A 57,671-nucleotide genomic window follows, 5' to 3' on the forward strand; every position below is an offset into this window, starting at 1 on the left:
GCCTGACAGGGCCTGTTTTTGAGCCCGGGAATTATTCTCCAGCAGAAACCTGCAATCAGGAGCTGAGCCTCCCAGTTCATGGACTGCCAGCTTGAGATCCAGGTCAAAAATTGGCTCTGGGGTCTTATGCTCCTCGCTAATTGGAAAAGCAAGCACCGCCACTTCCTCATACAGCCCTTTGCGGACCTGAGGCATGGCAAGGATTAGATCGCCCGAGTTATGGTGATTGACTTTCAGCTCCGAATAGGTCAGCTGTTTCGCTGCATATTCCGGACTTACGGTGGGCCCACCAAGATTCCATCCACTCTGGATGTTAAACCCTATTTCCAGGTCCAACCGATCCGCTTCCTCTAAGGCAAATACAAATAAGTCTATCCACTCCGCACTACCATATAGTGGTCCTTCGGGGATATCGGCATTGCCTCGTTGATTGTGCCCACCCGCATCGAAGATCATGGCGCCATGGAAATTGCGGGACTTCATGGCTTCGAGATCCTTGGTAATGGCGGCTTTGTCCACATTACCGTTCAGCCACCACCACCAGCAATTGACACCATAGTCCGATGCTGGCGCATCAAAATCATCTCTCAGCTCCGAAAGAGACCGATTATAGTCCTGAGCAAAGAGAGGTTGCTCCATCCCAATAGGGAGTAAAAAGAATAATAAGAATATTGTTTCAAGGTTTTTCTTCATAGCTAGTTCCGGTTTTATTGTATAATTCACTTATCTACAGGCAAAGGACCGAATCATTAATTAGCCTACCGCTTTCAAACCATAAAGGCGGGAAGGCCAAAGACTCAAAGTAGGACACCTCGCTTATAAAAGGTGATCTCCAAAGGAAAATGGAATAAAAACAGCCTACCATAATTGGCAGGCTGTTTTCTACTTTGTCTAATGGATGGCTTAGCGTGCCCAGCCAGGATTCTGTTCCATGACCATATCTTTGTTTCGGTCTATGGTCGTCTGAGGAATAGGCCATAAATTATAATCAAAGGTCAGGGTGGCTTTTGCCTGAGGGTTCAGCGCATATTCCCGAATACGGTCCACCGCCACGGTGCCTCCCATTCTCAATAGGGTATGCCAGCGGCTTTCCTCCACGAAAAGCTCCCGAGCTCGCTCATCAAGGATATAATCAATGTCCACCTGATCGGCGCTGGCCATCACCTCGCACTGCGCCCTTGCTCTGATCAGGTTGATATCATCGGCTGCCATCTGAGTCTCACCTTTTCGCAAATAAGCCTCTGCTCTCAGCAGGATCGTTTCCGGTAATCGGACCACATACTTGTCACGGAAAATATTACTATTATCTTGTCCCTGATCCCTTCCAATAAACTGATCGGTGGTAAGTTTAAAGAAAATAGGAAATAACCAACCACTACCTTGATTGGTCGCATCGATCACCTCCTGAGGCACCACCTTACCGAATAGCTCTGGGAAACTAGGGTCATTATAGTAAATTATCCTGCTGATATTATGCTCTGCATTCCTGTTATCTCCCCGAGAGATATCCTCCTCCCAGATGATATCCTTGACTAATGGGGATGGGGCGTAGAAGGCCACACCTCGTCCGCCGGCATACTCATCCACTCCGTCAAATCCCTCAATGGCCCGGTATACTGGTGAGAAATACCTAGGGTAATTTAGGAATGCCTCTCCATCTTCTGCGATATACGCGTCAAAATCCACTTGTAAGGTAAAGATGCTTTCCATATTTCCATCTGCATAATTTTGGTTTCCCATTCTGAAGAGATCCCACCACACATCGGCTCCTCCGGTGACGGTATTTTCTTCATCCTTTCGTGTACCAAACCGCTCCTGCATCAGGCTGAATACTCCGCCATCTATCACATCAGAGGCGAATTTTATGGATTGGTCAAAGGCCGCGACATCATTCGTCTCAGTCCCAAGTGCCAGGTAAAATTCACTCAAATAATGCTGGGCAGCGCCTCTCACGATTCGACCTGACTGAGTAGTGGTCTCCGGAAGATCATTTAATATCGCCTCCAGTTCATCAATGGCAAACTGATAAGTCTCTGCTCTGGTACTCCGAACAAAATCATATCTGGGCACCGTGGCCAACTCCGTTACGATAGGCACTCCTCCAAATAATTCGCCCAGCATCCCATGTGCATAGGCCCGGAAAAACCTGGATTGTGCAAGGATATAATTCCTGCTTTGGTCCGATTCGAAGGTGATTCCCGGATCACTAGCTGCCTGAAGTGCTGTATTCGCCAGGGCAATCAACTCATAGTAAAAATCATAAACATTCCTGAATTGAGAGCTCTCTGAATTGATTCGGGTATAATCCGAAAAGGCGGAAGAAATCCTGAACTCTGGGGCGTCCAATACATCAGTACCGATTCCCTGCATCTGGGCATTTACAAACTTGAATCTCCTCAAGCGAGAGTACATGGATACAACCACTTGATCCACCTGCTCACCAGAAGAAAATATATTATCCGTCGTATAGAAGGTCTTGGGCTTCTCTGTCAGAAAAGCATCATCATCACAGCCTATCATCCCTCCAATGAGGAGTAGTAACATCAGTTTTTTATATATAGCTTTCATCTTGTTTTATCTATTTTTGGATTAAAAACTTACTTTCATACCTAAAGAATAGGTTCTAGGAATAGGGTAAGCCCCTGCATTTACCTGTCTGCCACCTTCAGGATCTCCTCCACCAAACCAGTCGGTGAATACATGAAGGTTTTTTACTGAAGAATAAAATTCCAATGAATTGATTTTATATTTATCCAGGATATCCCGAGGCACACTATAGGAAAGGCTTACATCCTGTATTCTAACAAAAGTTTGGGATTGCAATCCCAGGTATCTATTGCCTACATAATCAGGCCTTAGGTAATAAGTGCTTTGATTTTCGGCTGTCCACCAGCCATGATTGACCTCATTTGTGTCAAATCGATCGCCGAAGGAATTATGCAATGGATTCTCCTTTTGGTAGAAATTATCTTTTCCTCCACCAAACACACCAGTAAACATCACATAAAAACTGAAATTGCGATACTCCAGGGTATTTGCTAAGCTCAGTCGGAAGTTCTCCTTTCTATAGCCTAAGATCTGACGATCATAATCTGCGGTGATAATCCCGTCAGGCACTCCTTCAGGGCCACTGAGATCTTGAAATTTGGGATCCCCCGGAACAGCTCCCGTATTATCTATATAATCTGTATCAGCAGCCTGAACTACACCTATATATTTATACCCATAAATAGCGCCCAAGGACTTACCTACAAACAGGTTGTTTGAGATGTCGTCATCCTCTACGCCATCCCCGTCGAGGTCATCACCATAAAGACTGGCAATTTCATTTCTATTTTTCCAATACAATAAATTAGAAGACCATCGGAAGTTTTCATTTTTGATATTGATCGTTCTTAGGTTTACTTCTATCCCCTTATTATCGACCTGGCCCAAGCTCGAAATGATAGAGCTAAATCCTGTCATGATCGGTATCTGGCGCTGGAAAATCTGGTTGGTGGTTTTGGAGAAATAAAAATCTAAATCCAAAAACACTCTATTTTCCATCCAAGAGGATTGAAAACCCCCATTGAAGGAGGTGGTGGTCTCCCAGCCTAGATCAGGACTGCCAAGATTGGACTGCTGCACACCGTATAAAATTCGGGAAGGATCATCCCCAAATTCGTAACGAATCCCTCCATCACTCCCACTTCTCACCGAGGCCAAGGTACCATAAGGGCTCACCCCTTGGTTGCCATTTTTGCCATAGGAAGCCTTTAGTTTTAGATAGTCCATTACTTCCAGGCTTTTGGCGAAGTTCTCCTCGGTCACGGTCCAAGCAAAACCTAAAGAAGGGAAATTACCCCATTTGTTTCCCCTACCAAATACGGAGGACCCATCCCTACGAAAAGTGGCCGTCACATGGTATTTATTATCAAAAGCATAATTTAACCTTCCCAAATAACCGATATTGCTCCTTTCGGTGATGTCCAGGTCTGTTCGCTGCACCGATGCCTTATGGATGCCATTGTATCCCAAAAGTGTATTGCCATTCTCAGAATAATCACTCCCATTAAGCTTGGTCACTTTAGTTCTGGTCCTATCCCGTGTCGCCACCAAGGTCAGATCCACATAGTGCTTATCGATATTCTTTTTATAATTGATAATATTATCCATTACATAAGAGTACCGATTGGTAATATTATTGTATCCATTAGCCTGAGATAATCGTAAGCTGAGCTGAGCAGCAGAATATCGATCTATAAAAGGCTGCTCCAGCTGCTCACCTACATAATAATCTTCATGGTAAAATCGATTTTGGATATCATTATCTGAATTCAATGATAGGTTGAACCGGTAAGAAAGGCCTTCAATGGTAGGGATTTGAACAAATGCATAGGTGGCCAATCGGTAAAAATTACGAACATCTTCATCCTGAATGGTGTCATCCGTTCCCCATAGTGGGCTAGGTATGGAGGACCCTGTAGGATAGCGCTCCAATTTTGTACTTGTACTTCCTCCTGGATTCTCTGGCATCTCATCCCAGCGATAGGGATACCCAAAAGGGGACATCAGATAGGCCAAGTTTAGGTTTGCACCAATGCCGGAGTAATCATTCCTGTTAAACGTACCGTCTAGGCCTACTTCCAGCCAGTCAGTAATATTAGCATCCAATTTTGACCGAACAGAAATACGCTCATACTGATCTCCCACAATCGCTCCATTATTATGATTATAACCTCCAGAGAAATAATAATTGATGGATTCGGAACGTCCAGAAACACCAATTTGATGATTTTGGATAAACCCATTTCTAGACACCAAATCCATAAAGTCAGTTTCCACTCCCTGGGCGAATAATCGTCTTCGGGTAATATCATCAAAGACTATATCATCTGGGGAATTGAAAGAAGGTCTTTGAGCCACAAATTTCTGTGTCCACTGATCCAGGTTCATCATCTCGGGGGGACTAGGCCACTGATTCGCGCCTATCCATCCATTATATTTGATCACTGGTTTTTGCGTTTTACCTTTTTTGGTGCTAATAGCAATCACCCCATTTGCCGCCCTAGAGCCATACACCGCCGCAGAAGAAGCATCTTTCATCACATCTATGGAGGCTATATCGTCAGGATTTAAGTCAGTAAGATCCCCTAAATAGATTATCCCATCCACCACTATCAAAGGTGTATTCGAGCCATTGATAGAGTTTTGGCCCCGAATCAAAATGCTGGGATTAGTGCCTGGAGAAGCTTGAGTACCTACATTGATACCCGGCATACTTCCCTGAAGTGATTGTAGGGCATTGGTATTGGGGGATAGAGAGACCGGTGAATCTTCCAAATCTATGGTGCCCACCGCTCCGGAGATATCCTTTCTCCTCGCTGTACCGTATCCTATGACCACCACCTCTTCCAGAGATTGCGTGTCAAACTCCAGAATCACATGGATCTCTGAGCGATTGCCTACTTCCACCTGCTGCGGCTCATAGCCTACAAAACTGACGATCAACACCGCCCCTTCTCCCACTTCCAACTTGAAAGTACCATCAATATCTGTGGCCGTGCCATTGGAAGTTCCCTTCTCCAGGATCGTAGCACCAGGAATGGCCTCGCCATTTTCGTCCACTACAGTGCCGGAGATCGGCAGGAAAAGTAGCGCCTCCGATGCTTGCTCCCTGCCTGGCTTTACATCGATGCCGTTGTTTACCTGCCTGAATTTCAGGTTCGTCTGTAGAGAGACTTCCCTCAGGAAGTTTTCGACGGTCCCAGTCTTACTTTTCAGCTCCACCCTATTTTCACCATCTACTGCATTATGGTCATACAAAAAGGTGAATGGGCTCTGATCTTCTATTATCCTAAATAGCTCATTCAGATTCGTAGATTTCTTATTCACCCGCACTTCGACCTCATCAATGAGCTTATACTGCCCATTAACCGTGGTGGCTAATACAAAATTGAATACCAATAATTGCATTAAAAATCCGTATAGGAAGTATTTGGACAACATATAGATTGTCTTTTGTAATTTTAATTTCATAATTTCGATCGGTTTATTGAGTTAATCATTAAATCTGGTCTTCAGGGAAATTCACATTCCCCAATGTTTTCCATTTCCCCAAGACCATTCATGGTAGCCAACTGATAGTAATCGGTTGGCTATTTTTAAGAAGAGTTATTTGTTGATGTTTTCATGGTTTTTTTAGGTTATTTATGGAAATGAAATTCTAACTTCTTTATCATTTATCTGGTACTTAAATCCCTCAATATGTGACATGCTGATAAGGATAGTTTCCAGCATTTGTTGTTCAAATTTGCCCGTAAAGCGCCAGGTAGCAGGTACCTTTCCACTGACCACTATCTTCACTCCATACCACATCTCCAGCTGGGACTTCACCTGGTCAAAGGGCGTCTGTCTGAAGATCAGCAGACCTTTCCTCCAGCTCTCAATAAGCTCCATATCAAAGTTTTGTATCTCACTATTCTTCTGAATAGCATCATACTCGAGCTGCTGGCCAGGACTAAGAATATACTCCTTACCAGTCTCTAGCTCATCAATAGCCACTTTTCCCGTCAGTAGAGCTACCGAGCTCAGGGAAGTAGAGCTCTCATTAATATTAAATGAAGTCCCTAAAACGGTGGTGAGAAGATTTGTGGTTTGCACTTGAAAGGGATGATTGGCGTCTTCCTTCACTTCAAAGAATCCTTCTCCCTGAAGCTTAACATGGCGCACAGAAGAATCAAATGAGACAGGAAAGGAAAGGCTGCTCCCTGAATTTAACCATACCACAGAGCCGTCTGGCAACCTGAAATTGAGTTTTTCTCCTGGTAATGTCGATTTGGTGATCCATTGGATAGCCACCATTGGATTTTCCTCTTTTAGAGGCTTATAAAAATCATGAAGCAAAACTGTTAGCAGAAACAAAAAAATCAATATAGCTGCCACTTTACCCATTTGACCTATCCTTCCCCAGAGACCGCGAGAGGTTTTTGGCTCTTTGGCAGCTGGAAGCTGCGGAGACAATAAGCGATTTAACACTTCCTTTTGGTCATTCTCCCCTGAAGCCTTGGAAGGAAACTTAAGATTTAATAGAATCTCCTTTGCCAACTGGACATCAGCCAGCCGCTCAGGATTGGCCGATAGCCAATGCTCCCAATATTGATTTAATTTATCATCAGGATTTTTGACCCAGCGAATAAATTCCAGGTCTTCTATCAGATCTTTTATTTGAGGCATAATTTTGGGTAAACTGTTATCACTCTATATAGTAAAGCAGACATTCGTCAAAACAACGCCTATCTATTTTGATTTTTATCAGAAAAAAACAAAAGTAATTCTCCTCTTACACCTTAGAATGTTTCACCCCTCCCTTAATCAGCTATATAATGACACAGATTTGGGGGTATATAACTTAAATCCGAACTATACATTTGATGATAACACTTCCTCTCACCATCCGGATATAATCCCTAAATAACAATTACTTACAATCAAACACCTTGATTCTTCAGGTTTTACCTTTCCTTTCATTGCTCCAGGAAAAAAGCTTATAATAGAGGGAAATCAGTCGCGGACAAGAATAAAAAGTTCCTTAAAAAATAAATATTTGGATAAAATGCTATTTTCTTAGCCCAATAAAAAGCACAGGTCCGAGCAGTATCAAGCAGGCAAATACATTATTATATTCTCAAAATTATTCTGCTAAAGCTCCTTAAGTTCTATTTATTTTCTGGGCTGATAAACTCATTTCCATCCTTATAACGGAGGTATCAAAAATAAGGGTAAGAAGCCTAGGGAATTTCTCAAGGACTTCAAGGCCTTATAGATTAAATCGCGTGCAGATTTAGGACTTGCTAAGCCCATCATCTCACTCACCTCATCGTAGCTTAGGTTTTCGAAATACAGATAATAGATGGCTTCTCTTTTTCGGGAGGACAATTGCATAATGGCCTCCTTTACCTTGGCGGAACGCTCTGAATCCAGCTGAGAGTTTATCAAAAAATGCTCATGAGAAAATATTATTTCAAAAGGCGTATGCTCGGTTAACTCCTCTTGCCTTACGGTCCAGTTGTTTAGCTCTTTTACTATTTTCCGCTTTAGGCATTTGAATAGGTAGAACTTGATATGCTTGGTCTCCCCGATACTCTTACTGTTTTTCCTCAGGTCAAAAAACACATCATGAATAGCATCTTTGATCAACTCCTCATGAGGTGTTATCCTGGAGCCAAACCTAAATAAAGCCTCGAAGTAGGTTTCATAGATTTTTATAAAAGCCGAATTACTTCCTTCTTTAAAGGCCCGCCATAATTCGAGATCTGAGACTTGGCTCTTCTCAACATTTGGCTTATCCTCTACGATTTGGTTATTTTCTTTTAGGTTATTGAGCATGATTATTAACTTACTTATCCATTTAAGTGAAATAATGAATCAAACCGACTCCTACCACTCATACCGAATTAATGACCTATAATGTATCAATACCACCATATAAAACCTAGGATTTCAATTGATATTTACCAATTACGGCAGGAAAAGCATCTTACTTTTTCCAATCATCCCTAAACCTATCAAGGATAAAATAATAAGTATAAAAAAAACCTTACCGCCCGCCCCTTTATTATAATTAGCGTTTTGGCGATAAGGGTTTTACAGAAGATCTGCAATTACTTTTTGATTTTGAGACTAATGATATTGTCTAGATCAGACTTAAGCTCAGACTGATCAAAGTACAGAAATAAGCCTTCATTTTGTTGTTTAAATTTAATCGTTTGGTTCCCGTCATAGGAACTAGCGGATACCACCTTTTCTTGTAATTCAGGGATAAATAGAAAGGGATCACTTCCTGGATTGATGATATGAACATAGAGCATATCGTCTTTTTGGGTGATGGTGCCCCAGTCTTGGACGGGGATGATATTGCCGCGAGTTTCATAGATGGTCTCGCCGTACTTCTCTGTCCATTCACCTACTTCTGCTAGTGTGGTGGTGAATTCAGGTTGGATTTTACCATTTGGCATGGGGCCTACATTCAGTAGTAAGTTGCCGTTTCGGCCCGCTGCTTTCACTAGGAAATGGATGATTTGCGCGGTACTTTTAAACTTGGTATCATTCAGCCCAAAACCCCACTTGCCGGCCATGGTGGCACAGGACTCGAGAGGCAACTGGCTTACTTGTACTCCCGCGCTATAGCCGGCAGTATTCTCCCCTGGCAGGTCCCGCTCAAAAGTCTGGATATCCTCACCTTCGATAGGCTGAATATGGTGATTATTAGCGATAAGTGTAGAAGGACTCAGCTCATGAATATGGGAATATATCTCGTCATAATGCCAGTTGGCTGCTTTACGATCCCAGTGACCGTCAAACCAAATCACGCCGATTTCACCATAATTGGTAAGTAGCTCGGTCAGTTGAAGTTTCATAAATTCGATATAACTCTCCCAATCGGTATCCACAGGAGCTCCATCCACGATCTTCTTCCCATAGCCGTAATCCTCACGGCCCCAGTCCAAAAGGGAATAGTAAAAATTAAGCTTGATGCCCTCTTTTTTACACTCCTCAGCGAGCTCTTTCAGCACATCCTTGCCGTAAGGTGTGGCATCCACGATATTATAAGAAGAGGCTTCTGTATCAAACATGCTGAAACCATCATGGTGTCTGGCAGTGATGGTGATGTATTTCATCCCCGCATTCTTTGCCATCTGCACCCATTCCTTAGGGTTATACGCTTCCGGATCAAAGAAATCTGCCAATCTCTTATAAGTATCATATTTGATACGCTGGGTGTTCATCACCCACTCGCCGTCTCCCAGCACACTATAAATTCCCCAATGGACAAACAGTCCAAATCGCATATCCTGAAATTCCTCTCTAGCCTGCAAATTGCCTTCTGTAGGCTTATATTCGGGCATAGGAAAGGGATATTGCTGCGCAAAAACGCTGCAAGAAAAAATGCTTAGCATTAGTATTAATATAGACTTCTTCATTGTAGGTATATTGATTGAATAATTATTTTTGCTTACTTCTATAAAACCGCCGCTCGCCCCTGAAAGCTCACTGACTGCAAATTCCATCACTATCGCAGGCCCTCAATTTGAGACCGCCACTACCGGGCTGGGGCCCATCTCCATTTCTAATAGTCCACCTTGCACTATTTCCTGGTGAGAAATCCAGTACCGATCCAGCACCTCCCCATTGAGGCTCATACTTTGGATATAGATATTTTCCCTGGAATTATTATTTGCGATAATCTTAAAGCTTTTCCCTGGATAATATTCTTGATCGAAGTGAAGCTCTATCTCCTCAAAAACAGGACTTGTGATTTGGTAATTGGTGTCTCCCGGGCAGATAGGATGGATGCCCACCGCGGCCAGAATATACCATGCGGACATCTGGCCAACATCCTCATTCCCACACAGGCCATAAGCATCATTCCCATAAGCCTCATCGCATATCTTCCGAGTCCACTTTTGGGTGAGATGGGGTACTCCAGCTGTATTAAATAAGAATGGAACATGGTGCACCGGTTCATTGGGATGGTTATAGTAATTGTTCCACAGAAAATCATCAGGCGTCTGATCAAAAAAAGCGATGAGCTCATTTCTATACGCTTCCTCTCCTCCCATCAGTTCCTTCAGGCCCTCGATATCATGGGGCACAAACCAGCCCTGCTGATAAGGATTGCTCTCTATGCAGCCTTGCCCATGCACCGTTTTACCTTTCCATTCCAGCCAGATACCCAGGCTGTCCTTTGCCCGAAACCAATTCACCTCTTCATTCCAGATATTGGTATAGTTTTTTGATTTTTCTAAATACTCTTGGGAAATCGCAGGCTTTTCTAATGAAGCTGCCAAAGTCCCCAGCGCCCAGTCGGAATAGGCATATTCCAGGGTTTTGGAGACATGATTATGGCTATAGCCTAGGCTTCCATTTCCGGTATGGTCAACGGTGTTTTTCGCGAATGTAAAGGCCTTCTCAATATCATAATTCCTAATGCCTTTTTGGTAGGCATCAGCCAGCACAGACACCGCAGGATTTCCCAGCATGCAGCCTGAATAGGAATTCAGCATTTCCCAGCGAGGGAAATAGCCATTGCCACTATATTCAGCCATCTGAATAAGGGAGTTTATCTCATCATTCACCAAGGCAGGATTGATGAGCGTCTGCAGGGGAAACTGGGATCTAAAGACATCCCAGCCACTAAAGATGGTCCTATACGTAAAGGCATCAGACTGGTGGATTTTCTTATCAGCCCCAATATAATTGCCATTGCTATCCGAAAAAGCCCTAGGGTCTATCATCGTATGATAAAGTGCCGTATAGAAAACCTCCTTTTCCACTTCTGTGCCTCCCGAGATCTCAATTTTACTCACCGCCTCATCCCATAGCTGCCGGGCTTCTGCTCTCACCTGATCAAAGTCCCAATGGTTTATGTCTTGCTCCAGATTCTCTCTTGCTCCTTCTATATTGACAAAGGAGATTCCGCTTCTGACGAGGATTTCTTCCTGGTCATGGGTTTTAAAATTGGCATAAAACCCTAAATGTTCTCCTTGAAGTTCTTTTTGGCCGGGGTAGATTTTGGAGTCTTTGATCGCTTGCTGGTAATTATCCTGACGGATAAATTTCATCTTACGCGGTACATCTGGAAGGTCTGCCGACCAGAAACCGTAATCGCTCAGCGGCTTGCTAAACTGGCAATAGAAATACACGGTATAATCAGCATTACCCTGACCGGCACCCCATCCACCACCCTCGGGAGGGCACTTCATCCATCCTGAGATAGTATAGTCATCGACCACCTCTATATATTGCTCCGTAGAGGTGCCTCCTACCCTGCGGGCAAGATCAATTTGGATTCTGGAGCTATCATTTTCCGGGAAGGTAAAGCGAATAATTCCCGCCCTGGGAGCGGCTGTTAGCTCCACTTTCACCTTATAGTCCTCCATCGTCACTGCATAATAGCCCGCTTCCGTGACCTCGGTATCATGCGAATACCTTGACCGATAGCCCTCCTCCGGCTTTTCGGGCAGGCCTCTATTCATCCGTAAGGGGCCTGTGGTCGGCGTAATCAGGAGGTTTCCCAAATCACCAAACCAGCCCACCCCACTCATATGGATAAAACTGAAGCCTTCCATCGTGGGATGTTCGTAGGAATACCCTGAGCCATTGTCCCCTCCACTGAAGGTGTCAGGACTGAGCTGAACAAGTCCAAAAGGGGTTGCTGCTCCAGGAAAGGTCTTGCCAAAGCCATGAGCATCGGTGGTTTTCTTTCCATAGGTCACCGCACCGATGATAGGATTGATATAGTCCACCGGCGATTTCTCCTCATTCCCCTCTTGACTTTGGGCAATAAGTGGCTGTAGCGGTACCATGCCTATCAAAGCACCGATTAGTAGAAGAATTAGCTTATTTTTATAATTCATTTTTATATAAATACATCTCTTATTTCACCACCTCATTCATTTATATCACAGGTTATCTTTTCTTACCTTAAGACTAGTGATTTCTCCCAGTAATTGTCCTTCTTTATCAAAAAGCCCTGCTTTCACTTCCTGCCCCAGGGAAACCGTCAGGAATCCATGGTACTGCTCTGATCCTGAGGTAGGCGCTGTGCCATCCAAGGTATAGAGCATCCTGTATCCCTCCGTTTCTGTCTCCAAAAACACCCTTCCTGTTTGTTCCAGAGGGCTATAAGCATAGGATCCATAGATAGAATATAAACTGTTGGAAACGGTAATCTTCTGCTGCTCCAGGCGCTGAAAATGCGTAGGAACAATTTCCTGAAATCGCTGCCAATCCTTCTGTGCGGGCACCGTCCAGGCTACCTCTGCATGGGCGATGGTCCGTGGGTAAAGCATATATTCGGTATGCTCAGCGGTGGGAGTAAATTCAGACCAGAGGCATACTTCTGTCCCTTTGATCAGGCGAGCCTGCTCTGGACTTAATGCTTCAGGAACCGGCTCCTGACTATAAACCTTGGAAAGTGGCAAAACCACCTTGGGTCCTTCCGGCTCCATGCCCGGCGGGCCCTGCACCTGACTGATATACGAATAGGTATAAGAGGTCATGATCGTGGGATAGCCTTCCTGCGGAGCCTGTAGCTGAGGGCTATGCGCACCACGTCTCCAGGCCATTATCACTGCGCCTTTGGCTCCATTACCACTCAATACCTCATCCCAGGCAATCATTTTTTTATCATTCGCCGTGATCAGCTTATTCATTCGCTGGATGAAATAACTTTGCAATTCTTCCTCATCTGCTAGTCCATGCTCCTCCTTCACCGCCTGGCAATGCGGGCATTTCTTCCAGTTGGTCTTATTGCATTCATCTCCACCGATATGGATGTACTGAGAAGGAAATAACCCGGCAATCTCCCCGATGACTTCTTCCATAAAATCATAGGTGCTTTCCTTACCCGCACACAGGGCGTTGTCTGGGGCTTTGCCGCCCACCGCCACTTCGAATGTCGCACTATCCAGACAGGATAAGAAAGGATATGAACTTACCAGAGCCTTGCTATGCCCCGGAACATCTATCTCAGGAATGATCTCCACATTTCGCAGACGGGCAAATTCGATCACCTCCTTGATGTCTTCCTGAGTATAAAAACCCCCAACAGACTTAGGTTCCTCCGCAGTGGCACCGGTTCTTTTCCACCAGCTTACTCCCGTCCTATCCGCACGCCAAGCTCCTTTGTCTGTAAGATTGGGGTATTTCCTGATCTCCACTCTCCAGCCTTGGTCATCGGTAAGGTGCCAGTGAAACTTATTCATTTTGTAAGCCGCGATGATATCGATTTGCTTTTTCACAAACTCCTTAGACCTAAAATGCCTGGAAACGTCGATCATCAAACCGCGCCATTCGAATCTTGGATGATCCTTGATCTCCACACTGGGAATGCGAGCAAGTGCCGAAGGCTGGACTGGCATCAGCTGACGCAAGGTCTGAAAGGCGTAAAATAAGCCCTTCGCCGTGCGGGCCTCCACCTGAATGGAAGATGGCTGAACACTTAGAATATAGCCTTCCTCCTCTATCTCCTTATTCTTGGTCAATAGAAAATTCACCGCTGGTGCCTCGCCTTTCTTAGGAGAACCTGACTTCACCTGTACCTTCATATTCTGATCAGCAAGTAGCTTTTCTTGAATATAGGCTCCCAAATCTCGCTCCTGGGACTGGGGCAGGTAGAAAATCGTCTCTTCTGTAAAGAGGAATTCACCTGTCCCCTGCTCCACAGACCAAGGGTAGGGAATAAGAGCTAAAGACGATTCCTGGGCATTCGCTACAAAAATCTGGGTGATTAATACTAGAAAACCAATTATAAACTTATTCATTCCTATTCCTTTGATCAAGATGCATTGCTAATCAGACCGTATTATTGGTCCGACTTCAGCGCCGTATCGTACTTATCTAATTTCTTTTGTAGGCTCTGCACTCTCTTTGGTTGCTCTTCGGCCAGATTATTGGATTCTGAAATGTCATTTTTCAAATCATACAACTCCACAATCCCCTCTCTGACGCGTAGCTTCCAATCCCCAACACGGATGGCCTCTGCGGTGGTATTGGAATAATAGAGGAATTCCTTATGCGGGGTTTTGCTATTGGAATTTCCCGATAGCAGGGGCCAGATATTCTTCCCGTCCAGGGTTCTATCAGGCAGCTCAGCGCCAGACAGATAGGCGATGGTAGGGAGCAGATCGATGGTGGAGGCGATTTCTGCACTTGTGCTCTGGGGACTGATCATGCCTTTCCACTGTGCTATCATAGGCACTCTCATACCGCCTTCATAGGTCTCAAACTTAAATCCACGTAGAGGCTTGGCACTTCCACCATGGCCGTTCTTCAGATTCCATGGTCCATTATCAGAGGTGAATATCACCAAGGTATTCTCCTCCAAACCTTGCTTGCGCAATTCCTCCAATACCTGCCCTACACTCCAGTCGATCTCCTCGATTACATCTCCATATAGGCCTTGCCGGCTCTTTCCCTTAAACTCCTCAGAAGGCATCAGGGGTATATGTGGCATGGTATGCGCCAGGTAGAGGAAGAAAGGCTTCTCCTTATTCTCCACTATAAACTTCCGTGCCTCTTCGGTATATCGCTTGGTGATCTGCGTTTGATCCACCGGATATTCTATAATTTCATCATCCCTAAATAAAGGAACATCGAATTTCTTAGGCTTCTCTGTTCGTAGCTTGTTCAGGTCTTTACCCTCTCTAAATAACACCTCAGCAGACACCTTGGCCTCTGGGTTTACAGACATATCATTGCTAAAGGGAATTCCAAAATAGCTATCAAAGCCTTGATTGGTAGGCAAAAACTGCGCTTGGTCCCCAAGATGCCATTTGCCAATACAGGCAGTGGCGTACCCTTGCTCCTTCACCATCTCGGCGATGGTCACTTCCTCAGGGCTAAGACCGTCCGGACTCATGGGCCATAATACCACTGGCACGCCCACCCGGGTGGGATAGCAGCCCGTCATCAGGGCAGCCCTCGATGGAGAGCATACCGGCGATGCTGAATAAAAATCCGTAAATCGTATACCGTCCTTGGCCATATTGTCCAGGTTGGGGGTGCTGATATCTGGCGACCCAAAACAACCTACATCCTGGTATCCCTGGTCATCGGTGAAAATCACGATCACATTGGGACGCGAAGACTTCGCTTTTTGCGCTTGAGCAAGGATGGGGAGCAGGGCAAAAACCCAGACCATAGCCTTGCGAACAATAATCCTCCTTTGTATCATATTATTGCTTTTCTAGCTTTCCATTAAAAGTATATTTTCCGCCTACCTTCGTAGGTATCTCGACTCTGATATCACCATATTGCAAGATACAGAACTGGCCAGCAGTGGAATACACCACTAGCTTGGTCAATTTACCCTTGTCCCATTGGACATCTAAGGTGAAGCCTCCACGAGCGCGGATGCCCTTGAGGTCTCCCTGGGGAAGTGCTTCCGGCAATGCTGGCAGCAGGTCGATCTCTTCCAGATGACTCTGCACGAATAGCTCCAATATCCCCGCTGCTCCACCAAAGTTCCCATCGATCTGGAAAGGTGGGTGAGCATCAAATAAGTTGGGATAAGAACCTCCCTGGTTTTTCCTTTCGGGTTCCTCAGCAGGGCTTAGCAGGCTATGCAGCAGCTTATAGGCGCGGTCGCCATCTAAGAACCTAGCCCAAAAATTCACCTTCCATGCCAGACTCCATCCAGTGCCATTATCACCTCTGTATTCCAGCGATTGCTTTGCTGCATCCATCAGCACAGGCTCATCTTTATAGTTGATCTCATTGCCGGGATGTACCGCCCAGAGGTGAGAGACATGCCTGTGGTGGTTTTCGGGATCATCCACATCTTCCATCCACTCTTGCAGCTGACCATGCTGGCCGACTTTGTTAGGGGCGATCTTTGGAAGTAACTCCCGGAGTTCCTCGGCAAAGTCCTGATCAGTACCCAGCACCTCTGCAGCCGCTATCGTATTGCGGAATAGTGCTCTGATGATCTGATGATCCATTGTCGGCCCTGCTACCAAGCCACCAATTTCCGGAGAATTGGATGGGGAGCTGATCAGGTAGCCGCTGTTGGGATCCAAGTATAGGAATTGGGAAAAGAATAATGCCGCTTCCTTCATTAAGGAATAGTTCTCGGCTAAAAATGAAGCATCCTGACTGAATAAATAATGTTCCCAAATATGGGTGGACAGCCATGCTCCTCCCGTCACCCAAATCCCATGGTGGGAAGCGTTGACCGGAGCAGCGCCGCGCCACAGATCCACATTATGATGAGCCACCCATCCTTCAGCACCATAGTGCTCGGAGGCGACCTTGCCTCCCGTCTGGGAGAGGTCCCGGATGAAGTCGAATAAGGGTTCATGGCATTCTGCCAAATTCGCCATTTCCACTGGCCAGTAATTCACCTCCAAATTGATATTTGTGGTATATCCACTCAACCAAGGTGGTTTGATCTTATCATTCCACAGGCCCTGAAGGGTCGGTGGAAGTGTCCCCGGTCTGCTGCTGGCGATCATAAGATACCGAGCATACTGGACGTATAGTGCGATGAGCTGTGGATCTTCAGGGTTCTTCCAGAAGTCATATATTCTCTTATCTGTAGGGATGGTCTCTCGCTCATCTCCCCCAAGATCTAATGAAAATCGATCAAAGAGCTCCTTATAGTCAGCAAGATGAGCCGACTTCAGCTGATCATAGGTCTTCCCTTCCATGGATTGGAGGTAGCCTTCGGCCAAAGTCGTAGCGTCTGCGCTTATATCCTGAAAGTCAATATAATTGGTGGCTGCCACCAGTTTAATAGTAGCCTGTGAGGCATTTTTGATGGATAGCTTTCCTTCTTTTTCCATCAGCTCACCATCGCTTTCCACCTTGATTTTTGCGATTCCACTCAGCACCCCATTGCTCAGCTGCACTTCCAGCTGCTGACCGGCAGCAGAAGCACTCACCGTCTTGGTTTCATGGACAGCATCCAGCCATACGCTGAAGTCCAATGCTCCTTTTTTGCTGGCCGCAATATGAATCACGATCGCCTGATCAGGATGACTCGAAAAGAGACTACGGTCAAATCGCACTCCATCCACCTCATAGGACACCTTAGTCAAGGCATTCTCCAGGTCCAATTCACGAGAATATTTGGAATAATCCTGGTGACCCAAAAACTCCATATACAAATCCCCAAAGGGCTGATACGGCAGCTGGGTGATGGGAATACTCATAAACTTCTCCGTGGCTAGGTCCTGTGCCTCCAGCTGCTTGCCTTCCGCCAATAAGGTGCGGATCTCGTCGAGGTACAGATGTGCATCTTTATGAGAATAATCATGCGGCTCCCCCGCCCAAAGAGTCTCTTCATTGAACTGAATATGAGCCTTCTCCACTCCCCCAAATACCATCGCTCCTAGCCTGCCATTCCCTACCGGAAGTGCCTCGGTCCACTCCTCAGCAGGCTGCTGGTAATGGAGCCGTACCTTCTCCTGGGCCTGAGCCAAGGAGGAAAGGAATAATAAACAGCCAAGTCCTAAGAATCTAATCGCTTTAAAATCAATCATTCCAGTGTGCTTCAATGATTTTTAAAATCTCCTCATTATCACTGTCTGTGTCTTTCACTTCTTCGCGCTTATTGATGATCTCTTGCTTCAGCTCGGCCACCACCTTGCGGTATTCCGGATCATTATAGGCATTATGCAATTCATTTGGATCTTCCTGAAGGTCAAACAGCTCCCAATAACCGGAATTTGGCACGGCATCTGCAAATCCATTTCCGTAATAGAAAGCCAATTTATATCGCTCTCCTCGTACCCCAAAATGACCCGGACGATCTGTGGAATGATCCCAGTATCTATAGTAGGAATATTTACGCCAGTTGACAGAGGTTTTGCCCTTCAGATTCTCTCTGAAGCTCACTCCCTGCATGGTTTCTGGATAGTCTATTCCTGCATAATCTGCAAATAGCGCTGAGAAATCTACATTCTCAATCAAATCATCATTCCGCTGTCCAGCGGCAATTTCCTTAGGATATCGGATCACAAATGGCATATGAATAGACTCTTCATATATCAGTCGCTTGTCAAACCATCCATGCTCCCCTAAGAAATATCCTTGGTCGGCGGTATAGATCACTATTGTATTTTCGGCCAGGCCAGATTCTTCTAAATAATTCAATAGCTTACCGATATTATCATCCACGGCAGCACCACTACGCATAAAGTCCTTTACTACTTTCTGGTAGGTTTTAAATCTTGCCTCGTCATTACCCAGTCCATCCACGTCATAGGGCAGTTCAGGGTAAGCCATATAATCTACTCGCTTGCTTGGGTTAGCGGTGGCATCTAGCATTCTTAAGGTGAGGTTATCCAGCGACTGTCCCTTAAAAACGCGGCCATTGGTTTCCGGGCCTTGATCATAAAAAGTCGCTGGCACAGGAATCACAGAATTTTCGTATAGCTTGCTGAATCGCTCAGGATAATCAAAAGGCTCATGGGTGGCCTTAAAATGGCACATCAACATGAAAGGCTTCGACTCATCTCTATTTTCTATCCAATCAATGGACATATCGGTGATGACATCGGTGCTGAATCCCTCGTATGCCTTACCTCCTTTGGAGTAATCTTCCCAGTTGTCCTTGGTCTTCATGATAGGATCCCAATACCGACCCTGGCCTGGTAGCACGCAGTAATAATCAAATCCCGCAGGCTCCTGCTTGAGGTGCCACTTGCCGATGAGAGAGGTCTGATATCCTCCCGTCTGCATCGCCTTGGCGATATTATAATGGCTAGGCGGTAGGCCTGCTCCCAAGGTGGTCACCCCATTTATATGGCTATATTGCCCAGTGAGGATGGTCGCCCGACTGGGTGAGCAGATGGAATTGGATACTAGACAGTTGTCCAAAACCATGCCCTCTGAGGCCAGTCGCTTGATATTGGGCGTATGAACATAACCCTCCAATAGGCCTCCATAAATCCCCCATGCCTGCGCGGTGTGGTCATCAGACATGATAAATAATATATTAGGGCGCTCCTGTTTCTTGCTTTGGGAATAAGCAGTGGTAAACAATAGGCTTAATAAGGTGGAGCAGATTATTGCTTTTACTTTCAAGTTCATTCTTATTGTCTTTATGGGGTAATACTATTTTATAGTTTGGGTCAATTTTATTTCTTCCCCTCGATGGAAAAGGCCTGGCATTAGCTTAAGCCTACGCTATTTCACTAACTTCTATAAACCAAAATACTGGCGTAAAGCATTTCGTCCTCCATTCCTCTCCTCTCCACGGCCGATCGAGGCCAGGACTATATGAACCAGGTCCTGTTCAAAGAGTAATTAGGGCTATTCTCCTCCTTGCATAAGGAGAATAGCCCGGGGTAATGGGTATTTCTTATCCCAATACCTCTTTATAAGTTGCAGAAAGGTCCACCGGATCCTTCATATCCTGCTGCAATTTCAGCAACTCGTCGAATAGCTGGTTTACCTTAGACTTCATGGCTGGGTCAGCGGCGAGATCCTTCATCTCGTTAGGATCAGCATTGAGGTCGTAGAGCAGGACTTTATTGATTTTAGGATAAACAATGAGTTTATATCCATCCTTTCGGATCATCCTTTGGAGGTGTCTATAGGCACCGTATATCTCAGTATAATGCCCTGTGGCCTGATTATCCTCGACGATATCCATGAAGCTATTGAAGTGCACATAGGAAGGCTTTTCGATTCCTGCCAGCTCCAAGCTGGAAGCCATAATATCCTGTAGATATACTTCCTGATCTAATTTCACCCCTTTGGGTACGCCGGGACCGGTCACCATAAGAGGAACCCTAATGCTATGATCATATAGACTCTGCTTGCCTATCAGACCATGATTCCCCACAGACAGCCCATGATCTGCGGTCATGAAAATATAAGTGTTATCGAGTTTTCCCGAAGCCTCCAAGGCATCCAAGATTTTCCCTATTTGCTCATCGAGGTGGCTGATGATGGCATAGTATTCCTGTCTATGGACCTTCACGGCATATTCGGTCCGCGGGAAGGGTGCCAAAGCCTCATCTCTGAGTGTCGGTTCTGCCCCTATATCATCTTTATAAGGGTATTCCGGCAGAAAACTCTCGGGGATTTCGATCTCCTCCAGCGGGTACATATCGATATATTCCTTGGGAGCCTGTCTAGGATCGTGAGGAGCATTGAAGGCCAAATACATAAAAAAAGGATCCTCCTTTTGGCTAGCGGCTTGGATAAAATCTATGGCATCGTCCCTTACCACTTCACTCCAGTGCTTGCCACCCTTCCAGAAGCCTCCATTTATGGTATCATAAGGCTGCCATTCCTGATCTTCAGGACTTTTTGGTCTACCATATCCTAGTGGCATATAGTCGTTCCAGTCCTTCATATCTCCTGACTCGGCCTTCCATTTTTTAACTGCTGCACCCAGCTGATTTCCATTGTCTTTTGGCATGCCTGCACGGATATGTCTGGCCTCCTGAAAAACCTGATCGGCCGGAGCCTCCACATGCCATTTGCCAGTCATATAAGTAGAATACCCCGCACCTTCCATCAGTTGTGGCCAGGTATGTTCCAAGGCTGTGCTATCTCCTTTGCCCCATTGCTTTGCTACCTCTTGTGCATCCCAAATATAAGAGCCAGATATCATCATGGATCGTGAGGCCACGCAAATGGCCCCATTCCATCCGCCCATATTATAGGCATGGGTAAAACTGGTGCCATCTGCTACCAAACGGTCCAGGTTGGGCGTATGAATTTCGCTATTGCCCAAGGCCTGGATGGAGGCAAAGGTCTGATCGTCTGTAAACAAAAAGACAATATTAGGTTTTCCTTTGCCCTCAGCCTGGTCTTCAGCCCCGGGGTTTCCCGAGCAGGCTGCCAGACAAAAAAAGGCGCAAATAGAATAAAAGATTTTTCTCATTTCTCTTAATTTTTGGGGGGTTAAATGATGTATCTAAAGAATTTAAATCAATTTAGCACATTTTTTTTCAATAATCCCCCTCCTCAGAGCTTCGATCCACAGACACCTTCCATTTCTTCCAATATTCTACCATTTCTGCCAGTTTTTCCGGCTGTTTCTTCGCCAAATCTACCGTTTCATTAGGATCATTTTTGATATTATAAAGCTCAAATTCCTGGTTTTCATTTGCGCGGTAGAGCTTATAGTCTTCCTCGATTAATGCCAGCTGTTCCTGATAAGCAAATGCTAATGGCTTCTCTCTCTTTTGCATCTCTCCCGTCAGGTAAGGGAATAAGTCCACCCCATCATAGGGACGCTGATTAGCCGCTATATCCACCCCAAGGATATTGGCAATGGTAGGGAAATAATCAGAGGTAAATGTAGGTGCATCGATGCTGGTTCCCGGCTGGATAGTCCCTTTCCATTCTATGATTCCAGGCACTCTTAATCCCCCTTCATACAGGCTTCTCTTCCTGCCTTTGAGACCCTTGGTCAATCCTTGTGTACGACCTTGAACCGCTTTGCCTTCGGGACCATTATCGCTGGTATAGAAGATCACCGTATTCTCCGCTACACCTAGCTCTTCCAGAGTCTGTCTTAGTCGTCCCACCTGCTGATCCAGGGCCGTCAACACCCCATAATAATGCTGCTGATCCTCTGACAAATGATCATACATGGCGCGGTCTTCCTCGCCAGCTAGTACCGGTAAATGCGGAGTGTGAAACCATACTACAGCCATAAATGGCTGATCATCCTTCACCGCATTTTCTATAAATGGAATAGCCCTGTCCATGATCACCCTAGAATCATCCCCCTCGAGGTTATCAGTGACGATCTCTCCCGGTCCCGTCCAATAGAAAGTATTGAAAGGTGCTCCTTCTTTCAGGTGACCGCTGACGTCCCCGGCAGACTTCGGAGGTGTAATCATAGGGTCCCATGTGGGAACTTTAGATTCGGTCACGAAACTTACATCATATCCATTGTCCCATGGTGGAGCATAATCCTTATCAAAATGAGCTCTGCCGCCACGATTGGCATCCAGGGTGTCCCGTGTGAGGGTACCCAAATGCCATTTACCAAAATGACCGGTGGTATATCCTTCTCCCTTAGCCATCTCTGGCAAGGTGATTTCCTGGTCTTTTACATGGCCGCAGTTGGCATTACATATCCCATATCTCAAAGGGTGACGGCCAGTAATGACGCTTCCCCGTGTGGGAGAGCAAACGGAGCCCCCTGAATAAAATCGGTTAAACACTGCCCCATTGGTGGCCATATCATCGAGGTTGGGAGTTTTTAATTCCGGGTGTCCATTATACCCTGTATCTCCCCAGCCTTGATCATCTGCCATCAGCAAGATGATATTGGGCTTTCTGACCTTCTCCACGATAGTGGTTTGAGTTTTGGCTCCACCGCCACAGCTGGACATCCATCCCAGCAGCAAAGCGGCCATTCCTAGCATTATTCTGTTATTCTGTACTTTGTAGATCACTGTTTTTAAGATTTTTTCAATGAGGACATAATATCGCTAAAAAGATACTCCGATAATAATAATTACTAGTATTATCGGAGTAGCTCTTCCATTACCAACCTGGATTTTGTCTTATATTAGGATTGGCATCGATTACCTTCTGAGGGATGGGCAGGAGGTAGAATTTATCGTTCCACACTCGATTATAAGAGTCTCCATCCGCTTTGAATTTTGGTCCGATGAGGTCCCCTGGCAGCTCGGTGCTTTCTGGAATTCCATAAACCTGAGTGATAACCTGATCCCCCAATTTATATCTCCAGATATCAAACCAACGCTGTGGGCCTTCTCCCGCAAACTCATACCGGCGCTCCAATAGTATCGCATCGATCATCTGATTGCCTGTGGTACCACGGGTGATCGTCGGCAGGCCGATCTCAGCATATAATGGCATGCCCACTCGCGCTCTTACCTGATCCAAATACACCAATGCCTCCGCCTCTTTACCTTGGCCCGCAAGGGCTTCAGCATACATTAATAGCACCTCCGAATAACGAATCACCTTGATATCTACATCCGCTCGGTCCAGTGCCGGGATATCAAAAGTCAGGTATTTTCGGAAATTATAACCTGTAGGGTTTACCGTTGAATTGATATTATCGGCTGTTCCATTTGGATTGATATTAGGATGCGGCTGGAATTCATAATCCAGGTCAGGATTGCCCTTGCTGGGTAGCAAGTCCCCCGGAAGGATCACTGACACTGCCAATCTAGGATCTCTATTTTCCCAGGGATTTGCAGGATCATAGGAAGGATCATTGATGGGAAACAGGCCATTGATAGTCTGCACCTCTTCAATGAAGTCAGCGGTGAATCCCGGTCTGCTTTGGTTATTCCCAAAAGTAGCCTCCAGTCCTCTCCACGCACCCTTCGGTGGCAGACGGCGAGGTAAAGAATTTGTTCTAAACTCCGGCACATAAGCGGTGGCAAGGATGGTCTCCGGAGACACCAGGTCACTAGCAGAGGTAAACTGCTGCGCAAACCCCTCAATTCCTTCTACGAGGGAATATTCACCACTATTCACTATCGCCGCAGCGGCTTGCTCTGCTTCCACATATAAGCTGGCTGGATCAGAGTGCCATCCCACCGCATTGAGACAAGCTCTGGCTTTTAGGGCCAAGGCCGCACCTTTGGTGATTCGGCCATTATCGGCAGCGGCATATTGACTTGCCTCCGGCAAAATCGCAATTATCGCATCTAGCTCAGATAGCACAAAATTGAATACTTCAATCCGGGGCGTTCTCTCAGGAAGGTCATCTGCCGAGATGGTAGTCGTGATCAATGGGACATCCCCATAGGCAAAAACCATCGCCTCATAAATCCATACGCGAAAAAAACGTGCCTCAGCACCAAATCGGGCACGGTTACTTTCATTGAAAAACTCCGCATCAGGCAAGGCTTGCAGAAAGAAATTGATATCTGCAATCTCTGGGTATCGGTAGAAATTGTCCAGTACCGAGGAGTTGATGGTCCAATTAAAATCCGACTCCTGACGGCCACCGCCATCATTAATATTACGGTGGATGGCCTCATCAGTCCAGAAGTAAGGCAGCACAGGAGCTGAACCCTCCACATCGCCCTGCGGCAGGAAAGTGTACAGCTGATTGAGCGCATAGGACAGATCCGTCTCGGTCTTATAAACCGTCCCTGAGGTCAGCTCATCCAAATCCACCACATCGAGAAATCCATCACAGGAGGATAGAAACCCTAGGAACCCAACTAAAACTATTTTTATATATTTCATTTTCTTCATTTTTTTGAGTGATACTAAAATGGGGTATATCTCCTTCTATAATGGTTAAGGACATATCCCTTAAAGCATAATTAGACCTTAGAAGGAAACATTTGCCCCCACAGAAAATATTCTCGGTAGAGGATAATCCAAGGTTCCTACCCCCAATTCAGGGTCCCAACCATACTCAAAGGCTGGGCTATTGCTCCAGATGGTACCGATATTCTCGAGAGATACCACGAGATTTAGCCCCTCAATGAATGAAAACCTTTCCATAAACGCCTTATTAAAATCATAGGTAAGCGTGATGTTCTGTAGTTTTATAAATTCGTTGTTCTGGATCAGGTGCGAAACACTAGAGTTATAGGCCTGAATTCCCGTGCCACGTGGCGTAGGGAAGATCGCCTCAGGATTGCTCTGAGACCAATAATCGGTCTGGAAAGTATATACATTCGAACCATTCAGGAATGGCTCATGTGCATCGGCACTGGCCCACCACTGGTTATTGTCCAAGGTGCCATAGAACCTTGCAGACAGGCTAAAGCCCTTATAGCCTACGCCCATACTGAAGCCAAGATTCAGATTTCGAGCACTGTTTCTGTCCAAAATCACCCGGTCGTCTGGGTCTATTACCCCATCGCCCTGATCAGGTACGCCGTCCCCATTGGTGTCCACGGTCAACTGATCCACGTATTTATATCCTCCCACAAAGGTTCCTCCCATATTACTTTGATTGATCCGGGAAGTTCCATCAGGACCTGTATAGGCATCGATCTCCTCCTGGCTGTCAAAGAAGCCATCCGTCTGGTATCCCAGGCGATCATTGATGCTTTGGCCTACGGCAAAATTGATGGATTCTCTGCCCGCCACATCGGTGATCTCATTGTCATAATCAGAGAAATTTCCCGATACCCAATAGTTTACCTTACCCACTTGATTTCGGTGCATCAGCTCAAATTCATAACCCCAGCTCTTGACAGAGTATAAATTGGCTGGTACATTTCCGAATCCAAACTCAATAGGAGTCAGTACCTCATCGAGGATATCATCTCTATCGGTAATGAAATATTCAGCATTCATCTGGAATTTTCCTTGCAATAAAGAAAGGTCTAAGCCTAGGTTAAAGGTCGTAGCAGTCTCCCACTGAAGATCGGTACTTGCCGGACTTCCCAAAAATAATCGAGGCTGAATCTGCCCGTTGAAAGGATAGCCAGTCACATCCACATTCACCAGCTGCACCACTCTCCTGCCCACGCCTGAGTCATCACCAGACTGGCCATAGGAAGCTCGCAACTTCAACTGATCGATGGCGGAGAGGTCTTTCATAAATTCCTCCCTGGCGATATTCCATCCCACGGCCATAGCCGGGAAGAACCCATACCTATTATTGGCGAGGAAATTTGAACTACCATCCACACGGAAAGAGGCCTCCGCCATGTATTTCCCCTTATAGCCATAATTGAATCGACCAAAATAGGATAAGGTGGTCGCATTTCCTCCTCTATACGAAGTGGTTCCTAGCGGATCAGCTCCCCCTTTAGATGGGTCCACATCCTGAATATTTACATTTGGAGTTTGCCCTAGCTGAAGGTCAATGACATTGTCCAATAAGAAATTCATTCTTCCTGCCGAAAAGCCTTCACTCTCCCCTTGCTCCGTCTGGAAACCTAATAAGGCCGAGATGGAATGATCTTCTTTCTCCAAACTATAATTTAAGGTGGATAGGGTACGCAATACATAGCCCGTAAGAGAGCTCAGATTTAAGGTTCTTGCCTCAGGATTTCCCCGGGTATAGATCCTGTTTGGGGAGCTAGGGTTGGTATAAGAATCAGGATCGGTATAGTCCAGTGACACATAATCATAGATATTAGACCAGTCTCTGATGTTTTCATTGTTTTTGATAAAGGATACTCGTTCTTCAAACACCAAACCTTTAAAAGGCTTCACCTTTGCATAAATCTGGATATTGGTGGCATCCCTATTATTTTTGGAGAAGCTTCCGGAGGCAGCTTCAGCGATAGGGTTTGGAGCTCCCGGACTTCCCTTTTCTGCCCAATAGCCATCTTCGGTTTTCACAGGATAAAAAGGTAAACCTAAGATTCCGTCCGCGCCGATGGCAGGCGTACTTTCGGTGATTCTATTACTTATCAGCGCATTGACACCAGTGCTAAACCAGTCGGTGATATCAGTATCCACTTTTACGCGGAGGTTGATTCTTTTGAAATTGTCTGAGCCTACCACCAATCCATCCTGGGTAAGGTAGCCAGCATTGATCAGATAGCCAGTTTTTTCGCTCCCTCCCGTTACGGATAGGTTATGCGACTGCTGTCCGGATTGCGATTGGTACAGCTCCTCGGCCCAGTTGGTTTCCGGGTAGAAGCCACTTGCTGCAAGGGCCAGAGCATCCTGGTCATATACCTCATTTCCTGCTCCGGCGGCCACATTGGTAAACTGCATAAGCTCACTGGAATTTAGCATATCCGCAAGGGCGGTGGGCTTTTGCAGGGAATAATTATAGCGATAGTCCACGGAAATTTGCTCATTTCTTTTGGTTCCCTTGGTAGTCACGAGCATTACGCCATTGGCACCACGGGCACCATAGACGGATACTGCGGCAGCATCTTTCAGGATGCTGACACTTTCGATATCCTGAGGGTTTACATCCGAAAGTGACCCTTCAAATCCATCGATGATCACCAGGATGGAAGTGGAGTTTAGCGTGCTCGTTCCTCGAATAGAAAACCCTGGAGTGGATCCGGGACGGCCATTGCCATAGGCACCATTCAGACCGGCTACAGAGCCTAGCAGCGCAGACTGCACGCTGGTGACAGGCCGCTCGGTGACCTTGAGGTCTTCGGCAGACACCTGCGATATCGCACTTACCAGTTCGCTGGAGCGCTTCGTACCATAGCCGACCACCACGATTTCGTTTAGCCCTTCAGTACTTTCCAGAAGGGTGATATTGATGGTTTGGCGATTATTGATGGATACTTCCTGCGATTCGAAACCAATATAGGAAAATACCAATATCGATTTTGGGCCAGAGGCGGTTAGGGTAAACTGCCCATCCATATCGGTTTGGGTTCCGTTGACGGTTCCTTTTTCCAGCACGGTCGCGCCGGGAAGGGGCTCGCCGGTGTCATCCAGCACTCTTCCTCGCACCTGCACCTCTTGCTTTTGGGCGACTGGTACGTCAGCCTCAGGCCTGCTAGCAGATAGCGGCGGGGCCTCCTTCAGGATTACCTGCTTGCCTATGATCTTATAACTTATGCCTACCGGAGCAAAAATCTCCTTTAGAACTTCCGTAAGCGCTGAATTCTTAGCGTTTATATCAATAGGTTTAGTTAAATCCAGCTCCTCCTGGCTGTAAAAAAACCTATAATCAGTAATCTGCTCGATCTCTCCCATCACCTCAATGATGGGAGTATCTTTAGTGTCTAGGGTTATTTTGGACTTTTGGGCTAGCCCTGGTTCCGCCTTAAGCTGGAAAAATGTCACCATGATGATCAAAAACGAAAATTTGATCTTGAGATGAAGAAGGGAAGATTTCCGCTTAGTACGTTTTGTTAGGAAATGTATATTCATAAGTTTGAATTTATTGTTTCATAATTAGTAATTAGGATCGTCAAATGTGGGTACAGATCACGATTGATTTTTCATCATAGGCAGCTATTTATTTCTAATCTCTCTTCTCTTTTATTGATCATCACACTATTGCTCAGGGTAAATAATAATCCCGTCATTTTCTATACTATAGTTGAATGGGGTATGACCCTTAAATACATCCAGGATCTGAGTCAGGGACTCCTCCTTAAATGTTCCCGAATAACCCTTCTGGCTGTTCTCTATAAATTTATTTTCTATACTTATATCAAAATGTCTTTCTAAGCGCTTCAGGATATTCTCAAAGGGGTCATTGATAAAAACCAGTTCGTCCGTGGTCCAGGCGATGTATTTATTGACATTGACCTCCTCCACGTTGATGGCACCTTCCGCCGATAAGGCGCGCTGACCCGGCACGATGAGTCTAGGCTCGGCAGCGGCTGACTTGTCCTTTACCCCCACGCTGCCCTCCACCAGTACGGTGCTGGTAAATAGCTCATTGGGATAAGAAGTGACGATGAATTTGGTTCCAAAAACCTGGGTATCCATCTGGTCGGTCACCACGGTAAAGAGCCGTTCCTTGTCTGGGGCCACCTCAAAATAAGCCTCCCCCTGTAGGTACACTGTTCTGGGCAGATCACTCAGAAAACTAATAGGAAACTTGATCCAAGAGCCAGCATTTAGCTTGACCTTGGTCCCATCCGAAAGCACGAGGTCAAACTGCTCCCCATAAGGCACGGTCAGCTTATTGTATTTCAGTTCTGTTACATTCTCCTGCACCGCATTATAATGTAGGGTCTTGCTCGAGCGGGTGATGGACACCGCTTTATTATTGCTTTCAATGATCGTGGGGGCCTGACCATCCAAGGACTGCAGCCGTCCATCCTCCAACTCCAAAGTCACACGAGAGGCGACTTGCTCTTCCACAAGGCCTTTGGTAAAGCTGCCGGAAAGATAAATAGTCAGCCCTGCCACCAACACGGTGATAAGCACCGCGGCCACTTTCAGGAAGGAGCTAAACTGGAATGGCTTAGGACCTTTACCCTCTCTGCGCCCCTCAATGATATTCTTCCACATCTCATCTATTTCGGCCCCTTCGATCTCATCCGAATCAAAATTTAAGGCCTGAATAATCCGCCTGGCCTCAGCGACCTCATCCGCTTTTTCGGGATGCTCCAGCAGCCAGCTTTCCCAAAACTTCAGCGTCATGGCATCAGGCGCAATTATCCATTTCTGGAAGTATTCGTCTTGTACAAAGTCCTCTACACTATATTTTATATATCTCATTATCGATTTCAAAAGAAATAAATCACCAATCGCTCATTTATAGAGAGAAGATTTCTTCCTTTTTACTTATGAAAAATTTAACTTTTTTTAATAAAATTTGTAAATCGGCCTCTAAAGCCATTTATGAAGGTATTTTATTGATTAAAAAAAATCCTAATCCAGCCATCTGCAGCGACTATTATTGCCAACTTTCTAAAGACAATACTCATCATTCCCTGGGATAGTATTCTTAGGAACTTATGAATCCTAGGCTTTAGGTTAAGGACTTTTTGCTGGTGAATTAGGCCTGGCATCGGCCCTACAAAAAGTCATATGAATTATCAGGAACGTTCGCTTAGACGCTACACCTATCCGTCTGGACAATACTCTTGAAGCCAGATAGCATGTATTAAGGACCTGAAAAGTCTCTTCCTTCACCGGCTCCACACAAAACCCCTAAGAGTAGCTGATCAGTATCCCGGACTGGTAGTAGAATGAACTTTCGTTAAAATCAAAAAAGAGGAGGCTGAAGCTTTAGACATCCAATCGGCATCAAACTATTTACACCGAAAATAGAAGGATGCTCCGGGAAAGCCTTCTGATATAGTGAATAACACCTTCTCGTCTTTTCCATACTGAAATTTTAGCCTACTATTTCTTGCAAGTTCGCTAAATCAAAACTGCTACAGCTCAAAAAGGGCTAAGCTGAGAAGGGCTATGGCTAGGCTAAAAATATACTTAAGGTGTTTGCGCAGTAGTTTTATGGCATGGGCCATCAAATTATAGGTGGCCTTCCTGTCGAGCTTCATCACCTCACCAATCTGATTGTAACTGAGATGGCAATAAAATTTCAAATGGATGATTTCCTTTTGCTTTTCGGTAAGCTGGCTTAGCGCGTTTTTGAGTTTTTGTCGGTCCTCATCTAAGCGCTGCTTTTCGATCAACTTTATCTCATCCGAAGCGGTGCAGGCATTTTCTAGTTCTGCTTCTTCCACCGATTTAAATAAGGAGGAAGAGGTGGTTTTCTGTTTCAGTAGCTTTCGGCGGAAGGACTTAAAAAGGTAAAATTTTATGGAGCTGACAGAGCCTAATCGATCTTTACTTTCCCAGATTTCTATAAATAAATCCTGAATACAATCTTTTACCAAGCTCTTGTCTTGTACTAACTTCAATCCATATTTATAGAGTGTCTCTACATTATCCTTATAAATGCTGGCATAAGCCTCCTCATCCCCAGCCTTAAACCTAGCCCATAATAGCTCATCATTCGCAACAGGAATAGCCTTTTGTTGCACAGCTCTGTCCTCATGCGAGGCATGCAAATTTCTGACGCTATCACTATTTTCCTTGCTAATATTCACCTTAGGCCATTCTTCCCATTATAAAGTAAAAACCAATATTGCGCATATCCATGGGAATTCCAAATCTTTAAGCTAAATACTTTTAGCATAGAGCATTGTAAGAATTAGCCAATCCTTAGTACCATTTACCTATTTTACTTTCATTTCTACCTAATTCCCTTTCGATTATTATATTTGATTTGGATTAATTGAAATTCATCATCACCACACGATTAAACCCATAAAGTGTTAATGAGCTCAAATACAGCTAGAATCTAACTATAAGGCGGCTCCCAAACAAGAGGCAGAGGAAAGTCCATTCGCTCAGGTAAGAGAATCAGGGCAGTTCCCCCAAACTCACAGGTTAAACATTTTTGGAAAGGAAGTATAGTGCTCCTCAATAAAAAATGATATTCACAGAAAAGCTTTGGGTAAGCATTCCTCTTTATTGGCCATTTCTCCCTTATCCCAGTCGAAGCTGCCCCTGCTAATCCTCCAGCACTTCCAACTCCACCAGCTCACAGCCCAGGTCAGTTCGTCCAATGCCCGCTACCTTAAACAATGCATTGAATTGAGTATTTTGGCTAGGCAGCTGCGCATAAAAGGCTTCTAATTCTTTGGGATTGGTGAATTTCTCCACGGCAGCGATCACCCCTATATCATTATTACCAGCGAATAATAAGATGCTATTACCTCTGTCCGAAAATCTATTAAAGGACACCATGACATAGGAATCCCTGCGCTCATTAATGCGGCTATCCCTCATGACCTCCCCAATCTGTTTATGGATAATTTGTCCTCGCTCAAGTGCAAATTTCTTGGATGATTTCAAGAACACCTCCTCTAATCGGTACAGACCTTTATATGGGCCAATATAGATGATATTATTCCGCTTTAGTTCGTCCAAAGCCAGTTCGGAGCCCAAGCTGATGGTCAGATGTCGCTTATATTGGGTAAACCAGGAGGATAAGGCTGCGGCCGACACCGGCCCCATTTTGGTAACAAATGAATATTGGGCCTTGTCTAAAGTGGTCCAGGGGAGTGTATCCCGGGAATGGAGCGCGCGAAGCTCCGTTTCAGAATTTACCCCATCCACATAGATCGAGCTGGTAAGGCCGGTAGCATCCTTTCCCCGGAGGGTAAAATGATCCCCTACATAGCAGATGGTCTCAATCTCATCCTCCAAAAATGCAGCCCATAAATATGTATTATTTGATAGTCTGCTATAAAAAATCCCTGCAATTATAATTGCCACAACCACCAGCGCTAGGAGCAGTTTATAGGGCGTTTTACTGACTTTTCTGCGCTCTATGCTGAGGTTATATTGCCCTTTTTCGATTCTAAAAATTAGAGGATCATTCTGACCTTCCTGCTGATAATATTCATCAAGCTTATTGCGGAGGTTAAACATATACACCCTCACCTTGCCATCATAGGAGATATCGGCCGAGGAATGCTGAAACAATTTGACCTCGATCAGGGCTTCCTTAAGCTTGAGTTTTTCAAAGTAAGCTTCCACAAGAAAGGTCAAAATCTTACTATAAACAGGCGAATCACGGAAGCTCTTGCTCAAGCAGATCCTCTCTAAGGCTTGATAAACTTGATTTGTCTCTTCTGAATTATTATTCATAAACTCTTAAAATATCACCAATGGTGGGTTAATAACGGTTATTAACTCAGTTATACTTATAATCCCCATCAACATCATGTATCTTGATTCCTCATTAAGCATAAAAAACATTTTCATACAATAGCCAATTTTAATTAACCCAATGCAAGCAAAATACCTTTTCATCTTTTTGATCCTGCTGCTAAGTCATAGCAGCATAGCTCAGCGGCAAGTGATCAGCTTCAATACAGACTGGAAGTTTTACCTTCAGCAAAAGTCTCAGGATACAATTCCCGAAAATAGTGATTTAGTATGGAAAAGCGTAAAGATTCCTCATGACTGGGCGCATGAAATGGGCATTTCCCGCGATGGAGCCCAGCAGGATCGTGGGGGATATTTCGGCGGAGGAATAGGCTGGTACAGCAAGGAGTTTGACCTCAGCGATACTGATCCCGACCTGGAAAAAGTCATATTAGAGTTTGACGGAGTATATATGAATAGCGAGGTATGGATCAATGGCCAATATCTTGGGAAGAGGCCTTATGGCTATATTTCCTTTCGCTATGATATCAGCCCCTACCTGAAGCCCAAAAACAATCAGTTAATCCTCCGGGTGGACAACTCCCTGGAGCCCTCTGCAAGGTGGTATCATCCCTGTGGCATCTATGCCCCTGTGAGACTCATTAAGAGCCAAAACATGCGCATAGCTGCGAATGGAATCCAGCTAAACACAAGTGAAGTGAAGGCCGATCAAGCCACCCTGACCATTGCCATGAAGCTGGAAGCAGATCAGCTGCCAAAAAAACTGAGTTATGAGCATAAGGTATATGACCAGTCTGACCAGCTGGTGGCGGAGTATAAGCAATCTGCCAGCACCAAAAAACAAGGTGAAATAATCGTCAGGGACCAAATGACCCTGATGGAACCACGGCTATGGAGTCCGGATCAGCCGCATCTGTATCGTGTGGAATCGAGAGTTTATAGTAAAAAGGAGCTGATAGACCAGGTGTCCACTAGCTTTGGGGTGAGGACCATCTCCTGGGAGGTGGAAACAGGATTTCACCTCAATGGCAAGCAAACCAAGCTGCTGGGAGTATGTGAGCATTATGAAGGAGGCCCGGTGGGTGGAGCATGGCCGCGGCCCTTATTGAAATGGAAGCTGATGAAGCTGAAAGACATGGGGGTAAATGCCGTAAGAACGGCTCATAACCCTGCCCCACCCATGTTCTATGAGCTATGTGATGAACTTGGGATCATGGTGATGGATGAGATTTTTGATGGATGGAGTAAGAAAGCGCCTGAGGATTATGGAAAGCAGGCTTTTGATGACTGGTGGGAAAAAGACCTTAGCGAGTGGATTGAGCGAAATAGGAATCACCCTTCCATCATTATCTATAGTTTAGGAAATGAAACCAAAGGCGATATTGCAGCGCAGCTGGTCGCAAAATGCCATGAACTGGATCCCAGCAGGCTGGTGACCTCGGGGCATAGTGGCTCCGATTTCATGGATGTATTTGGGGTGAATGGACATAGTGAAAAAATGTCCTTTTACGAAAATCCTGAGGAACATCTTAAAAACAAACCCTTTATCGCCACGGAGGCTCCGCATACCTGGCAGACAAGAGGATATTATAGAACCTCTACCTGGTTTAGAGATGGCTATCCCCACCCGCGCCAGGATCCCTTTCCGCTGGAAGACCTTGCGGAGGAAGAGGTATTCCATTACGAATGGGCTCCAGTATCCAAGTGGGCCAATCAAAAACAACATTTCAACTCCTCCTATGATAATGCAATGGTAAGGATCTCTGCCCGCAAAAACTGGGAACTGATGCGTGACCTGCCTTGGTTTAGTGGGCATTTTAGATGGACAGGATTTGACTATTATGGAGAAGCTGGCTATGTCCATGGCGGATGGCCATTTAGGCTATTTATGGGTGGCGCACTGGATGTGGCAGGCTTCGAAAAAGACCTGTTTTACTTCTATCAAAGTCAGTGGACCAAAGAGCCTATGACCCATATCCTACCCCACTGGACGCATCCCACCGTTGAGGAAGGCACAGAAATACCCGTTTGGGTGTATTCCAACTGTGATGAGGTGGAGCTATTCTTCAATGGAAAGTCGCTCGGAAAGGACCGACCGGGTACCCAATGGGATCAGATGCAATGTGAGTGGATGGTACCTTATCAAGAAGGAACCCTCACGGCCAAAGGTTATATAGACGGCAAACTTGTTTCTGAAACTCATCAAAGCACCGCAAAGACTCCTTCGCACTTAGGCCTGAAGCTGGACACGAAGCAGCTCGACCCAGCAGAGGATAAGATAGCCATCGTCACCGCCAGTACAGAGGACCAAAATGGCGTAGTCTATCCCTATGGCGAGACCAAGGTGTTTTATAAGCTGCTGGGAGATGCGCGGATATTGGCACTGGAAAATGGTGACCCCGTGGACACCAGCCTCAATGTGGGCATCATGGAGAAGAAAGCCTTCATGGGATTGACCAATGCCTTTATAGAAATGGAAGATGCCGATAAGGCCGTAAACCTGATAGCTGGGTCCATCCTTGGAGAGAAGCAGCTTATCAGCTCCAATAAGATCTCCATTGATGTACAGTTCCTCAATCTGCTGGGAAACAGCAGCGATCCGATGTTTAGCATCTATTATACCACCGATGGCAGCACTCCTTCCCGGTCTGGCAAGCAATATATGGAATCCTTTGAGGTCGAAAATAAAACGACGGTGCGGGCTATAGTCTATGAGGGCGAGGAAATTGTACTGACCATGGAGGAGTATTTTGCCAAGGATCAGGGTCTTTATTTTGGTCAGAAGGAGAGTATGCAGGCAGCGAGCTTAAGTGGCATGCCAGCGACAGAAGCCGAGTATAAGGGGGCTAGCCCTTCCACGGACCAGGATGGCAATGGATATCTGGACTTTGGAGGGCAGGAAGGGTATATCAAATGGTACCAAGAAAATGACGGAAGCCGAGGGGAATATTCTCTTATCATCCGCTATGCCAGCAATGACCCTAAATCTACACGGCCTATGGGATTATACATCAATGGGAAAAAGCGACAGACGCTGAACTTCCCTTCCACTGGACACTGGAGCAAGGAATGGGGCACTGTGGAGCTAAAAGAAGTGCTAGAGGCTGGCGCCAATTATATCGAACTCCGGACGGAGGGCCAAAGTGCCGCCAATATTCTTGGGCTTACGGTAAATTAATCCTTCCAATATATTTCGGATTAATATACTGCCTCTAAACCAGAAATTAGTTTTGGGTGAATGAATTAAGATAATCAAGTGACTAGTAACATTGTCATAAGCGATATGAAAAGAATAATGATAATTACGCTGCTAAGTCTGATGACGATGGTGGCGTATGGCCAGGAGAAAAAAATCTGGGATGAAAGTGCTCAGGAAAAGAAGGATCGATTAGAGTGGTGGGTAAATGACCGTTTTGGCTTGTTTATTCATTGGGGGACCTATTCGCTGGCTGCTCGCCACGAGAAGGTGATGAAGAACGAAAAGATGTCGGACAAGCAATATAAGCGGTATTTTGACAATTTTAACCCTGACTTATATGAGCCAGCAGAATGGGCAAAAATGGCCAAAGAAGCAGGAATGAAATATGCGGTAATTACCACTAAGCATCATGAAGGATTCACGCTCTTTGATTCAGAATATACGGACTATAAGGTCACGAACACCCCTTATGGCAAGGATGCGCTAAGGGAGTGGGTGGATGCTTTCAGAGCTGAAGGCTTGAAAATAGGCTTTTATTACTCCATGATCGACTGGCATCATCCCGACTATACCATTGACCGGGTGCACCCACATGCACCGAAGAATGAGGCCGATTATGAGAAGTTGAATAAGGATAGAGATATGGAGGTCTATCGAGAGTATCTCAAAAATCAAGTCACCGAAATCCTCACTAATTATGGCAAGGTGGACATGTTATGGATGGATTTCTCCTTTCCTGGTGAGCATGGCAAGGGCCGTGAGGACTGGGGAGCAGTGGAGCTAATGAAGCTCATCCGTAAGTTGCAGCCGGGAATAATTGTCAATGATCGCCTAGATCTCAAAGAATATGAAGGGGGATGGGATTTCACCACTCCTGAGCAATTTAAAGTCAATGAATGGCCTACCTATAATGGTGAAAAAATCCCTTGGGAGACCTGCCAGACCTTCAGTGGCTCATGGGGCTATTACAGGGACGAAATGACCTGGAAAAGCAATAAGCAATTGCTCGTTTTGCTCATCGAGTCAGTGAGTAAAGGGGGTAATTTGCTACTGAATGTGGGACCTACCGGCAGGGGAACGATAGACTATAGAGCTGAAAACGTCCTCCAAGACATGGGCGAGTGGATGAAATATAATTCCAGAGCGATCTACGAATGCACGCAGGCTCCGGAGGAATTTGAAGTTCCTGACAATTCACTATTGACTTACAACCCTAAAACCAATAGGCTGTACATTCACTTATTGGACTATCCATTGCAGAATTTCACGCTTAAAGGCATGAAAGGAAAGATCAACTATGTGCAGTTTTTGCATGATGGATCAGAAATTAAAATCACCAAACCGCATGGCTTTGGGCCGGGAGCAGGTCAGGGCTTAGGTGAAAATGACCTGAACCTTTCTCTTCCTGTGACCAAGCCCAATGTGGAAATCCCAGTGATCGAGATTATCTTGAATTAAGATTAATAAGCCAAGATTTTCCCCGCCAACAGGTGGGAAACTATAGTGCTCTAATAGGTGTTGTTTTTTTCCTGGCCCATAAAAATCAGGAGCTGGCAAAAGGCCCATTTTTCATCCCTGAAAAATGGGCCTTTATAGCTTCGTTGATTTGATTAATTCCGAGCAATTTAGTAGGGTAATTGGGATGCAGGAGGAATCGGCACTTTGTTTTCCTTTCTCCAACTGCTAAGTTTTGCAAGCAATTGTGCTGTTAACTCCGGGTTTTCGTCTGCTAGATTGTTTTCTTCCTTAAGATCCGTATCTAAATTATACAATTCTATTTCACCATCCAGTAAATACTGAATCAGTTTCCATTCCTCTACCCTGATGATGGAGCAAGGCGGGTTTTTATAGGTGCTGGCAATATGCCAATACAGTGCTCGGGGCTCCAATTCCTGGCGATCTAAGAGTGGTACTAAACTTTTACCATCTAAAATCCCATGATAATCCGTGACGCCAGCTAATTCCAAAAATGTAGGAAAATAGTCCATTCCACAAATGGGGACTTCTGAAGTTCCCGAGGCTATTTTCCCTGGCCAGTTGGCAAAAGCGGGCACGCGGATTCCTCCTTCATACACCGTTCCCTTGGCACCTCGAAGCGTGTTCGTATTACTTTGCAGGCCGTTGAATCCATTATCAGAAGTGAAGATTACCAGGGTATTTTCTCGTAAACCCTCCTTCTTCAAATAATCGATAATTCTTTGGACATTATCATCAATGGACTCGATCATGGTGGCGTATCCGGCGATTTCTTCCAGATTGACTGCTCCCTGACCCGTTATAGAATCTGGATACTTATTCCTATATTTCTCTAGCCATTTTTCACTCCTTGGTACGGTGGGACGATGCGGTGCATAATAGTGTAAATTGACAAAAAAGGGCTCGTCTTTATTTCTATCGATAAAACCAATGGCCTCGTCCGTCAGCCGGTCCGTCAGCCATTCATCCTCTTCCTTATCTTCTATAAATGGGTTCTTAAAAGGAGCTATATACCCACCACTTTCCGATTGGTAGCCTTCCGAATACCCCCTCGCAGGATCTCCCCACCAGGTGCCCCCAACATTCTCATGAAAGCCTCTTCCTGTAGGGTAATAAGCCATTAGCTCAGGAGTCTTGTGCTCCGCCAACCAGTCAAGATTGCCATTTGCGGGCTGTTTTAGGGGTGTTTTTAAGGGGAAATTTGTTTCTTCTGCCGGATTAGGGCCTACCAAATGCCATTTGCCAATATGAATCAGCCGATAACCTGCTTCCTGCAAAGGTTCTGCATACATGGGATGATCCTGACTTACGGTCCATCGGGAAAAGATATTATGCTTATCATCTCCTTTTTCCAGGACAGGAACATTATATATTCCAGTTCTAAAGGACTGCTGCCCCGTCAATAAAGCGGCCCTGGAGGGTGAGCAAGTAGGGTACATATAGGCATTGGTAAACACCAGACTTTCCTTGGCTAGCTTATCCAGATTAGGTGTTTCAAACCATTGGCTGCCCATAAATCCCACATCTTGCCATCCTAGGTCATCCGCCATGATAAAGATGATATTTGGTTTATCCTGCCCTTGCACGGCCGGCACAAAATAGATGGGAATAATAATCAGGCAAAATAAAAATCGCTTTAGCTGCATATGGGTAAATTTATAGATCATGAGGCTTAGTTTTTCTCTTGTATATTCTCAAATGGGGGGACTCTCTGATCGCTTCCAATAAGGTGGACATCTCCAAGCTCTGCCCTCACCCTTTCTGCCTCACGGAGTAGCTCTTCCATCACTTCAGGGTGTGCTGCTGAGATATCAGTCAATTCTCCCATATCATTATCCAAATTAAACAATATTGGTCTATCCAAGACCTCCAATCCCTTGCAGGATATATTTTTTAAGTTGGCACCACCAAAGGGCTTTACCTTGGCATTTTTTGACCAGAAAGGCTGGTCTTCGGAGGTTCTGGGGAGGTGAATCTTCCATTTTCCTTTTCTGATCGCCTGCAAGTTGGTACCATTATAATAATACAGGTATTCGTGAGGGGAATCCCCCTGCCCTGTCTTCAATAGGGGCATGATATCCTTGCCATCAATGATTCGATCCTCAGGAATCTCGGCTCCAGCTAGCGTAGCAATAGTGGGTAAGAGGTTCATAGAGGACAGTAGGGTATTATTTATACCACTTGGAATCTGCCCCTTCCATCGCATAATGGCAGGAATGCGGAAGCCCCCTTCCATAGTGGTGTACTTGCCGCCATTCAAAGGTCCCGCGGAGCCGCCAAAATGGCAAATAGCAGGCCCATTATCCGATAGGAATATGACCAAAGTTTCTTCGTCCAGGCCATTTTCGCTGATGGATTCCATTAATTGCCCAATATAATAATCCAGTTCCTGAACAAAATCCCCATATAAGCTTCCCTTGGAAGTCCCTATAAAGGCATCATTTGGCAAGATGGGTGAATGCACCGAATGATAGGCTAAATAAAGAAAGAAAGGGTTCTCCTTATTTTCCTCAATATACTCTATGGCCTTTTCGGTATAATCTCCAATTAACGACTCAAAGGCTACATTTTCTTTGACAATGGTGCGGTTTTCATATACATCATCCAAGGCAGGGTGGCTACTGAGCCAATTGGATTGCAGACCATAGAAATTTTGGAAACCATGATCGATGGGCTGCCCGCCCGGATTAAAACCTAGGTGCCACTTGCCGATAGCCATGGTAGCATACCCTTCCTTCAGCAGTATATCTGCAATAGTGATTTCATCTGGATGCAAGCCATAATCCTTGTGTTTTTCGATTTCTGCCTGAGCCACCGGATAGCCATTTCTCATCGGATAGCGCCCCGTAAGTAAAGCGGCGCGGGAGGGGCTACAGACCGAGGAAGCCACCTGAAAATCAGTAAACCTAATTCCTTCCTGAGCAAGCCTATCGATATGCGGGGTATTCACATCTTGTGCTCCATAGCAGCTCAGGTCACCATAACCCAAATCATCCGCAAAAAGGATGATAACATTTGGTCGATCCTGAGCGATCAGCCGCAGGCTGCTAAAGCATAATAGAAACAAGCATGCAAAATATATTTTCGCAAACATTGTCCGATTAATTCTCAATTCAAAATCCATTGTATCCGTCTTATCTTTTATTGATCTGCCAGAATTCTATCTTTGCGGTTTTAAGCCTATTTCTCCCAGGTATCTGTTCTGAAGGGATAGGCAGGTAATTCATTTGCATTGACCAAATTGACTTTGGGCTTGCCAGCAAAGGCATAGCGTACATATTTTGGCTGCTTGATTTTCGGGGAGGACAATACCACGCTTTCCCCTTCGATCCTGGAGGTCGCATATTCCCACAGTCCAGTCTCATCAGTAATCCAAAAACCGGATGGAGCTCCTCCATTGATGGTCTTAAGGCCTTTGGCATTATCAAAATTCACTATCAATTGTCCCTGCCGGACCTCCACCTCTTTCATCACTGGACCTGCGGCCATTATATCCATACCCAAAGTGAGATTAGCGGCCAAGAGGGCCCCTCTTTGGCCTATAGGGAGCTTATCTGTAGGGTGTATATTCTCTAGCTCACCCAAGTCAATGGTATTTATCACTGAAATACCGGGAAGATCCAGCGATTCCATTTGGGATTCACGCATCCAAGCCCAGGAGGGTTCTGAGGGATTTTCGGGATCCACGACTCCTTCGGTTCCCTTGCCAAACCCGGGTAGCATCACCACCATAAAATGCATGTCCTCTTTTTTCCATTCTTTACGGTATTCTGTGACCCATTGCTTAAGGATCCCTCCATACTCTTTTATCCCAGCCACCCGATGAAACCAGGTGTCAGCATCCACCTCAGGCATTCCTGCCATATACCGGGTATTTCGTTCTCCCTGATACCATACAAGGCCCCGACAGGCAAAGGGAATGAGAGGATGCATCATGCCATTATATAAAATATTGGGCTGGCGTCTTAAGAAGACATCCTCCTGCCCGGTCCAGCCATCTGGCCCATTTAGGATGTCCTGTATTTCGGCTTTCCGCACAGAATCCGCGTCAAATTCCTCCATGATGGTCTTGAAATGTGGCAGCTCTTTGGTCATCGCTCTAGGCATCCAGGCTTCTATGGACGAGCTGCCCCAGGAAGCATGGATAATTCCCACGGGTACATCACCGATGTCATTCAGAAAATAAGCAAAAGAAAAGGCCACGGCACTTTTGGGATGGGTGCTTTGCCATTGTCCGGAAACCTCCTCCTGCTCCTCCAAAGCCACAGTCCGCTTCACCTCAAAGCTTCGGATATCCCTGGCAAAGGGCACCAGTCCCCGCACTTCAGGGACCTGAGCTACACCAAATTGCATATTGGACTGTCCGGAACAGATCCATACTTCCCCGACTACCACATCGGAAATGGTTAGTTCAGTTTGGCCATTAATTTTCATCTCTCTTCCTACTTTGCTGGCCTTTAGGGGGTCCAGGCTCAGCTCCCACTTCCCATTTTGATCCGTGGTGGTGGACTTCTGCTGACCAGCAAAAGTCACAGTAACCTTCTCCATAGGTGAGGCCTCCCCCCAGACTGGCACAGGCATACCTTGTTGCAAGACCATATGATCACAAAACAGCGATGACAGCCTTAGATCCTGATCCAATGGCGTCGCACTACCTAAGCAGTGTAGGCTTAGAAGGAGTAAGAATATCATAAAGCACTTATTCATAATTGTATATTTTTCTGTTTCACATTTATACATTCATCATCACCAAAACGCTCGATTTTCCCGCGAAGCGGTAAAGCCAGGAAATAAAATATCAGCCCCGACCAATGGTGACCTATAACTCTATTTCCAGGGATTCATTGGCATGAAGGATCAGGGGTCGGAGCTTCTTAGTCCCCAGTCCCTCCAGGCTAAACTCCTTCAAAGCCAATTCCCCATAGAGGACTTTTAGGATAGCGGTATTCGTTTTGACTTCGCAGCTGCCCCAGCTATGGCCATTGCTCCAAAAGTACCTTCCGGGCTTAGCGGTGAAGGACATGGAACTGTCCACCGCGGAATAATGGAATCCAGATATGGCTAAAACGCCTCCCCAGGCCATCATGCTTCTGGCATAATGGTTACCGTATTCCGCCTCATTAAATGGATTTCTTTTTTTACCATCATAGCGTGCCCTTATATCGGTAATGGTTCTTAGCCCACTTTCCACTTGATTTTCGAATAGCATTTCCACCGCCGCAGTATGCTCAAATCCCGTCATGACTTCGGTGAAATAAGGGAAGGGCTGCTTGGGCCTTGCGCCGGGGTAGTGGGCCATTACCAGGGCTGATTCATTGCCGAAGGCATAAGAACGCATAAAATTAGGATGTTTCATTAAACTTTCCCGATAGTTATACTTCAAAATCGCTTCATTGGTCTTTTTAATATTTTCCTCTTTAGTCAAATAACCGAGATCCAGAATATGCGCCATCACCTGGCCCACCAGCTGGTCCACGAGGACCCCATCTCCCAATTGGTATTGGGGATCATCGGCCACCAGTCTTCTCTTGACCCGAATGAGGCCCTCAGCAATGCTATCTAAGGACATAGGCGGGACGATTTGCTGCACGTAATACTCTCCATTAAATAGTTTTTCATCCATATATGCAGCACCATTTTCAAATAATGAGCGACAGGTCTCCGCAAATTCATTTTCCCCTAAATAATTGGCCATCTCCTCCGAAGCTCGCAAAGCACCAAGGTACCAAAAACCCATTTGAGGATTTGGCCCATAGTATTCCACATCCATCGTATTATGTTGGCTGCCTTCCATGATGCCGTCTTTATCGGCATCCCATCCGTTTTTGATCCAGCAGAATTCCAGTGCTTTTTTCACCTTTGGCCAGTGCTTTCTTAAGAACTCATCCTCCCCGGAAAGCTGCCATTCCCGATAGAATTTCATGATACTCCCCATCTGTCCATCGGCGGCTGCCAATCCGAAGGTTTGGGCCCTGGTCTCCAAGGGCAGGTGAATACGGTAACTCATCAGGCCATTATCGTCCGTGGCATAGTCAAATTCCACTTCCCGCATATTTTGGGCTATCTCCCCAAATAAGAAAGGCGTCACCTGCTCATAATTCCAGACATGGGTGCAGGTCCCTGACCCACTGCCGCTATTATCCTTCGTCCCTTCCCATCCTAAATAATGGCCTTCTCGGGTTCTGAACATCAACTGCGTTCGCAAATGTGAAAGGTTAAATAATGCGGCCTCTTTGATAATAGGCGGTAAGTCACTTTCTATAAAAGCCTCTACAAATTTCTTTGACTGATTTTCCAATTCAGGAATTCTAGGCACTATTTGGATTGCCGCCTCCCAGGAATCCTCAAATTGCCCTGCGTAATAATTGCCTACATTTACCTCTTGCTTCTCCCATGCTGGGCGGTTGGGGAAGTTCCAGGTAATAAAAAACCGAATATCTTTCTCTTCGTAAGGAGCTAAAACCGTTTTTACAGCCAAGGTACCCATGGGGCTATCCTCACCAAAACCTTCACGATCCTCCAAAAGTCCATCATCCGTATAGTCGTCCCAATACTCCAAGGTACTGTTTCCCCACTCTCCAGGCGCCCAATGTGTCCTGTAAGATGTTTCTCCGTCACTATTAGTCAGTAAGCTGAAGGTCCCCCATTGCATACTCTCCCGATCCACAGCCTCTGAGGTATAGTGAATTCCTTTTAAGCCATTTTCCTCCTTATAGCTAATCTTATTTTTTGCCGCTTTACCGATCAGCCCATCATTCCCGATAAAATTGGGGATACTTCCAGCCAAAGAAATAGTCACCGGCTTGTTGGAAGTGTTTTTCAACTTATAACTCAAAATGGCTATCGGTAAACTGCTGTCCTCCACATTTGCAGGAATCAGTGGATTAAAGGCCCCAACGGTAACTTCTACGGGCAAAGCTTGATCTTTTAGGTGCACCTGACCAAAGGGGTAGGCGGTGGTGAAGGTGGCGTTTTCAAACCGTGGCAAGCCGTGATTAGGGCCTGTGGCGCCATAATACCCCTCACTGTAGCTTTCTGGTAATGGCCCCTCCATCAGTAGCGCCTGAGCTTCAGTCCCTTCCTGATGGATGTATATTGCAAAAAAAGGAGCCCGATTGATCACTTCCACCCCGCCCATCTGAGGATTATACCCCTTGGCAGGGCGGCTCATTATTTCCCAGTCCTGAAGCGCTCCATAGCCGCTAAGGGAGATGGTTCCCGTTCCTATCCCCCCAATGGGCATAGCGATATGCGATAAGTGCTCCTGATCGTAGGTTTTCAGCATTGGCCATTCCCCATTCCCGGTTTGAGCGTGGCTTTTGGCTATCAAAAACACGAAAAGTGCGAGGATTTTTATTGGTTTCATAGTAGCTTTCTCTGACCTTAAAATTTGATGATTACTGTTGCTGAAGATTGAATAGGTTTGCTATCAAGCTCTGCGGTGCCTTCTCCTACTAATGAAAAGCGCTCCAACACCAAACTCCCGGAAAGTACGGATAAGGAAGCTTCTCTATCCCTCACCTCGCAGGTGCCCCAGCTATAGCCATTGGACCAAAAATAGGTACCAGGCTTGGAGGTGAAGGTCATGGATTTTTCTACGGCGGAGTACTGGAATTTTGAGCTGGCCAATACCCCAGCCCAAGCGACCATGCTTCGGGCATAATGATGGCCCGCTTCCGCCTCATTGAAAGGGCTTCTCTTCCTGCCATCATATCGCTCCCTGATATTACGGATACACTTCAGTCCATTATCGATTTGGCCTTCCTGCAGCATCCCTATTGCCGCTGTATATTCAAAGCCCGTCATGACTTCTGTGAAATATGGGAAAGGTTTTTTTGGTCTTTCTCCAGGATAGGCCGCCATGACCAAGGCAGATTCATCTCCCAAAGCATAGGAGCGGTGGAAATTGGCGAAAGAACTCATCTCTTCCACATAGTTATATCTCATGATGGATTCCAATGTTTTCTTAATATGCTCCTCTTTGCCCAGGTATCCTAAGCCCACCACATGGGCAAACATCTGTCCTACTAGCTGATCCACCAATACGCCCTTGCCTAATTGGAAATCGGGTGAGCTAAAGTCGGTGGCCTCGGCGCCACTGGTAATCCCCATCAGTGCGGGGGCCACATGATCTGCAGACATGGGAGGCTGGATCTGCTGTTCATAATATTCTCCATTGAAAAGATTTTGATCCATCCATTCGGATCCCCTTTCAAACAGCTGATTACAAGTCGTGGCGAAAGCTTTATCGTCAAGGTATCTGGCCATTTCGGCCGATGCCTTCAAGGCTCCTAAGTACCAAAATCCCATCTGGGGATTGGGACCAAAATATTCCACATCCATGGTATTATGCTGGGAGCCTTCCATCACGCCATCCTTATTGGCATCCCAGCCTCCGGGGATCCAGCAAAACTCCAATGATCTCTTTACCATTGGCCAATGTGCTTTTAGGAATGTGTCGTCGCCCGAAAGCTGCCATTCCCGGTAAAATTTCATAATACTCCCCATCTGCCCATCCGCAGCAGCCTTCCCCCATAGCTTAGCGGAATCAAGAGGTAAGTAGGCCCTGAAACTCATGAGCCCAGTATCATCGGTGGCATAGCCATATTCCACGTCCCGCATCGTTTTGGCTAGTTCTCCAAAGAGAAAAGCGGTGGTCTGCTCATAGTTCCAGACATGGGTGCAGGAACCAAAACAAGACCCATAATCGTCAAAAAGCCCCTCCCATCCCAAAAGATGGCCACTCTCTATTCGGAAAGCCAATTGGGTGCGAAGGTGAGCCAGGTTAAACAAGGCCGATTCCTTTATTTCCGCTGGGATATCACTTTCTATTAGGGCATTTACAAACATCTTGGTCTTTTCCTCCAGCTCGGTCAGCCGGGGCAGGGTCTGCGTAATCACCTCCCAGGAATCATGGTATTGGGTAGCATAATAATTGCCCATGGTGGACTTGATCTCTTTTTGAAAGCCAGGCTTATCCCATGTTTGTCTATTGGGAAAATGCCAGCTGATCAGGAATCGAAAGTCTTTTTCCTCCCCAGCCTGTAAATTGGTTTTTACCGCTAATGAGCCTAAGGGAGCATTAGCTTCTTCATTGACACGCTTTTCTAATTCACCGTCCTCCGAGAAATCATCCCAATAATCCAACCTCTGTTTATCCCAACGACTTTCTAATTTCTCCCAGGAGGTACGATAGGTTGTAAGTCCTTCGTTTAGTGAAACAAAACTCATCGTCCCCCATTGCTCACTGGAAGGGTCCACCCCCTTTGAGGTATAATGGATACCTTTGACCTGCTTGTCTTCACGGTACTCATTTACATTATTTATTGCTGCGCCTCTTTTGCCATCGTATCCTATAAAATTCTGTATAGTTCCCGCAAGAGAGATCGTAATTTCCTTATCCGTAGTATTTTTGACGGTATACTCCAGCACCATCATCGGAATACTGCTATCATCTATATTGCCAGGAATAAGGGGGTTAAATGCCTTTACGATCACCTCTACAGGAAGCTGCTCGTCACTTAAAAACACCTGACCAAATGGATAGGCGGCTTTAAATGAGGCTTTGCCAAATCGAGGTAAACCATGCTGATTTGAGGTGGCTCCCCAGGCTCCCTCATAGTGGCCGGGGTCCGATGGGCCTTCCAATAATCGGCTTTGCTTTTGCCCATCAGCTTCTTCCATAAAAATCGCAAAAAAGGGTCCTTTTTGCTTTACCGGCCCTCTATTTTCCAGGGTCGGGTTGAAGCCTTTTGAGGGGCGGTTCATGATCTCCCAGTCCTCCAAAGAGCCCCTGCCCGTCAAGGAGATGGTTCCTGTGCCAATGCCGCCTACCGGCATGGCGATTTTCTGAATATGGTCTTGATCGTAGGTTTTCAGCACAGGCCAATCGCTCCCTATTTGTGCGCATAGGCTAAACACCTGTGCAAACATCATGAGGACGGTGCCTATCACCACTTTTGAGTAATTATTATCTGTTGAGTTTATATGAATTTTGGGCATGGTAATGTTTTGCTATATCTATTTCTTTCCTTCCAGCGTATTTCAATTAGACACTATTTATTAATCGTCAATATTTGCGGGTTTACCACGTGACCGGCTGGCCGGTTGTTTTTCTTTATATCTTCTTCAAATGCTAACATGGCCTTCTTCAACTGAGCCACAATTTCAGGCTGTTGTAAGGCGAGGTTTTCCTTTTCGGCACTATCCACTTTCAAATTATAAAGTGCTTCTTCTCCTTTTATGATTCTAAGTTTCCAATCCTTCCACCTTACCGCTTCCAAAGTCCCCCAGTGAGAGTAAAAAAAATATTCATGTGGACTTTTAGCTCCTTCGGTAAGAACGGGTAAAATATCCTTCCCATCAATTATTCGATCTTCGGGCAATTTGGCTCCAATCAGCTTAGCAAAGGTTGGCAATATATCCATGGTGGTAAGCAGCTCATCATTTTCACTTCCTGCCTGGATCCCATTGGGCCAGCGAATGACCGTTGGCATTCGCATCCCCCCTTCCAAGGTTTGGCCTTTACGTCCCGACAAAGGACCAGTGGAGGCATATTTTGCCGCTGGGCCATTGTCACTTGTAAATATCACTATGGTATTTTCATCGATGCCCTGTTCCTTTAGCGCAGTAAGGATTTCACCCACGGACCAGTCTATTTCATAAATGGCCGTGGAGTATATATTGTCCGCCGCATTCTTCCCGGTAGCCAATACCTGTGCGTATTCCTCTTTAATCTCTGCTGAAGCAGCCACTGGGGCATGTGGAATAGGATGAGGCACATATAAGAAGAAACTCTCCTCTTTATGGTCTTCTATAAATTTCACAGCACGCTCCGTGATCCTTCGAGTCAGGTAATTATCATCAGGATCAAGTTCGACCACATTCTCCCCTTCAAGAAGGGGAAGTGGAGGGAATTGGAAATATTTTTGACGAGGATGCCGTGGTGTGATGTCATGGCTGTAGGGCAAACCGAAGAATTCTTCGAATCCCTGTCTGGTGGGCAAAAATTCTAATTGATCCCCCAAATGCCACTTTCCAAAAATACCAGTACGGTAACCGACAGAACGGGCTATTTCGGCAATGGTAATTTCATCAGGGTTTAGGCCGTTGCCATCTGCTGCTAAGCATACCGGAAACCGTTTTTTGCCAGAAATATTAGGTACCTCTTTATATAAACTAGAGGCAGGCTCCATACCTATACGTCTGGGGTAGGACCCTGTCATAAGAGCGGCACGGGAAGGGGTACATAATGGTGCCGCCACATAAAAACTAGTTAGACGGGCTCCTTCTGCCGCCATCTGGTCGATATTGGGAGTATATACATGGGCACCTCCATAGCAGCTAAGGTCCCCATACCCCTGATCATCGGTAAAAATAATAACCAAATTAGGGCGGCTATGGCCAGTCCTAGTCGGAGATTCTTCCTGGGCTAGGCTCGTATTTACGCTGACAAGGAGCACAAAAAATGCTAATTTAATATCCTTTAATAGTTTTAAATAGGTCATAACTTCTGTGTTGCTTGTTATTTTACATCTGCTGCTTCTTCTGAATACACCTCCCAGCTCAGTATATGGGCTTCTCTAAACCTAAAAAGAATCCCATGGCTGATACGCCATGAGATTCTGCTTTTGATGCTCATTTGGAATAAATGAGGAGGTATTTTTCTTAATTCATAAGAGGAACAGAAACACTATAATAAGAATAAGGAGCTAAGGTAACCAGCCATTTGGTAGAACTTATCCGCTGGCTCATGGTATTGGTGGTGAGCAGCTCTATATTATTAGCATCCCAGGTTTTTTCATCGAAATCAGCATTGCTATAATATCCACCGCCTATATTTATTTCAATGGTTTTGGTGACGTTGGATGAGTTAATGATATGGGATTGTGCTATATCCTGCCCAGCAAAAGAGACGACCATCACATCCTCATCCGAGCTGCTTGAGCCAATTTTGAGTTTATTTTCGGAGGTGTTTACCAAATGCTTAAAGCCACTAAATTTATAGGGTTGTATCCCTCCATTAAAATACACAAACCTATTGGTGGTCTGGTAGAATATAATCTGATCAGCCCCAGCCTGAATTGCAGGGAAGATATTCGCCAGACCATCTATGAGGTTATTAATATTATCTCCCGTCTTATATCGGGTGGCCTCAGAATACCATACAGGGTTTGAGGAGGCGCTCACCAAATTCCCCCAGGTACTAATCCATTGGCTTTTGGGGATGCTTCCATCGTCATAAAAATGAGATCCTGTAATATCTAATAAAGGCTCCAAATCCGCCTGCACAGTGATTGCAGTTTGTAAGCCCCAGGTTTCTATCCCCACTTTTTTGGTAGTGCCCAAGTTATTCATTTGATTAAATACCTTCTGATAATCTGAAATTCCTGCAGGGTCTTCATTAAAGGGGCCAAAATAATCCAACTGATGATTATTATCAGTGAGCATCTGAATGAAATCATCCAATCTTTTGGCATAAGCGGTGAGGTTTAGCGAGTAGATATTATAACTGCAGCATCCTTTCATTGATGAGGGGAATTTATCCGCTCCGTGCAGGTTATTATTTTGATCTCCGTCTCCATTAGCCACACTCGCAAAGAATTTGACATTCGGATTAGCGGTCTTGGAGGCATCCATTATTGTGATAAGCTTATCATAAAATGGGTCCGTAGCCTCACGCATGGCATACACGGGGATTCGCAGAAGGTTTAGGTTCATTTCGGAAAACATCCTGTTGGCTACCTGCTGGACGTTGCCATCGGCCCATCCTTTCATGGTCAATTTAGCATCTGCTCCATAGAGTACCTCCTGGTAGGTTTGGGAAGGGTCAATGGAGATGCTGGCATCCACCGTCACCGATACATGTGGAGTCACTTCATCATCTTCGGCTGAGCTTAATTCTAAGCTGCTGCAGCTCATCATCAGTGAAGCCGTCAACACAGACATAATGGATAGAGACCTGGGTCTCATAAAAAAACTTAATGATTTCATGGTTATGGATTTAGGTTATTATTAATGATGACCAAAATCTACCAGTTATATCACGCTTTCATTATGAAATATCATTCAAAATAAGGTGTTTTTTATTCATAGATAAAATAAAGCTCTTTAGACCGCTTTTCAGTACATTATTAACCAAGAAGTCTTACTTCAATAATATAGATCCTATGCAAAATCCTGATTTTCTTAAAATATTATCCCCCCTTTTCCTCCTAATATTCCAAAATCAAAATTCAAAAATTCTCTTATTTCCTTCTTAGATATCCCTTTTCTGGCTTAGCTTCTATACTAACTCCTCTCCTAAAATCAGTGGGCGTCTGTATATATTTTCTATTTATAAGGGGTGAAAAATTATTGATTTGACCTAATAGCTAGGCGAAGGAACAAAAAAAGCCCTTGGCAGGAATTCCTGCCAAGGGCTAAGCTACATATAAGATTGTAGGCTTATTTCAATACCTTTTGAATCTGTTTCTGCTCAAAATCCGCATCAAAGTCAGGGTTAAGTTCCACCGGGACCGGTGCCTGGTGAGAGGATCTCCAGTCTTCCAGCTTCTGCAATAATTCCTGCACCTTCTCCGGCTGCTGCTCCGCAAGATTATTAGTCTCTCCGAGGTCCTCCCTGAGATTATACAGTTCGAGTCCCCCATCTTCAAAATACTGATGTAGCTTCCAGTCGCCGGAGCGAATCACAGATCCTGGCCGAGTCCTAAATAAGGGGTCTCTGGCCTCATCTACCTTGGGCTTATAGGCTTCCAGATAGATTGGGAAATGGAAGAAAATATCTCTATGGCCTTGGTTTTCTCCGTCCAGCACCGCCGTTAGATCTTGTCCATCCAGTGCCACATCGGCCGCCAATTCACCTTCAATGAGGTGTTTCAGGGTAGGGAAAAAGTCCATTTGGCTGACAGGATCTTCCACCAGTCTATGGATATATTTACCTTTTTGGCTGATGAGCAAGGGAACGCGGATACCGCCCTCATAATAGCTGCCTTTGCCGGCTCTCAGTGGATCCTGATAGCTGGTGGCGCGAATTCCCCCATTATCTGAGGTGAAGATAATAAGGGTATTCTCTGCCAGTCCGAGTTCCTCCAGATGCTGAAGTAATCGCCCCACATTATGATCCATATTATAGATCATTGCGGCATAGGTGGCATTATTGCGGCCTGGTTTTCCTTCTTTATTGGCAAATCTCGCCAGGTCCTCCTCCTTGGCCATCAATGGGCTGTGCACTGTATAAAACGGCAGGTAAAGGAAGAAAGGCGCGGATTTGTTCTCATCGACAAACTTCATGGCCTCATTGGTCAGGCGGTCGGTTAGGAACTCACCCTCGGTGGTGGATTCGATATTATCCACCTTATAAGGACTGAAATACCCTCCTTTACCGGGATTTCCCTGAGGGCCTCCCGCCACATTCACATCAAAGCCATTTTTTGTCGGATCCGGGGAGACATGCCATTTGCCGAAGGTTCCGGTTTTATAGCCGTTATCCTTAAATAGACGGCCTAGAGTAGCCATCCCTTCAGGGATAAATTTCTCATTATGAGAGGGGATCAATCTCCTCGTTTTGGAATTTCCACGGTCTGCTGGATGCACGGTATAGACCCCGTGTGTCATTCCATAGCGCCCAGTAAGCATATTTGCCCGGCTGGGAGCACAGTTGGCGGCACCAGCATAAGCCTGGTTAAAAACCACAGACCGGCTAGCCAGCTTATCGATATTTGGGGTTTCATAGAATGTCGCCCCCATATACCCTAGATCATTCCAGCCTAAGTCATCGACATTGATCAAAATAACATTCAGCTTCTCTTCCGCCACCTCCTGCTTGCTCTGTGTTCCGGCACAGCTGTAATAGGCTAGGCTTAGCGCAAGAAGGAAATAGCTTGAAATTTTACTTTTCATAATAATAATTGCTGATAAGTGAGTTGATAGGCCTAGGGTTATTCGTCATTTCTTCCTGCTTAAGGAAGGTACCAAGTTCACCATTTTCTTTCAGCAATCTAATAGTAAAAGCATAAAAATGATCATGAGGCTGAATTCTATATTCTGTATGAGGCAAATCCCTCCAGCTATTATCACCGCCCACTCCCATCTGCATATAATCGAGGTTGAGGAATATTCGGTCTTTTCGCTTCATATCCACCGTATGCCTGATGTCCATTTTCTTCTGTTGGCTATACGAATCCCGGTCATAGAATGAGGCATTCCAGGATAGATGTGGCAGGCCAAGGACCAGCATCCCTTTACCCTGCTGATTCGTCATTTTTAGTGCCCGGGTCTCTGTCCTATAGCCGTTTTCCTGAGGTCTCACATAAGCGAATAATAATTCATCCACTGTCGATTGATAGCTTCCAATGAAAGCGGAAGTTTTCCTGTCAATATAATTCTCATAAGGCCCTCTTCCGTACCATTCCACTTGGTCATATTGTTTCATTAACTGCATCTGCATGCCCAAGCGAGGTAATTCAGGAATCTTAATATGAGGAGCGACAAGGAAGGCATTTTCCACTAAGATTTCTCCAGCACTATTGATAGTATAGCTGGTATTGAAGCGTGATTCCACTTCGGGAATGAGGTTAAATACCCGCAGCTGGTAGGCCGTTTCGGAGAGTTTTTCTACCTCCACGCGCTCCACGACTTTCTTGCTGCCGGCCTCTTTCCAGACTCCTTCTCTCTTCACCATGCCATTTCCAAAATCATTATCCACTGGCGACCTCCAGAAGTCAGGCCGCAGCCCAGTGGCTATCAGTTCGGAACCCTCGATCTGTATTGAGGTCAACTCTCCCATAGACCGGTCAAACTCCACTTGGAAATCTTCCCCCGAAAAGGTCAGGATTTCTCCGGATTGGCGGAATACCAAGCTTCCTGCAGTCTGCGACTTATCGGCTTGTGAAGGGATAATGGGATAGAGAAACTGTTCTTTGCCAAGGACATGCCCTGCCTCTGACCAGTCGGTCTCCTCTGGGGAAACCAAATAGGTATTCAGTATATATTCTCTGCCCGGAATCTGCTGAAAGTCCAATGGTAAAGTAAGCAATTCTCTCACCTGAGGCGCCATATTCATGGCCATCTCACCGCTGAGGATAGCAGTACCATTTTCCATTACTTCCCACTTCAGCACTTCCTTATCATAGCTTTTGAAGAAATTCTCATTCATCACGGCAAAATGCCCTTGCTGAAGATCAAATTCTTCCAATTTAAAGTTTTGATAAACCTTCTTCAGCTCATGGGCATGAGGGTTTAGCTCTCGATCGGCACTTATCAGGCCATTGATACAGAAATTATTATCATTCCGCAGGGTATCCGAACCAAAATCACCTCCAAAGGCGAAGTATTGTTCTCCTGCTTCGGTTTCCTTATAGAAAGCCTGATCCACCCAGTCCCAGACAAATCCTCCCTGGAGGGCAGGATAAAGCTCTATCAGGTCCCAATAATCCTGAAAATTCCCTAAGCTATTCCCCATAGCGTGGGCATATTCACATTGGATGAGGGGACGGTAAATATTGGCTTGGATGGCATAGTTTTTCATCAGCTCCATGGAGATATACATGGGCGCAAAAATATCCGTATGCGGCTTTAGGTTGGCTTGTTCAAACTGCACCGGGCGGCTGTCGATAGCTTTGAGCCAGTCATAGGCCTTGATAAAATTCATTCCATCTCCCGCCTCATTACCCAGAGACCAGATGATCACTGAGGGATGATTCTTATCTCTATGGTACATTCTTTCCACACGGTCCAGATGCGCCAGTTCCCATTCGGGATCATTGGAGATATGAGCCTCATGGTCATATTCGCGTTGCTTTGCCGCTCCCATCGCATGGGACTCGATATTGGCTTCATCCACCACAAACAAGCCATACTGGTCGCAGAGGGCATACCAATAGGGGTCATTGGGGTAGTGCGCTGTCCTTACCGCATTGATATTCAGCTGCTTCATAAGCTTCACATCCTGCTCCATCACTTCTTTGGAGATATAGTGGCCGGTATTTGGGTCATGCTCATGGCGGTTGACGCCTTTCACGAGGATGGCTTCACCGTTTACCAGCAATTGAGCATTTTTTATTTCTACCGTTCGGAATCCTACCTTCTGGTTGATCACCTGAAGAAGCTCCCCTTGGGCATCATATTGCTCCACCAGCACCTGGTATAGATAGGGGGTTTCGGAAGACCATTTCTTCACCTGATCGATACTTGCCGACAGGCTTAGTGCTTGCTCTTTATTTTTTGAAAGCTTATAATCCAAGGTCCATGGCTCGCCCACAAGCTTAGATCGCGCGTCGAGAAGTCTGACTTTTAGGCTTCCTTTATCGGTGGAGCCGGTGTTTTTCATTAGGATGTCCATGGAGAATTCTCCTTGAACATAGTCCTTATCCAGTCCTGCATGGATCGTAAAATCGGCAATATGCGCTTTGGGGCTGCTGTATAGGAATACGTCTCTTTCTATGCCGCTGAGTCGCCAAAAATCCTGACCTTCCAGATAGGAGCCATCCGAAAAGCGAAATACCTGAAGGGCAAGGTCATTTTCGCCTTCCACCAGATAGTCGGTAATATCCCATTCGGCAGGGGTTTTAGAACCTTGCGAATAGCCTACTTTCTGGCCATTGATCCATAGGTAGAAAGCAGATTTTACGGCTCCAAAATGGATCAGGACTCTATTGCCATCCCAGTTTGTAGGAAGGGTAAATTTTCGTTTATAGGATCCTACAGGATTCCAGTCCTGAGGGATATGTGGGGGTGCCGGTTTGCGGGTAAACTCATAGGGATGGTTCAGGTAAATAGGCACATCAAAGCCCTGCATTTCGGTATTTCCTGGAACTTCGATTTTATCCCAATCCTCCAGGCTATAATCGGTCTCAAAGAAACCTTTGGGGCTCTGATCAGGATTGAGTGCCCATTTATAGTCCCAGCTGCCATTGAGGCTCATGATCAGGGAGCTGGATTCGCTATTCCCTTCCATGGCCTTCTCCACTCCATCATAAGGAAGATAGAAAGCATGGGGAGCCACTTTATTGCTCCCCACCATTGCCGGATTTTCGTAATCTTTTGCTTGAGTTTGGGCAGAGATCTCCCCTGCCTTTATTCCAAAAAGGAATAAAAGTAAATAATAATATCTGTTCATGAGAGGAGTTGCTTTATTTGACTAAAAATAGATCTTTATCTTCCTCGCCCTCGTTTTTGAACAGAGGGAAAATAGGGTTAGTAGTATGGCTGGATTGAATTAAATTCTCCAATTCCTGCACCATTTCAGGGTGCTGATCAGCCACATTATTGGTTTCTCCCGGATCGTTTTTGAGGTTATAGAGTTCCAAAGGAGCATTTTTATTGTCTCTCACCTTCAATTTCACTCCTTTCCAGTCTCCTTTACGCACGGCTTGCTTGCCACCTTGCTCCACAAACTCCCAATAAAGGAAATCATGCTGAGGCTGGGTGGACTCACCCAAAAGCGTAGGAAGGAAAGATACCCCATCTACGGATGGAAGGTTTTCATAATCGATGATATCAGCCAATGTAGGCAGCAAATCCCAGAATGCTGATACATGGTCGGTCTGAGCACCTGCCTTGATCTTCCCTGGCCACTTCACCATAAAGGCTGTACGGATACCGCCATCATAGAGATCTCTTTTATAGCCTCTGAAGCCATTATTGGAGTCAAAGAAATCGGGGTCGTTTCCTCCTTCGCGGTGAGGGCCATTATCAGAGGCAAACATGATGATTGTATTTTCCGCCAGGCCATTCTCCTCCAGCTTCGCCATGATCTCACCTACATATCGATCGATGGTCTCCACCATGGTGGCATAGGTAGCGCGAGGATATTCCTGAGACTGGTACATGCCGATGACCAGGTCATCACCATAGTCGGCTCCGGTTTTTCCAATATACGGCTTCTCGCTGCCGTATCTTTTTCGGTATTTATTGACGGTGGCCGTGTCTGGCGTGGCTAGCTCAGCATGAGGAGCCACCAGCGGTACATACATAAAAAACGGCTTGTCTTTATTTTCATCAATGAATGCCAGGGTTTTCTCATGGATCACATCCTGAGCATAGGTTTGTTTATGCTGCCAGCCATTGCCATCAAGGATGACCTTCTTGTCATTTTCCCATAGGTAATCAGGGTAATATCGGTGGGCTTGACGTTGGCAATTATACCCATAGAAATAATCCATCCCTTGGTTTAGAGGATCTCCAGTGGTTCCCACAAAACCAAGTCCCCACTTCCCAAAGGTACCTGTGATATAGCCTGCATCCTGCATCATTTTGCCGATGGTAAACACCGAATCAGGCATCGCTTGCTGTCCCTCAGGCTGATATTCTTTATTTCCCCGAATAGGGGTATGCCCTGTATGCAATCCCGTCAGCAAAGCCGATCGAGAAGGAGCGCATACCGTGCTCCCGGTATAATGATTCAGAAATTTGATCCCTGACTTGGCCATAGCGTCCAAGTTTGGTGTCTCAATTTTATCCTGTCCATAGGCGCCTATATCAGCATAGCCCATATCATCGGCCAGGATATAAATTATATTGGGTTTCTTTACCTCTTCTGCTGTCTCTGTTTTGGTCTCTCCGCCGCAAGAGGCTAGAAACAGCCCAGCGGAAATCGCCAAGACAATTTGAGTAGCACTATTTTTCCAAGAATATTTCATGGTAGGTTTTAAATTAAATTGTTAATCAATCAAAACTAATAGTTCATTGCTTAGCGCATTCTTAATATCCATTCAATTACTATGAAATATCATTTAAACATAAAACGTCGCTAATAATCAACCAGTTAGCTCATAAAAACATGCAGAATTATAGGTCAAAAACAAATTTTCAATAGCTCTATAAGCCCTTTATGTATGGCTTATCCATTATTTAGAGGCTTATTTCTGGTGAATTTCCGCCTATCAATTGAGACTATTACTTTCTTCGGCACCCAAAAACTCCTTTTGAAAGGTGCTGGGGGATTTGCCATATTGCTTTTTAAAGCATACTCCGAAATAGCTCAGGTCATTAAACCCTGTCATATAAGCGACCTCGGAAATATTAATTTCTTTCTCTTCCAGAAGCTGAGCCGCACGGCGCAGCCTTATATTTTTGATAAATTCGTTAGGGGTAATGTCCAGGATTCCCTTGATCTTACGGTAAAACATGGAGTTGCTCATGCCCAAATCTTCACAAAGTAACTTCACCGAAAACTCTGTTTCGGAAATATTATTTTCCACAATCTCCTTGGCCTTCATCAGGAATTCCTCATCGATGGAAGAGTTTACGATTTTCTTAGGTTCCAGAAAAGCCCCGGTATTGAAGTCGGCATGTACTTTTTCACGGCTTTTCAGCAAGGCTTCCAGTCGGTATATAAGTACCTCAAAGTTAATCGGTTTGGTGAGATAAGAATCTGCTCCTGCCTCATATCCGATCAGTCGATCCTGGTCTTCGGTTCTGGCGGTGACAATCACAAATGGGATATGACTGGTAT

General features: G+C 45.5%; 31 protein-coding genes (2 of these 31 running past the window's edge). 2 read left to right on the forward strand and 29 right to left on the reverse strand.

What is annotated here, in order from left to right:
• From B050_RS0116390 to B050_RS0116480, 18 genes are all read right to left on the reverse strand, one after another.
• Nucleotides 1-693 carry the 5' end (the start) of a glycosyl hydrolase gene (locus B050_RS0116390; protein WP_018475034.1) on the reverse strand. The gene continues 2,232 nt to the left of window position 1, outside the view, so 693 of the gene's 2,925 nt are visible here — the first part of the coding sequence; its start codon is at nt 691-693; its stop codon lies off the left edge, out of view.
• A 210-nt stretch (nt 694-903) separates the two neighbouring features.
• On the reverse strand, nt 904-2,568 hold the full coding sequence (locus B050_RS0116395) for a RagB/SusD family nutrient uptake outer membrane protein (RefSeq protein WP_018475035.1): 1,665 nt from the start codon (nt 2,566-2,568) through the stop codon (nt 904-906).
• Between the two features lie 21 nt (nt 2,569-2,589).
• The gene (locus B050_RS0116400) at nt 2,590-6,018 is read right to left on the reverse strand and encodes a TonB-dependent receptor (protein WP_018475036.1); all 3,429 of its coding nucleotides are present in this window, start codon (nt 6,016-6,018) and stop codon (nt 2,590-2,592) included.
• Nucleotides 6,019-6,189: 171 nt separating this feature from the next.
• Nucleotides 6,190-7,215 (reverse strand): FecR family protein, encoded by a 1,026-nt coding sequence (locus B050_RS0116405; protein WP_018475037.1) that lies wholly within the window; start codon nt 7,213-7,215, stop codon nt 6,190-6,192.
• A 519-nt stretch (nt 7,216-7,734) separates the two neighbouring features.
• The gene (locus B050_RS0116410) at nt 7,735-8,367 is read right to left on the reverse strand and encodes an RNA polymerase sigma factor (protein WP_018475038.1); all 633 of its coding nucleotides are present in this window, start codon (nt 8,365-8,367) and stop codon (nt 7,735-7,737) included.
• 275 nt (nt 8,368-8,642) lie between these two features.
• The gene (locus tag B050_RS0116415; RefSeq protein WP_044202776.1) at nt 8,643-9,938 is read right to left on the reverse strand and encodes an alpha-L-fucosidase; all 1,296 of its coding nucleotides are present in this window, start codon (nt 9,936-9,938) and stop codon (nt 8,643-8,645) included.
• Between the two features lie 126 nt (nt 9,939-10,064).
• A complete protein-coding gene (locus tag B050_RS0116420; RefSeq protein WP_018475040.1) occupies nt 10,065-12,398 on the reverse strand; it encodes a GH92 family glycosyl hydrolase in 2,334 nt (777 codons plus the stop codon).
• Nucleotides 12,399-12,443: 45 nt separating this feature from the next.
• Nucleotides 12,444-14,306: a beta-N-acetylhexosaminidase gene (locus B050_RS22575; RefSeq protein WP_018475041.1), complete on the reverse strand. Its 1,863-nt coding sequence runs from the start codon at nt 14,304-14,306 to the stop codon at nt 12,444-12,446.
• Between the two features lie 41 nt (nt 14,307-14,347).
• A complete protein-coding gene (locus B050_RS0116430; protein ID WP_205745003.1) occupies nt 14,348-15,718 on the reverse strand; it encodes a sulfatase family protein in 1,371 nt (456 codons plus the stop codon).
• A gap of 1 nt (nt 15,719) precedes the next feature.
• The gene (locus B050_RS0116435) at nt 15,720-18,026 is read right to left on the reverse strand and encodes a glycoside hydrolase family 95 protein (RefSeq protein ID WP_018475043.1); all 2,307 of its coding nucleotides are present in this window, start codon (nt 18,024-18,026) and stop codon (nt 15,720-15,722) included.
• A complete protein-coding gene (locus tag B050_RS0116440) occupies nt 18,019-19,578 on the reverse strand; it encodes a sulfatase family protein (protein WP_018475044.1) in 1,560 nt (519 codons plus the stop codon). Before B050_RS0116440 ends, B050_RS0116435 begins: the two co-directional genes overlap by 8 nt.
• A 271-nt stretch (nt 19,579-19,849) precedes the next feature.
• Nucleotides 19,850-21,385 carry a sulfatase-like hydrolase/transferase gene (locus tag B050_RS0116445; protein ID WP_018475045.1) on the reverse strand — a complete coding sequence of 512 codons (1,536 nt, stop codon included), beginning with the start codon at nt 21,383-21,385 and terminating at the stop codon, nt 19,850-19,852.
• Nucleotides 21,386-21,452: 67 nt separating this feature from the next.
• Complete coding sequence (locus B050_RS0116450) at nt 21,453-22,913, reverse strand: sulfatase family protein (protein WP_229802396.1); 1,461 nt, start codon at nt 22,911-22,913, stop codon at nt 21,453-21,455.
• Nucleotides 22,914-23,004: 91 nt separating this feature from the next.
• Nucleotides 23,005-24,693, reverse strand: coding sequence for a RagB/SusD family nutrient uptake outer membrane protein (locus tag B050_RS0116455; RefSeq protein ID WP_169336267.1), 1,689 nt, complete (start codon nt 24,691-24,693; stop codon nt 23,005-23,007).
• 87 nt (nt 24,694-24,780) lie between these two features.
• Nucleotides 24,781-28,266: a TonB-dependent receptor gene (locus B050_RS0116460; RefSeq protein WP_083923294.1), complete on the reverse strand. Its 3,486-nt coding sequence runs from the start codon at nt 28,264-28,266 to the stop codon at nt 24,781-24,783.
• A gap of 126 nt (nt 28,267-28,392) precedes the next feature.
• A complete protein-coding gene (locus tag B050_RS22970; protein WP_018475049.1) occupies nt 28,393-29,571 on the reverse strand; it encodes a FecR family protein in 1,179 nt (392 codons plus the stop codon).
• A gap of 662 nt (nt 29,572-30,233) precedes the next feature.
• Nucleotides 30,234-30,911: an RNA polymerase sigma factor gene (locus B050_RS0116475; RefSeq protein WP_018475051.1), complete on the reverse strand. Its 678-nt coding sequence runs from the start codon at nt 30,909-30,911 to the stop codon at nt 30,234-30,236.
• A 466-nt stretch (nt 30,912-31,377) separates the two neighbouring features.
• Nucleotides 31,378-32,520: a hypothetical protein gene (locus B050_RS0116480; RefSeq protein ID WP_018475052.1), complete on the reverse strand. Its 1,143-nt coding sequence runs from the start codon at nt 32,518-32,520 to the stop codon at nt 31,378-31,380.
• 142 nt (nt 32,521-32,662) lie between these two features.
• Here B050_RS0116480 and B050_RS0116485 point away from each other — a divergent pair, with 142 nt between their 5' ends.
• Both B050_RS0116485 and B050_RS0116490 read left to right on the forward strand, forming a co-directional pair.
• Nucleotides 32,663-35,719 carry a glycoside hydrolase family 2 TIM barrel-domain containing protein gene (locus tag B050_RS0116485; RefSeq protein WP_018475053.1) on the forward strand — a complete coding sequence of 1,019 codons (3,057 nt, stop codon included), beginning with the start codon at nt 32,663-32,665 and terminating at the stop codon, nt 35,717-35,719.
• 105 nt (nt 35,720-35,824) lie between these two features.
• Nucleotides 35,825-37,198 (forward strand): alpha-L-fucosidase, encoded by a 1,374-nt coding sequence (locus tag B050_RS0116490; RefSeq protein WP_044202780.1) that lies wholly within the window; start codon nt 35,825-35,827, stop codon nt 37,196-37,198.
• 167 nt (nt 37,199-37,365) lie between these two features.
• Here B050_RS0116490 and B050_RS0116495 read toward each other — a convergent pair whose 3' ends face one another.
• The 11 genes from B050_RS0116495 to B050_RS0116550 form a co-directional block, all read right to left on the reverse strand.
• A complete protein-coding gene (locus tag B050_RS0116495) occupies nt 37,366-38,883 on the reverse strand; it encodes a sulfatase (protein WP_018475055.1) in 1,518 nt (505 codons plus the stop codon).
• Between the two features lie 5 nt (nt 38,884-38,888).
• Nucleotides 38,889-40,310, reverse strand: a complete 1,422-nt coding sequence (locus B050_RS0116500; RefSeq protein ID WP_018475056.1) for a sulfatase family protein — start codon at nt 40,308-40,310, stop codon at nt 38,889-38,891.
• A gap of 86 nt (nt 40,311-40,396) precedes the next feature.
• On the reverse strand, nt 40,397-41,923 hold the full coding sequence (locus B050_RS0116505; RefSeq protein ID WP_205745004.1) for a sialate O-acetylesterase: 1,527 nt from the start codon (nt 41,921-41,923) through the stop codon (nt 40,397-40,399).
• Between the two features lie 112 nt (nt 41,924-42,035).
• Nucleotides 42,036-44,582 carry a GH116 family glycosyl-hydrolase gene (locus tag B050_RS0116510; RefSeq protein WP_018475058.1) on the reverse strand — a complete coding sequence of 849 codons (2,547 nt, stop codon included), beginning with the start codon at nt 44,580-44,582 and terminating at the stop codon, nt 42,036-42,038.
• 17 nt (nt 44,583-44,599) lie between these two features.
• A complete protein-coding gene (locus B050_RS0116515; RefSeq protein WP_018475059.1) occupies nt 44,600-47,218 on the reverse strand; it encodes a GH116 family glycosyl-hydrolase in 2,619 nt (872 codons plus the stop codon).
• A gap of 53 nt (nt 47,219-47,271) precedes the next feature.
• Nucleotides 47,272-48,723: a sulfatase family protein gene (locus B050_RS0116520; protein WP_018475060.1), complete on the reverse strand. Its 1,452-nt coding sequence runs from the start codon at nt 48,721-48,723 to the stop codon at nt 47,272-47,274.
• Nucleotides 48,724-48,883: 160 nt separating this feature from the next.
• A complete protein-coding gene (locus B050_RS0116530) occupies nt 48,884-50,209 on the reverse strand; it encodes a glycoside hydrolase (RefSeq protein WP_157492851.1) in 1,326 nt (441 codons plus the stop codon).
• 453 nt (nt 50,210-50,662) lie between these two features.
• A complete protein-coding gene (locus B050_RS0116535; protein WP_018475063.1) occupies nt 50,663-52,117 on the reverse strand; it encodes a sulfatase in 1,455 nt (484 codons plus the stop codon).
• Nucleotides 52,107-55,334: a glycoside hydrolase family 2 TIM barrel-domain containing protein gene (locus B050_RS22585; RefSeq protein ID WP_018475064.1), complete on the reverse strand. Its 3,228-nt coding sequence runs from the start codon at nt 55,332-55,334 to the stop codon at nt 52,107-52,109. The genes B050_RS0116535 and B050_RS22585 overlap by 11 nt, the downstream gene beginning before the upstream one ends.
• 13 nt (nt 55,335-55,347) lie before the next feature.
• Nucleotides 55,348-56,856 (reverse strand): arylsulfatase, encoded by a 1,509-nt coding sequence (locus B050_RS0116545; RefSeq protein ID WP_018475065.1) that lies wholly within the window; start codon nt 56,854-56,856, stop codon nt 55,348-55,350.
• A 243-nt stretch (nt 56,857-57,099) separates the two neighbouring features.
• Nucleotides 57,100-57,671, reverse strand: the end of a protein-coding gene (locus tag B050_RS0116550; RefSeq protein ID WP_018475066.1) for a hybrid sensor histidine kinase/response regulator transcription factor. It continues 3,484 nt past the right edge of the window; only the last 572 of its 4,056 coding nucleotides appear in the window; its start codon lies beyond the right edge, outside the window; its stop codon occupies nt 57,100-57,102.

Origin of the sequence: Echinicola pacifica DSM 19836, from assembly GCF_000373245.1 — a bacterium.
Taxonomy (GTDB): Bacteria; Bacteroidota; Bacteroidia; order Cytophagales; family Cyclobacteriaceae; genus Echinicola; species Echinicola pacifica.

What these genes read in the sequence shown, in the direction of transcription:
- B050_RS22575 (WP_018475041.1), bottom strand. Translation starts at nt 14,306, where the DNA reads ATGAATAAGTTTATAATTGGTTTTCTAGTATTAATCACCCAGATTTTT.
- B050_RS0116495 (WP_018475055.1), bottom strand. Translation starts at nt 38,883, where the DNA reads ATGATCTATAAATTTACCCATATGCAGCTAAAGCGATTTTTATTTTGC.
- B050_RS0116520 (WP_018475060.1), bottom strand. Translation starts at nt 48,723, where the DNA reads ATGACCTATTTAAAACTATTAAAGGATATTAAATTAGCATTTTTTGTG.
- B050_RS0116545 (WP_018475065.1), bottom strand. Translation starts at nt 56,856, where the DNA reads ATGAAATATTCTTGGAAAAATAGTGCTACTCAAATTGTCTTGGCGATT.
- B050_RS0116500 (WP_018475056.1), bottom strand. Translation starts at nt 40,310, where the DNA reads ATGTTTGCGAAAATATATTTTGCATGCTTGTTTCTATTATGCTTTAGC.
- B050_RS22585 (WP_018475064.1), bottom strand. Translation starts at nt 55,334, where the DNA reads ATGAACAGATATTATTATTTACTTTTATTCCTTTTTGGAATAAAGGCA.
- B050_RS0116435 (WP_018475043.1), bottom strand. Translation starts at nt 18,026, where the DNA reads ATGATTGATTTTAAAGCGATTAGATTCTTAGGACTTGGCTGTTTATTA.
- B050_RS0116480 (WP_018475052.1), bottom strand. Translation starts at nt 32,520, where the DNA reads ATGAATAATAATTCAGAAGAGACAAATCAAGTTTATCAAGCCTTAGAG.
- B050_RS0116485 (WP_018475053.1), top strand. Translation starts at nt 32,663, where the DNA reads ATGCAAGCAAAATACCTTTTCATCTTTTTGATCCTGCTGCTAAGTCAT.
- B050_RS0116420 (WP_018475040.1), bottom strand. Translation starts at nt 12,398, where the DNA reads ATGAATTATAAAAATAAGCTAATTCTTCTACTAATCGGTGCTTTGATA.
- B050_RS0116430 (WP_205745003.1), bottom strand. Translation starts at nt 15,718, where the DNA reads ATGATACAAAGGAGGATTATTGTTCGCAAGGCTATGGTCTGGGTTTTT.
- B050_RS0116510 (WP_018475058.1), bottom strand. Translation starts at nt 44,582, where the DNA reads ATGAAACCAATAAAAATCCTCGCACTTTTCGTGTTTTTGATAGCCAAA.
- B050_RS0116460 (WP_083923294.1), bottom strand. Translation starts at nt 28,266, where the DNA reads ATGAATATACATTTCCTAACAAAACGTACTAAGCGGAAATCTTCCCTT.
- B050_RS0116535 (WP_018475063.1), bottom strand. Translation starts at nt 52,117, where the DNA reads ATGAAAAGTAAAATTTCAAGCTATTTCCTTCTTGCGCTAAGCCTAGCC.
- B050_RS0116405 (WP_018475037.1), bottom strand. Translation starts at nt 7,215, where the DNA reads ATGCCTCAAATAAAAGATCTGATAGAAGACCTGGAATTTATTCGCTGG.
- B050_RS22970 (WP_018475049.1), bottom strand. Translation starts at nt 29,571, where the DNA reads ATGAGATATATAAAATATAGTGTAGAGGACTTTGTACAAGACGAATAC.
- B050_RS0116445 (WP_018475045.1), bottom strand. Translation starts at nt 21,385, where the DNA reads ATGAGAAAAATCTTTTATTCTATTTGCGCCTTTTTTTGTCTGGCAGCC.
- B050_RS0116505 (WP_205745004.1), bottom strand. Translation starts at nt 41,923, where the DNA reads ATGAATAAGTGCTTTATGATATTCTTACTCCTTCTAAGCCTACACTGC.
- B050_RS0116515 (WP_018475059.1), bottom strand. Translation starts at nt 47,218, where the DNA reads ATGCCCAAAATTCATATAAACTCAACAGATAATAATTACTCAAAAGTG.
- B050_RS0116455 (WP_169336267.1), bottom strand. Translation starts at nt 24,693, where the DNA reads ATGAAATATATAAAAATAGTTTTAGTTGGGTTCCTAGGGTTTCTATCC.
- B050_RS0116400 (WP_018475036.1), bottom strand. Translation starts at nt 6,018, where the DNA reads ATGAAATTAAAATTACAAAAGACAATCTATATGTTGTCCAAATACTTC.
- B050_RS0116490 (WP_044202780.1), top strand. Translation starts at nt 35,825, where the DNA reads ATGAAAAGAATAATGATAATTACGCTGCTAAGTCTGATGACGATGGTG.
- B050_RS0116410 (WP_018475038.1), bottom strand. Translation starts at nt 8,367, where the DNA reads ATGCTCAATAACCTAAAAGAAAATAACCAAATCGTAGAGGATAAGCCA.
- B050_RS0116530 (WP_157492851.1), bottom strand. Translation starts at nt 50,209, where the DNA reads ATGAAATCATTAAGTTTTTTTATGAGACCCAGGTCTCTATCCATTATG.
- B050_RS0116440 (WP_018475044.1), bottom strand. Translation starts at nt 19,578, where the DNA reads ATGAACTTGAAAGTAAAAGCAATAATCTGCTCCACCTTATTAAGCCTA.
- B050_RS0116395 (WP_018475035.1), bottom strand. Translation starts at nt 2,568, where the DNA reads ATGAAAGCTATATATAAAAAACTGATGTTACTACTCCTCATTGGAGGG.
- B050_RS0116415 (WP_044202776.1), bottom strand. Translation starts at nt 9,938, where the DNA reads ATGCTAAGCATTTTTTCTTGCAGCGTTTTTGCGCAGCAATATCCCTTT.